We start from the raw sequence: 52,706 nt of genomic DNA, 5'->3' as shown, positions 1-52,706 counted from the left end.
GTTAGTCGGGACCTAAGCCGAGGCCGAAAGGCGTAGGCGATGGACAACGGGTTGATATTCCCGTACCACCTCCGCTCCGCTTGAGCGATGGGGGGACGCAGGAGGGTAGGGGAGCGCGCGACCGGAAGTGCGCGTCCAAGCGGTTAGGCCGGCAGATAGGCAAATCCGTCTGCCACCAAGGCTGAGCCGTGACGGCGAGGGGAAATCCAGTACCCGAAGTCCCTGATCCCACACTGCCAAGAAAAGCCTCTAGCGATGGAGCGAGGTGCCCGTACCGCAAACCGACACAGGTAGGCAGGGAGAGAATCCTCAGGCGCGCGGAAGAACCCTCGCTAAGGAACTCGGCAAAATGGCCCCGTAACTTCGGGAGAAGGGGCGCCTCGGTAGGGTGATGAGCCCGAGGAGGCCGCAGTGAAAAGGCCCAAGCGACTGTTTATCACAAACACAGGTCTCTGCGAAGCCGTAAGGCGATGTATAGGGGCTGACGCCTGCCCGGTGCTGGAAGGTTAAGGGGAAGGGTGAGCGCCTTTCGGCGCGAAGCCCTGAACCGAAGCCCCAGTAAACGGCGGCCGTAACTATAACGGTCCTAAGGTAGCGAAATTCCTTGTCGGGTAAGTTCCGACCCGCACGAAAGGCGTAACGACTTGGGCACTGTCTCGGCGAGGGATCCGGTGAAATCGTAGTACCTGTGAAGATGCAGGTTACCCGCGACTAGACGGCAAGACCCCGTGGAGCTTTACTGCAGCCTGATATTGAATTTTGGTGCGGCCTGTACAGGATAGGTGGGAGCCTGCGAACCCAGGCCGCCAGGCCTGGCGGAGGCGCCGGTGGGATACCACCCTGGCCGTACCGAAATTCTAACCCGCGACCGTCACCCGGTCGGGGAACAGTGTCAGGCGGGCAGTTTGACTGGGGCGGTCGCCTCCTAAACGGTAACGGAGGCGCCCAAAGGTTCCCTCAGCGCGGTCGGAAATCGCGCGTCGAGTGCAAAGGCAGAAGGGAGCCTGACTGCAAGACCGACAGGTCGAGCAGGGACGAAAGTCGGGCTTAGTGATCCGGTGGTCCCGCGTGGAAGGGCCATCGCTCAACGGATAAAAGCTACCCCGGGGATAACAGGCTGATCTCCCCCAAGAGTCCACATCGACGGGGAGGTTTGGCACCTCGATGTCGGCTCGTCGCATCCTGGGGCTGAAGTCGGTCCCAAGGGTTGGGCTGTTCGCCCATTAAAGCGGCACGTGAGCTGGGTTCAGAACGTCGTGAGACAGTTCGGTCCCTATCTGTCGCGGGCGCAGGAAATCTGAGAGGAGCTGCCCCTAGTACGAGAGGACCGGGGTGGACGCACCGCTGGTGTACCAGTTGTCCCGCCAGGGGCACCGCTGGGTAGCCATGTGCGGCCGGGATAAGCGCTGAAAGCATCTAAGCGCGAAGCCCCCCTCAAGATCAGATTTCCCACCGGGTTAACCGGGTAAGACCCCTCGGAGATGACGAGGTCGATCGGCCCGAGGTGTAAGCGCGGTAACGCGTTCAGCCGACGGGTCCGAATCGGTCGAGGGCTTAACCCACTCCCCACCACCCCCGCGGTCCGGTTTTCAGGGTGCAACCGCACCCCAAACCCCTTGCGTTTCCTACCAACCTTGTGCTACAATCCATCCCGTGTCTGGTGACGATAGCGGAGGGGACACACCCGTTCCCATCCCGAACACGGAAGTTAAGCCCTCCAGCGCCGATGGTACTTGGGGCGCGAGCCCCTGGGAGAGTAGGTCGTTGCCAGGCACAATGCGGGAGACGGTACACCCGTCTCCCGCTTTCGCGTTTTTCGGGAGCCGCAACGCCGCGGTTGTTTTTCTGCTTTGGGAACGTGTATGCGCTCGTCCATCCATTCCCTTACGAGGCACGCGGCACCGATGGCGACGGGTGCAGAGGGGTGTGGGGGGTAAACGGGGTCTCGTGGGCTTCAAGGTAGCGCACAATCGCTTCCTCCACCCGAATGCCCAGGCGATTGAGCGCTTCGTTGCCGAACAGAGCATTAAACTCCAGCAGGTAAGGGTGACCGTCGACGAGGGCAACGTCGAAACCGGCGTGGTCGATGCCCAGCGTACGGGCGACGTGCACCACAAGGTCGATCACCGAGCGCGGGACCGGCTCGAAGGAGATTGTGCCGCCTTGGGCCACGTTGTTCACGTGGATGCCCGGTCGTCCGATTCGCCAGTATGCCGCAAGGACGTCGTTCCCCACCACGACGACGCGGATGTCCCGGTCGATGGGCAGGAGTTCCTGAACGTACAGCACCTCGGATCGGGCTGCGTAGGCCTGGAACGCCGCTTCGTCGGTAATGACGTACACGCCGCACCCGCGGGCGCTGCGGACTTCCTTGGCGATAAAGGGAAACGTGAAGGTGTCCAGCACGGCCCGCACGTTCGTTTCCGTGTTGGCTAAGATCTCCGTGTAGGGAACGTGCTCCGGGCACACCGCCCAAAAGGCGCGCGTCATCTCCACTTTGCTGTGGCCCAGGTGCAGCGTAGACGCGCTGGGAAAAATGCGCTTTTTCCATGCGTACACGAGCACGTTGACCTGCCAGTGCTCGGGAAACAAGAGCCAGGAAGCCGCACTGATCGCCTCGCGATGTCGAAAGAAATGCTCCGGCTTGATGTACCGGATCCCCGGGATGCGCAACGTGCGGAGCGCGTTGAAGGTAATCCAGTTGCGAACCATCGTCCGTCCCTCCGATTTGCAGCGCTCTCCCGCGCTCTTCGGTTACGGTTTTGTGCGCGAGGATTCGTGTGGGAGCCCGCCCTTCCAATCCGCTTCCGAGAGACCGAGCGCCTTGAGGCGATTGTAAAGCGTGCCGCGGGAAATGCCGAGCAGGCGTGCCGCGGCGCTTTTGTTGCCGTAGGTGGTGCGCAGGGCGGCCACGATGCGCGCCGCCTCCTCGCTGGCCGGCGGTTGAGTGGCGCTGGCGTCGTGTGGTGGCGGGGCGGAAAGGGGGGCGATCGGGTTCCCCTCTTCGTTCCGAGCTGTCGCGTGATTGACCACATCGGGAAAGTGATGGACATCGAGCGTGTTTCCGTCCATCAAGATGATGGCCCGCTCCACCGCGTTGCGCAATTGCCGAACGTTGCCGGGCCACGGGTAGCGCACCAGCGCGGCCAGCGCTTCCGGGGTGAGGACCGGCACCGGTTTGTCGTAACGCGACGCGCACTCGAACAGAAAAGCTTGCACCAGTTCGGGAATGTCCTCCGGACGCTCCCGCAGCGGCGGGATTTCCAACGTGACGACATTGAGGCGGTAGTACAGGTCGGCCCGAAACCGGCCGGCGGCCACCTCTTCGTCGAGTCGACGGTTGGTGGCGGCGATGATGCGTGCCTCGAGGGGCAGGGGTTTGGTGCCGCCGATGCGGTAGAATTGCCGTTCCTGGAGCACGCGCAGGAGTTTGGCCTGCAACTCAAGAGGGAGATCCCCAATCTCATCGAGGAAGAGCGTCCCGCCGCGGGCCAGCTCCAGCTTGCCGGGTTTGCCGCTTCGTTCGGCGCCCGTGAACGCACCGGCCTGATACCCGAACAGTTCGCTTTCAAACAGCGTCACCGGGATGGCGGCGCAGTTAAGCGCCACAAAGGGCCCCTTTGCCCGCCGACTGGCGCGGTGCAGGGCCTGGGCGAAGAGCTCTTTGCCGACCCCGCTTTCCCCAGTGATGAGCACCGTGGCATCGGTAGCCGCCACTTTCCGCGCCATGACCACCACCTGTTTGAGGAGCGGCGAACGGCCGCGAATGGCCGAAAAAGGATCGTCGCTCCGCACAGGGGTGATGGCTTCCCGCAGCGAGCGCAGGTGGGACTGGGCCGCCGACAGTTCGTTGCGCAGCCGTACCAGGTCGGAAATGTCTTCCTCGAAGGCCACGGCCCCCAGAAGCTCGCTGTCGCGTTCGATGGGCGCCGCGTCGATCATGACATGCCGGTCGGGGCGTGGCACGTGGTACAGCCGCCGTACCGGAACGCGCTGCTCCAGCTGTTCGAGTACCTTGATTGCCCCGGCCGGAAAGAAGGACGCGATTGGCTGGCCGATGATGTCCCGCTTGGGGATGCGGTAGATGGTCTCGGCCGCGCGGTTCCACAGTACGACTCGACCCGCGGCGTCCACCACCGTGACGGCGTCAGACGTGGTTTCCGCCATCGCGTGGACCAGAGCGGAAAGCGCCAGTGCCCCGTCGCGCAAGGCGCGGAGCAACCGGTCAGGGGTGAGGATTCCGGTGGGGTTTCCCGTGTCATCAACGGTGACATAGGCGGCCGACGATCCGGAAGCGTGCTCGTGCACGACGGCCTCGAGCGACAGGGTTTCCGCAACGCGGCACGCGGGAAGGCTAACCGCGCGTACCGGTAAAGTGGGCGGGAGATACTGTAAGAGCAACGTCCACTCGGCCGGAAACACGGCGATAGGCGTGCCGTGGTCAACCAGAACGGCCGAAACCGGCTGGCGTTCCGCCCACTCGGAGCGCAATCGGCTCACCGGGGCATCCGCCGGGAGCATGAGGCGGATGGGTTCGGCCAGGTTGCCAACGGGTTGCGCGAAGAGCCGCAGCGCGCTCAACACCGTCCCCCTTCCCGTTGAACAATTGTGTCTCCATTATACAAGAGGGTGAAAACACGTTGAACAACACTGTTGAAAATCCGCCCCGAATCCGGTTTCATGGAGGGGGAAGGGGCGATGGCGCCGTTGCGCGCGGCACGGGCAGTTGCCGCCAACGGGATATTGGCATGCGATTTGCTCCTTGTACGTAAGGAGATGTCGAACGTTGGCGAAAGGAGCGTGGGACGATGGAAACCCTACTGCGCAACCTGTTTTTGTTCCTGTCCAAGAACCGGACGTTGAACCGAGCGGCGAAGCGGTGGGGGCTGCGCTTTGGCGCGCGCCGCTTTGTCGCCGGTGAAACGATAGAGGAGGCCATCGAGGCGGTGCGGGAACTCAACCAAAACGGCCTGGTGGCCACCCTGGACCACTTGGGAGAGTTTGTCCACGACGCCGCGGAGGCAAAAGAAGCAGCCCAGGTGTGCGTTGAGACGCTGGAGGCCATTCATCGCTCCGGTGTCGACGCCAATCTGTCCGTCAAGCTGACCCAACTCGGCCTCGACATTGACCGGCAGTTGTGCGAGGACAACATGCGGCGCATCCTCGACACCGCCAGACGGTACGGCAACTTCGTACGCATTGACATGGAAGACTTCGCGCATTGCCAGCCGGCCATCGACATCTACAAGGAACTGCGTCAGACCTACGACAACGTGGGAATCGTCATCCAGGCCTATCTGTACCGAAGCGAGCAAGACGTGCGGGACCTGGGCGAGCACTACGACGCCAATTTGCGCCTGGTCAAGGGAGCCTACAAGGAGCCGCCCGAGGTGGCGTATCCAGACAAGAAGGATGTTGACGAGAACTTCAAGAAGCTGATTAAGCTGCACCTGCTTGGTGGTCACTACACGGCGGTGGCTACCCACGACGAGGCCATCATCCAGTACACGAAAGCGTTGGAGCGGGAGCACGCCATTCCGCGCTCGCGCTTTGAGTTTCAGCTCTTGTATGGGATCCGCACGAATTTGCAGCGCCAGTTGGCCGCCGAGGGGTACAAGGTGCGCATTTATGTGCCCTTCGGGAAGGACTGGTACGGATACTTCATGCGCCGCCTCGCCGAACGGCCGGCCAACGTCGCCTTTGTGCTGAAGGGCATGTTCCGGTAACGAAGAGGTGGGGTCGGAAAAGGAGCGTGAAACGGGAATGCCCCGGGGACGGCAAGGTCAAGGCGAGACGAAGGAAAGAAACAGTCCGCCCACGCGCATCTGCCTGAAACGAGGACAAGTGGTGACGGTGCCGATTCGCCGTTTGGGCATCAACGGCGAAGGGGTCGGCCACGTGAAGCGCCAAGTGGTGTTTGTCGACGGAGCCTTGCCGGGCGAAACTGTACGGGCGCGGGTGACGGAGATCCACCCCTCTTTTGCTCGCGCCCAACTCATCAGCGTACATGCTCCCTCTCCCGATCGGGTGATGCCGTCCTGTGCCGTCTACGACCGGTGCGGCGGTTGTCAGGTTCAACACCTCTCGTACGCGGGCCAACTTGCCGCCAAAAAAGAGATCGTGCGCGAAGCCTTCGCCCGCTACACCGGGCTTACCGATCCGCCGATCCGTGACTGTATCGGTATGGACTACCCCTGGGCGTACCGGAACAAGGCGCAGCTCCAGGCCGTTTGGCGAAGCGGGCGGCTGGAAGTGGGGCTCTATGAGCCCGGTTCGCATCGACTGGTCCCGCTGGAGGACTGCCCGGTAACCCATCCTCGCGTCAACGAAATGATCCGCGTCGCGCGCCAAACCCTGGAGGAACTGGGCATTCCGCCGTACGACGAGCGAACCCGAACCGGTGTGGTGCGCACCCTTGTCGCCCGTGTGGGGATGGCGACGGGGGAAGGACAACTCACCTTCGTCACCCGCACCGATCGCCTGCCGCGTGCCGGCGCGCTCGTGGAACGGTTGCGCGGCCGCCTGCCCTATGTGACCAGCATCATGCAAAACATCAACCCCGGTAAAACACCGCTCATCTTCGGCGAGGTGACCCGGTGCCTCTGGGGAAAAACGCACATCGAGGAGCGGCTCGGTTCCGTACGGTTTTCACTTTCGCCGCGCGCCTTTTTTCAGCTCAATCCCGAGCAGACGGTCAAGCTCTACAATGTGGTGCGCGAGGCGGCGGCCCTGACGGGGACGGAGCGCGTGGTGGACGCCTATTGCGGCGTGGGGACGATTGCGCTGTGGTTGGCCCCCCATGCGCGGGAGGTGCGGGGCATGGACGTGATCCCCGAAGCGATCGATGACGCGCGCCGCAATGCGGAAGTCAATGGGCTGTCCAATGTTCGGTTTGCGGTCGGCAGGGCCGAAGACCTGTTGCCGCAATGGGTGCAGGAAGGTTTTGTGCCGGATGTTGTGGTGGTCGACCCTCCTCGAACGGGTCTGGACGTTGCGCTGTTGTCGACGCTTCTGACCCTTCGTCCGACCCGATTGGTGTACGTTTCGTGCAACCCGGCCACGCTGGCCAAGAACTGCAAAATCCTCCTCGATGGCGGGTTTCGCCTTCAATGGATTCAGCCGGTGGACATGTTTCCGCACACCAGCCATGTAGAGACGGTAACCTTGCTTGTTCCGGTGTCCCCACGGTGATGCGCGTGGGGACTTCTTGTCGGGGATGGACATGTAAAGATGAAATAAATTGCACCCTCCACAACTCCCGCGTGTGCGCTAAAATGGACGTAGGTGAGAACGTTGGCGGACGTACGGAATTTGTTGTTAAATATTTTGATTATCTTGTTTGCGCTTTTTGTTTATCAGACGGTTTGGGCCGAAAAATACGGGAAATTTAATGCCCCGAACCACTTACTCGTCACGGTGCTGGCGTTTGGAAGCCTCATCCTCTGCACAACTTTTCCGATTTTTCAGGCGCACGGTGTTCATCATGATTTCAGCGCGATTCCGGCGATCGCGTGCCTGTTGTACGGGGACCACTGGACCGCTTTGCTAATTGCGGTGGGGTACATTTTTACTCGCACCGTGGTGAGCGGTGAACCGTGGGCGGACTCGGCAGTTCCGTTCGGTGTGGTTTTCCTCGTTGCCCTGTTGTTGCGGAAACGGTGGGAAACCTATATGCACCGTCAGCGAATCGGGGCAGTGGTCGCGATCGACATGCTGTACGTTGTCCTTGCCGAAGGATGGCATGTTATGTGGTTGGGAGCCATGCCGGTGGATGCGGTCCCTCATGTGGCCGTATATGTTGTGGTTCACGTAACGATTACGGGACTCCTTGTTCATTTGATTGAAAACTTGCGGTTGTCCCTAAAAATGAAAATGGAAATCGAGCGCATCGAGAAGCTCAACGTGATGGCGGAGATGGCGGCGTCCATCGCCCACGAAATCCGCAATCCGCTCACCGTCGCGCGCGGTTTCTTGCAACTGTTGAAGCAACAAACGCGCGATGAGCGCAGCCAGACCTATCTGTCGTTCATTGTGGACGAGCTCGATCGGGCCGAATCCATCATTGGCAATTACCTCGCATTTTGCAAACCGAAACCTTCGCAGGAATCGGTTTTGGACGTTGGCGCCAATGTGCAGTATGTGGCCAATGTGATCACCCCCTATGCGTGCTTGCACAACGTGGAAATGTCCGTAAGAGCAGAGCCGGAGCTTTATGTCTACGGCGACGGCGAAAAGCTGAATCAGGTCTTGATGAACCTGATGAAAAATGCCGTGGAGGCCATGCCGCGGGGCGGTACGTTGAATGTTCACGCCCGGCGCGAGAAGCAATGGATTCTCATTGACATCCAGGATACCGGTCACGGGATGACCGAAGAGGAGCTGAAACGCATCGGCACCCCGTTTTTCTCAACCAAAAAGAACGGAACCGGTCTGGGACTGACCGTTTCCTACCGCATTGTCCAGTCGATGAACGGGCGTATTGATGTGCGAAGCGAAAAGGGAAAGGGAACATGCTTTTCGATTCGGTTTCCTGCGGTCGGTCAGTCGCCTGACTGATCGTCGCTTTTGCCCCGTGCGGCCCCCCGCGTTGCGGGCAACGTTATATGGTGCCGAGGGGCTTGTCTTATTTTGGATTGTGTCGTAAGATTTAGACGGGGCGTGGAGAATTTTTCCGCAGGGGGACGGTTTTCCAATGATGGTTGATGGCGTTTTGTTAGGGCTTGTCGTGGCGCTATTGCGCGGGGGGAAACTCTCACGTCTTGCCGACGTGCGCATCCGCTGGGCGTGGGTGTTTATTGTCCTGTGTGTGGGGCAGTTTGCGCTCTATCTCTTTCGGGATCACCTTCCGTCGGTCTTTCGCATGAGCCACGTGTGGTTTCTCCTTGCCTATGTGGTGATGTTTTCTGTTCTCTTCCAAAATCGGCACATCCATGGCGTGCACGTGATGCTGCTCGGCGGGTTGCTAAATTTTGTGGTAATGGTGGCCAATGGTGGTTACATGCCGGTATCTGCCGAAGCGGCTAGCCTGATCAGCCCGACATATATCGATCCGCTGCCCCAGGGACCCTACGGCAAGCACATCTTGATGACCGAGGAGACCCACCTGAATTTCTTGGGCGACATCATTCCCCTGCTGCCCCCGTACCCGCGGCAACAGGTTGTGAGCATTGGTGACGTGTTGATCAATATTGGCGCGTTTATGGCGATCCAGGCGCTTCTCGTAAAAAAGCGCCCTTCCGGCGAGAAAAACTTGGGGATGGCGATGTGATGCTACTTAAAGAAACATCATCAATTTTAGAGAGAGAAGAAGGGAATTGTATGGTACTGTCGAAGGAGGGATAATGAAAATGCGCAAAAAAACCTTGTACCTGATGTTCAACATTGTGGCGCTGGTGAGCGCGGTATTGGTACTGTCGTCGGGTTTTAAATTTTAACGTTGAGTAGTTCATATTTTTGTGTTGTATACGCCATCCCCAGTCTTTTTTTAGGTCGGTGGTTGAATGAAAAAGATTGTTTATGTTTATCTGGTTGCTATTATTGTTGTTTCATTACATTATTTTGTTATTCATATGCGCTGGACTGATGAGTGGAAAGTGTGGGTTTCAATTTATGTATTTAGTGCAGCGGCTGTTATTTTAGATTTTTAGGCTGTTCCTATTCCTTTAAAAAACAAAGAGAATAGAATATTGTTGTCCTTAGATTCATCTGTTTATTTGGCTTCTATATTTGTATCGGGTATTTTTCCTACATTATGTATTTTGACGATTGCAACTATAACAAACTTACTTATTAGGAGAAAAGAGATTTGGAAGGTAATCATAAACTTTAACGTTTATTCTTTGGTTTTAATAAGCAGCTATCATGTTTTTGTCCTGTCAGGCGGAGAAGTAGGTGAACCACGATTTAGCCGGTTCTTACCGTATATCCTTGCAGTATTTGTTTATTTGATAACCAATTTGCTATTGATAGGGATATATTCCAAATTGTTTATTGGTGAACGTTTTTTAACTACGATAATGAATATGGTCAAACATTATTACATGCGCTATGTTGTATCGGTTGTATCTTCCATTACGTTATCTTCTTTACTCTATTACCATGGGATAATTGGAGTTGTTCTATTTGTCATTTTCATAATGTTAATTGCCATTTCCTTTAATAATTACTATGAGTTATATCAAGAGCAAAAAAACAAAGCCATCACCGATCCCCTAACGGGATTGTACAATCACGGCTATTTCCACGAACGGCTGGAGGAGGAGGTGCAACGGGCAAAGGAGACGGGAAAGCCGCTCTGCCTGCTGCTTCTTGACCTTGATGACTTCAAAAAGTACAACGACCTCTTTGGCCACACCAAGGGCGACCAGTATCTGAAACGGTTTGCCGAATTGCTACGCACCCATGTGCGGCCCACGGACATGGTTTTTCGTTACGGTGGAGAGGAATTCGCGGTAATCTTGCCGCAGACGGATGTTGAAACCGCTTACCAAATGGCCCAGGCAATGCGCAAGGCGATCAACGACACGCCCTTTCCCGGTGTTGAGGCGCTTCCCCTTGGATGCATCTCGTTTTCCGGCGGGATTAGCACGGTCACGGTGGAAACCCTTGACCGCTATGACCTGATCAAAAAAGCGGACATTGCCCTCTACTATTCCAAAAAGCAGGGGAAAAACCAGGTCCATATTTACCAAGATTGCTTGGCCCGTGTTTTTATCACGCCCGATGACGCCGTAAAAGCCTTGATCGAAAACCTCATCTCGGTGTTTCAGGTCAAGGACCCGTACACCTACCAGCACAGTCGCCGAGTGTATCAGTATGCCCTGCAGTTTGGCACGTATCTGGGCCTGGATGAACGGGAGCAGCGGCTTTTGGCGTACGGCGCGTTGATTCATGATATCGGGAAGGTGGAAATTCCGCGCAGCATCCTGACCAAAAAGGGAAAGCCCACGGAGGATGAGTGGCGTCTCATTCAGATGCACGTCATTTGGGGGAAAGAAATTATCACTGCGTATCCGTCGCTACAGGAATTCGCGCCGCTGGTGGAGTTGCACCACGAGCGGCTCGACGGGCGCGGCTATCCGTATGGGCTGAAAGGGGAGCAGGTTCCCAAGCTGGTCCGCATCTTAACGATCATCGACTCCTTTGACGCCATGACGACGGAGCGCCCGTACCAGCAAACCAAAACCTTTGACGAAGCCTTTGCCGAGTTGAAGCGGTGTGCCGGTACGCAGTTTGACCCCTATTACGTGGAACGGTTCATCGCCATGATGCACGAGACGGCCATCTCCCGGTATGTTCCCTCCTAAAGTGGCCCCCACTGCGGTATGATGATCTGTAGGTGATGCACATGAGCCGTTTCGCCGAATCGGATGGCCGTTTTCATGCGTGGCCGCTTTACAGCCTGTGCTTTATTGTCGCCGCCGTTCAAGGCATGCTCCTTCCCGTGCTGGCCCTCCTGCTCGAACGGCAGGGCTTGTCGGCAGCAGCGAACGGGCTGCATGCGGCGTTTCTGTATGTGGGCATCATGGTGGCGGCGCCCCTATCGGAACGGCTGATCCGCCGATGGGGCTATCGTTCCGTGCTGGTGACCGGCGGCAGTTTGTTGGCCGGGACGCTCTTTTTTTATCCCCTGTGGACCTCGCCGGCGGTGTGGGTGGTTTTGCGCGTGTTGTCGGGCATGGGCGCGGAAATCTTGCATTACGCCGCCCACCTGTGGTTGACGGTCCGTTCCCCGGCGGACAGGCGGGGCCGAATCGTTTCGCTGTACGGCATGGCGTACGGGCTCGGATTTGGCGTCGGGCCGCTTGTGCTGCCCCTCCTCGCCTTCGGTCCGTGGGTGCCCTTTGCCGCAGCGGCGGTGTTTCTTGTTGTCGCGTTGAGCCTCGTGTGGATCAACCCGTCCGAGCGGCCGCCGCGCGTTTCCGATCGTCGACCTGCGCTGAGTCTTTCCCTTTATGCGCGGACATGGCGGCTGGCTTATCTGGCATTGCTTCCCCCGGCGCTGTTTGGTTGGATGGAGGCCACCTTAACCAGCCTCTTTCCCGTGTACGGGGCACGTACGGGCCTGGCGGAGGGATGGGTTTCCGTCAGCTTGTCGGCGTTTACCATCAGCAGTCTTGTCCTGCAGCTTCCCTTGGCGATGGCCGGGGACCGATGGGGGCGGGCTCGCCTTCTTCCCCTGCTGATCGCCGCCGGCGCCGTGCTGTTTTTCCTCATGCCCGCTGCTGGCCGCGGGATGCCGCTGCTCGTGATGATGGCGGTGGCGGGGGCGCTGGTCGGGTCGATCTACACCCTTGGCTTGGCGTATGCGGCCGACCTGGTGCCGAAAAGCCTCCTGCCGACGGCAAACGCGCTGAGCACCATTGGCTTTAGCGTGGCGAGCATCGCCGGGCCGAACCTCGGCGGGCTGGCCATGTCGCATCTGCATCCGTGGGCCCTGTTCTGGGTGATCGGGGGGCCCTTTGCCGGGTATGTTGCCCTGGCATGGGGTTCGCACTGGAAAAGGCGCGCACGACGGACTTCCGCGCGTACACCGACGCTTCGTGAAGAAAGGAGTGTGGAAGCATGATTCGCCACATTCCCGCTCGTGAGCGGTATCGCTATGAAAACAATTGGCTGCAAACGTACTGGCTATTTTCGTTTGACCACTATTATGATCCGAACAATGTCTCCTTTGGACCGCTGCGTGTGTTCAACGACGACGTCATCGCCCCGCGCAGCGGATTTCCGATGCACCCGCACCGGGAGATGGAGATCGTCACCTATGTGTTGCGGGGCGAGCTGACGCACGAAGACAGCCTCGGCAATCGCGGCGTGCTGTCCGCTGGGGATGTGCAGCGCATGTCGGCCGGAACGGGCATTGTCCATTCGGAATGGAACCATGGCGACGAACCGGTGCACCTGTTGCAGATCTGGGTGCTGCCGGAGAGGCGGGGGATTGCGCCGGGGTATGAGCAGCGGTCCTTTTCCCGCGAGGCGCGGACAAACCGGTTGCTTCCGGTGGTGTCCGGACTGGGGCACGACGGCACCCTGCGCATTCATCAGGCGGCGGCCTTTTACGTGTCCCGTCTCGAGGCCGGTCAAACGGTAACCCACACCTTGGCGGACGGCCGGCGCGCGTTTCTGTACGTCATCGACGGCGGGATCGACCTCAATGGCGTGGCGATGGGTACAGGGGATCAGGCGCGCATCGAGGCGGAGGAAGCCCTTTCGGTCGCCGCGCGCGAGGATACGGAACTCATCTTGATTGATCTGCCGTAACACGGGCATGAGGGGAGCCGATCGTGGGCAACCGTTACCCTCCACAGTATCTGGAGTTCCTCGACCGCTTCAACGAGGGGGACTACTACACCTGTCATGACCTCCTCGAGGAGCTGTGGATGGAAGAGCGGCACAACAAGTTCCTGCAAGGGCTCCTGCAGCTGGCGGTCGCCCTCTACCACGCCGAGCTGGGCAACCTCCGCGGGGCGCGGCTGATGCTTTCGTCAGCCAAGGGCTATTTGGAGCCTTACCGCCCGCGGTTCTGGAGTCTCGACATCGACGGCGTGGTGGCGTATATCGACCGGTGCCTGGCGGCGCTGCCGCCGCAGGACCGCATTCCGTGGGAAGAGGCGCGCCATTTGTCGTTGCCCCGACTGCGCTTGCAGCTGGAGGAAGATGAACGGTAAACGATATGACGACGTTATCGCGACGGGAAAGGGGAGAAGGTCATGCGTTTTCATGTTCACCGCGATCCGGTAACCGGTGTTTCGGCTGACGTATTGGTGCTGTTCGGTATGGAAGGTGTACCCCTTGAGGGGGGAGGATCCGCCTTGGATCGGGCGCTCGATGGGCAACTGGTCCGCCTTCTCCAGGAGGGCGATCTTCCTGCGCGTTCCGGTGCGGCGACGCCGGTGTACACCCTCGGCAAGCTGCCGGCCAAGCGGTTGCTGTTTGTTGGGTTGGGCAAGCCGGAAGGGCTCGATTTTGCCCGCCTGCGGGAAGCGGCGGGCCGGGCAGCAAAGGAAGCGCGGAAGCTGGGGGCACATACGGTGGCCATCGTTGCCCCCCACGCGAGCGCGAAGCAGCTGCCGCCGCAGCGGGCGGCCCACGCCGTGGCGGAGGGCTTTTGCCTTGGGGCCTACCGGTACCGCGGGCTGCGTAAGCACAGCGAGCCCGATGTGTCGTGGGAGGCGATTTCGGTGATCGTAGAAGCCGACGCTGAGGCGTGGGAGGAGGGGCTGCGCAAAGGAGCCGCCTACGCCGTGGGTACGGTGTTGGCCCGCGACTTGACGAATTTGCCGGGCAATGTGCTCACGCCGGCTGCCCTGGCGCAAAAGGCGGTGGAGGTGGCCGAGCGACACGGTCTGGCCTATGAGGTGCTCGACGCCGAGGCCATTGCCGCGCGGGGCATGGGTGGGATTGTGGCCGTGGGGAAGGGCAGCGCTGAGCCGCCAACCTTCACCGTGATTCGCTACCAAGGGCGGGCTGAGTGGACGGACGTGACGGCGTACATCGGCAAGGGCGTCACCTTCGACACGGGTGGCATCTGCCTCAAACCGCGGGAAAACATGCACGAGATGGTCGGGGACATGGGCGGCGCGGCGGCCGTCCTCGGTGCGGTGGACGCCGTGGCTGCGCTCAAGCTGCCGGTCAATTTGCTGGTGCTGATCCCGGCGGCGGAAAACAGCCCCTCGGGTACGGCGTTTAAGCCGGGGGACGTCATTACCATGCTGGACGGGCGCACGGTAGAGATCCGCAACACCGACGCGGAAGGGCGTCTTTTGCTCGCCGACGCCGTGACGTACGCGCGGCAACAGGGCGCCAAGCGCATTGTGGACGTGGCCACGCTGACCGGTGGCGTGATCGTCGCCTTGGGCAACGAGGTGACGGGCCTGATCGCCAACGACGATGCTTGGGCCGACGAGGTCTTGGCTGCGGGGCGGGATGCCGGCGAGCTGTTATGGCGGCTGCCCAACTTTCCCCACTACTACGAGAAACTGAAGAGCCCGGTGGCCGATCTCAACAATGCGCCGGGGCGCAAAGCCCATCCCATCATGGGCGGCCTGTTTGTCGGCGCGTTCGCCGAAGACACGCCGTGGGCCCACCTCGACATCGCCGGCACGTCATGGGCGGATCAGGCGGGGCCCCTGCACGAGAAAGGGGCCACCGGCGCCGGTGTGCGTACGCTGGTGGCGCTGGCCGAGCGGTTGGCGCGGTCGGGAAGCGGGACGGCGTGAAGGGACGACAGTCACGCGAACGGGGTTCCGTATGCGGAACCCCGTTTTCGTATCAGGGCAATGGGTTATGAAGCCGGGTTTGGTTTACCGGTTTGGCATGGGCGATTGGGGGCGATGAAAACCGTTCGGAGCGGTATGCTCAACTGCCGGTGCGGGCGCCTCGTTGACCACCAACCGGAAGACGTCGGGCCGGTTGTAGTGCCCGACCGGGTCGAAATCGTAGCGGGCTTCCGTGATGCGATTGAGGTCCAGGTCGGCCACGAGAATGCCTTCTTGATCGTAGAGGGGGCCGGCCACGTAGTTGCCCAGCGGGTCGATGATGGCGCTGCCCCCGCGGCAGAGGATGTCGGGGCCGAGGCCGATCTCCTCCCAGTCTGTCGGCATCATGTCGCGGGTGACGAACTGGTTGCAGGACAGGACGAAACAGCGCCCCTCGCAGGCGATGTGACGGATAGTGGCTTGCCAGGAGTCGCGGGCATCTGCCGTCGGGGCCAGGTAGAGGTCAACGCCCTTGTGGTACATGGCCATGCGGGCCAGGGGCATGTAGTTCTCCCAGCAGATCAGCCCGCCCACCGTCCCGAATTCGGTGCGGATTGCCGTCAGTGTGCTGCCGTCGCCCTCGCCCCAGATCAGGCGCTCGGCCCCGGTGGGCTTCAGCTTGCGGTGCTTGCCCAGCAGGCGGCCGTCCGGTCCGAAGTAGAGCAGCGTGCAATACAGCGTGCCGCCACGGTACGTGCGCACTCTCTCCACCACCCCGATGGCGACGTAAGCGGCGGCCTCTCGGGCGGCTGCACCAATGGCCTCGGTCACGGGACCTGGCACGTCGACGCACTGGTCCCAGTACCGCGCATAGGTGCGCCGCCCCTCGTCGCTGCGGTGTCCGACTACGGTGCCAAAGGTCATGCCCCGAGGGTATGCGGGGATCATGGCCTCGGGGAGCAGGATCAGGCGGGCACCTTGCGCGGCGGCTTCTGCGATGAGGCGGCAGACCTTTGCCGTTGTGGCCTCGCGGTCGAGGATAACCGGCGCGGCCTGGATCACGGCTACTCGCACGGCATGCTCGTTCGCGAGGCTCTCGCGCCTCGGGTGTACGCGACTCGACAGATCCGGTGACAGGACTTCCACGGCCATTGCTCCCCCTTCCTTTCCACCAAGACAGGCGAAGTTCTTCGCCTCAGCGTGTAGACAAAGTACCGGGAGGTACAAGGTCTACACGCTTTTTTGTCGAATAGAGTTCTTATCCCATCATGCAGAGGTGGCCACATGCTGAGAAAACAATCGGCCGAAGGCCGTTACCAGCTTACCGTTGTTTCGTTGGACGAATTGGTGCCTCAGGATCACCTGGTTCGCAAAATCGAAAACGCCATCGACTTCTCGTTTATCTACGAACTAGTGGAAGATCGTTACTGCCCAGACAACGGAAGACCCAGCATCGATCCCGTTGTCCTCATCAAAATGGTGCTCATCCAGTATCTGTTCGGCATCCGTTCCATGCGTCAAACCATCAAAGAAATCGAAACCAATCTCGCCTACCGGTGGTTTCTGGGATACGATCTCACCCAGCCCATCCCCCATTTCACGACGTTTGGCAAAAACTATGTCCGCCGATTCAAGGGTACCGACCTCTTTGAAAGGATCTTCACGCGCATTCTTGAAGAAGCCTGCCATCATGGGCTGGTCGACCCTTCCGTGTTGTATATCGATTCCACCCATGTCAAAGCCAACGCCAACAAGAGAAAATTCATCAAGCGGCTTGTCCAGGAAGAAGGCAAGAAATATCAAGAACTTCTCGAAGAGGAAATCAACCAGGACCGCGAAGCGCACGGGAAAAAGCCGTTGCCAAAAAAGTCTAAAGCCGTCTGGAAGGAGGTGAAAAAAAGCACCACCGATCCGGACAGCGGCTGGTTTGTCAAAAACGAAAAGGAACAGACGTTCGCTTACTCCTTCCATGCGGCCAGCGACCAAAACGGCTTTGTCGTCAGTGCCGTCGTCACGGCTGCCAACGTTCATGACAGTCAGGTCTTCACAGAAGTGTTCGAGCAAGCCGTCAAGCACGTCGGAAAACCCAGCGCTGTCGCGGTGGATGCAGGGTATAAAACACCCTATATCAGCAAGTACCTCTTGGACCAACAGGTCCGTCCGGTCATGCCGTATACCCGTCCCCACACAAAAGACGGAAGGTATCGAAAGCAGGATTACGTGTACGATGAGTACTACGATTGCTATCTTTGTCCTGCCGGACAAGTGCTTACCTACGAAACCACGACCCGTGAGGGTTACCGAATCTACCGTTCCGATGCCACGACCTGTCGATCTTGTTCATTCCGCTCCCAGTGCACAGAAAGCCACGACGCGGTTAAGCGTGTGAGCCGCCATATCTGGGCCCATTACATGGAAGAAGTGGAGCACTTGCGCCATACAGAAGTGAATAAACGCCTATATGCACGCCGAAAGGAAACGATTGAGCGTGTATTTGCGGATCTCAAGGAGAAGCATGGCTTGCGTTGGACCACTTTACGTGGGTTGGAAAAAGTGACAATGCAGGCGATGCTTGTTTTTGCTTGTATGAATTTAAAAAAGCTGGCGAATTGGTTATGGAGGTTAGGAAAAACAGGGCGCCATGCCCTTCATTTCGGTGTCCTTTTCGTACTCAGACGACATGAAAACTCCCTCGGCTGCGTTGGCACCGAGGGAGTTTGTCTGCAGTCTGAGGCGAAGTTCTTCGCCTTTCGTTCCTCCGTGTGCCAATTGCGGAATATTGCTTTAATTATCGCGTTTCTCTGCGGAAGATGTCAACGCGTGCCGTCGTCTCCCCTCATAGTTGGCTCAGGACGTTGGTGTCAATGTGGATGTTTGCGCGTTCGTATAATTCCGCTTCGAGATTCTCGAGCGTCTGGTTTTCATTGAGTTTCCCCGTTTGGTGCAGGTATTCGAGCAACTTCTCGAGGAGAAGAGTTCGTTTGTACATCTGCAAAGTGCTGGGATCGTTCCAGTAGGCATCGTTGGAGGTGAAACCCTTGGCGCGGATCAGCGCGTCTAAGTAGCGCCGTGCCTCGGGTGATTGATCCCAAGCGGTGCGCTGTTCTTGGAGGAATTGGCGTGCTTCCTCGTCGGTTACCCGAATTCCTTTTTCTTCAGCGTAACGGATCAGCAGTTCGCGCTGGATCATTTCTTTGATCAGGTCGTTGTTGCTTGTGTCAAAAGGTCTCCCTGCTGTCTCAAGCATGGTTTTCACATGGGTCTTGTATTCAACAAAATCTTTCGCCTGTATAACAAAACCTTTTCCTCTCGCGACAACCTGGTTTTCGGAGACGCGTTGCTGGTGATCGGTGGAGAAGTTTGCTGTGGTGAAAAGAATGCCGAAACTTAAGGAGGTGAGCAACAAGAGCATAAAGGTCAACCTTTTCATTTCGGAACAACGCCCCTTAATCAAGATTGTTAACGCGCGAAGGTGAGTTCGAATGCCATTCCCACGTCCTCGGTTTCCTTGTTCCCGCCTTATCATCATAACATTATTTATGTTTCGTCATCTTATGCGAAAGGGTGTGGAAAACTGCCACCGACTTTCGTGGGTAGCCGAACCGTTAGAGCCACGCCGCCCCATCGGAAATCTTTTCCGTGAAGTTTCTGGGGCGGCGTGGCTCCGAACGGGGAGGGGATTCCCCCTTAATCGTGCTCTTTTTTTACGGGTGGTGCAGTTGACGTCTTTGTCTCCCTCGAGGGTTGCCACTTGAATACCTTGTTTAGGGTGGTGAAGATGGTTTTTGACTCCTTGGCGAGGAGCGGTCCGAAGACGGCGAGGATGAGGACATAGAGGGCAGCAAAGGGTTGGAGGATGGACAAGAGACCGGCCGACTTCCCGAGGTTTGCCAGGATGATGGAGAATTCGCCGCGGGCGACGATCGTAAGCCCGATGTTGGCAGCGGCCTTCGGTGACAGACCGGCACTACGACCGGCCAGCATTCCCGCAGTGAAGTTGCCGACCAACGTGAGCAACACGGCGCCGAGCGCGGGCAAGACTGCCCCGCCTAGCGTCCTCGGGTCAATGGATAACCCAAAGCTAAAGAAGAACATTGCACCAAATACTTCTCTTAGCGGCAAGATAAGGTGCTCGATGCGTTTACGATGTTCGGTTTCCCCGAGCACCAAGCCCACGAGCAGAGCCCCAATGGCCTCAGCGACATGGAGGGTTTCACCAAATCCGCTGATCAGAAAGAGGGCCGCAAATACAACCAACAAAAAGACTTCCGTTGAACCGATGTTCAGAGCCCGATTCAGCCAGGGGACGGCCACCCGTCCAAGAGCCAGGATGGCTAGCATGAAGCCCAGTGCGATGCCTCCCGAAAGGATAACACCGCCCACCGAGGTGGCGCCGCTAAAGAGGAGACCCGACAGGATCGAGAGGTAGATGGCCAGGAAGACGTCGTCGAACATGATAATACCGAGAATCATCTCGGTTTCGGGGTTTGCCGTGCGTTTGAGGTCGACCAGTACCTTGGCCACAATGGCGCTGGATGAAACCGTTACAATACCGGCCACCATCAAGATCTCCTTGAGCGGCCATCCTATCATCCAGCCGAACAATAACCCGAGAACGAAGTTCAGCCCGACATGGATGGTACCGCCAATGGCGATGGACCGTCCTGCCCTGATCAGTCGGCTCACGGAAAATTCCAAGCCCACGTAGAAGAGCAGGAAGAGGACCCCCAGCCGCCCCATGAACTCGATCAGGGGAGCGCTTTGAATGAAGCGCAAATCCACCATGCCGAACTGGGGAGCATGGGGGCCGACGGCCATACCGATCAGAATCAGGAACGGGATAATCGAGAAGCGAAGGCGGATGGAGATATACCCCGCAACCGCCATGAGGGTAAGGGCGAGGCCAACCTCGAAAACGATGTGTTCCATGTCTTATTCGCTCCCATTGGATACGAGTTGTTTAAATGCTTTGATTTGTTGGCGCTCGCCCATCACAACCAAAATGGTTTCGGCCTTCAGCACGTAGTCCGGCCCCGGGTTCACCGTTTGCTTCTGATCTTTATCGATTACCGCGATGATTGTGGATCCCGTTCGTTTCCGGATCTGGAGTTCGCCGATCGTTCGACCCACACACGTGGAGTTGGGTTCCACCTTGTACCACTCAATGACCAGGTCGTTGAGGGCCACCTCGACGGATTCCAAGGCTTTGGGCCTGTAGGTCAGGCCGCCGATGATGCCGGCCACTTGTCGCGCCTCGTCGTCATCCAGGGTGACCATGGAAATGCTGCTGTCCGGATCTTCGGGGTCGAAGTGGTAAAGTTCGCGCCTGCCGTCATCATGAATGATGATGACCAGCTTATCCCCGCTACGGGTGTCGATCTGGAATTTCCGCCCAATCCCCGGGAGATCCGACTCGCGAATGTTGGTCATAGTGGCGTCCTCCTTACCATTCGCTTGTTCTTGCCCTGTGCTTGGTTTCTGTTCAGTTATAACTTATGTTAGCTGAAAGGAGAGGAAAAGTACATCGTTCGATGCAAATTGGGAAATGACTCTTCAGGTTCAGGACGTTGTGGTCCCATTGGATGCCCGCCTTTGCCCGTTCGCACAATTCCTGCAGCTAGCGACCAAAACGGAGACGGAAGGTATCGAAAGCAGCGGGTCAGCTAGGGTCCATTCCCTTACTACCGTATGGAATTTTTGGGATAAGCCTGTTCGAGCCGAGGGGCAATTTTACACAGAAATTTGGACTTGATCGAGATCAATTTTCGTTGTTCCAAACATTGTGTATGGGCGAATTGAGATATAACCACCGCATGTCACAAATGATTGTTTTATTGCCATTGTGCTTGCGTCTATTTCAAATTTATCCCTAACACCATCAAGACTATATCGATAAGTGGTTGCTGTCGAATAACCCAGTGACCAGCGGGTTGCTCGTAAAAAGCTTCCCCAAACAGAAAAGAAGGTTCCTCGCCGGAGCGGAGGAACCGCTTTTCCATTCTTGATCGATTCGGGTGTAGCTTCCGTGCCGGTTGTTATCCCGGCTCCTTCACCCACACCCGTACCGCCTCTTCCCGGCGCGTGTAGCCAAGCCGGTCGGCCAGCTCGAGGAGCGGGATGAGCGTTTTGCGCGACAGGCCGAGGATATCGCGTGCCTCCTGAATGGTGAACCGACCTTGTTGGCCGGTGGTGTTCCACAGCGCGCGCAGGGCGTCGCGCACGGCCGCCGACGGGACGATGCGGTCGTTGTCTAATGGCTGGGCTTGTCCGGATGCCAGGAGGTACGTACGCAGGTCTTCGGCGTCGCGCTCGGCCAGGTGATGGACCCGGCACAGCGCGCGCCAGTCCGGCGCATGGAGGCCGGCCTGTTCCCATTCCGCCAGCAGGCCGTCGACAAGCGGCTTGAGCCGCTCGGGAACGTGCGGCGCAAAGGAGGCCAGGGCGACGAGCTCGCCGTCCTTGCGAAGCCAGCCCTCTTCTTCCCATGCCGCGCACAGGGCGTCCCACGCTTTTGCATCCACGTTCGGCAGCACGCGCGAATGCAGGGCCGCCTTGGCCATGCCGGCAAGGAGGGGGCGCTCGCGGTGGTACCGTGCCAGCTCGTCCTGAGCCCGCTCTCTCCACTGGGCCCACGCCGCTGCGGAGACGAGCAGCGGGTCGCTCTCCTGGCCGGATGCGGCCAGGAGGCGCACCTGTCCGTCCGCGGCGAGGCGTGCGGCATGGTCTTGTACCGCGTCGAGGGGGAGGTTGATGCGGTTTGCCACCTCCTGTGCCGGCAGGGCTCCCGCTTCCTCGAGGAGCCACAACAGCTGCTGGGCCGGATCACCTTGCCGCTTTTTCTCCAGCAGGGCGATGGTGGCCGGGCCGAAGCGGTGTTTAGGCGCGTGTGGGTCGAGAACCTCTCCGCCGCCGAGGGTGAGCGGCGGGGAGGGACGGCGCAGGATGAAGCGATCCCCACGGGCGGCCACCACCGGCTCATCCAGCACGAGCTGGCAGAGTGCCTCGTCACCGGGTTGGGCGGTGTTGCGGTCGAAGAAGACAATTCGTCCCAGGACATCGGCGGTGCCCACAAAGAGGCGGATGGGGGCGCGCTGCTTGAGCGGCGCGGCGTCGGGGAGGAGGCGCAAGGCCACATCGAGGCGGTCTGTGGGTGTGAATGCTCCCGGCGTGGCGACCACGTCGCCGCGGCGCACCTCGGCGGCCTCGATGCCAACCAGGTTGAGGGCCGTGCGCTGGCCGGCAACGGCGGCTTCTTGCGGCTCGCCGTGGACGTGGATGCCCCGCACGCGCACGCGGCGGCCTTTCGGCAGGACGACCAGCTCGTTGCCGGGGCGGACGGTGCCCTGGAAGAGCGTTCCCGTAACGACGGTACCGAACCCCTTGCGCGCAAAGGCGCGGTCAACGGGGAGGCGCGCCGGCCCGTGCAGCGGCCGGTCCGGGGGTTCATCCAGCACGCCGTCGAGGGCGGCAACCAGGGCGTCGAGTCCCGCTCCGGTGACGGCGCTGACCGGCACGATCGGCGCGCCGGCGAGGAAGGTTCCGGCCACGGTGGCGGCTACGTCTTCACGGGCGAGGGCGAGCATGTCGGCGTCCACGATGTCCGTTTTCGTCAGTGCGACGAGTCCCCGCTTGATGCCGAGCAGTTCAAGGATGGCCAGGTGTTCGCGCGTCTGCGGCATTACCCCTTCGTCGGCGGCGACGACCAGAAGCGCGACGTCAATGCCGACCACGCCGGCGACCATCTGGCGGATGAACCGCTCGTGTCCCGGGACGTCGACGAAGCCCACCCGCTTGCCGCTGGGCAGGGTGAGATGAGCGTAACCCGGCTCGATGGAGATCTGGCGCTCCTTTTCCTCCTTGAGCCGGTCGGTGTCGATGCCGGTAAGCGCTTTGGTCAGCGTCGTCTTGCCGTGGTCGATGTGGCCGGCGACGCCGACCAACCAGTAGGGTGCGTTCATCAGCAGCCCTCCTTCCGCGGTGCGACGGTGGTCGAAGGAACAAAGCGCCGGCGAAAGGCCCACAGGAGCAGGGCGTTGCCGAATAGCAGGACGGCGGTGACGGCGAACAGGCCGCGGAAGCCGATCCATCCGGTGAGCAGCCCGCCGCTCAAGGGACCGAGCAGGTTGCCCAGGTTGAGGGCGCTCGTCTGGTAGCCGAAGGCGGTGCTCTCCATTCCCGCCGGGGCGTGTTTTCGCACCAGCGCGTGCAGTGCGGGCAAGAGGCCCCCGGCGGCGAGACCGAGCAGAAAGCGAAAGGCGAGGAGCTGCCACACGTTGACCGAAAGGGCGAGCGGCAGGGTCAGCAGGGCGGCGGCCAACGAGGCGCCGACAAGCACGCGGTGGGCGCCGTAGCGGTCGGACCACCGGCCGAGTACAGGGGAGGCGAGCAGGTTGGCCACCCCGGCCGCGGCGATGACCAGACCGGCAAAGAAGCTGACGTATCCGCCCGGCGCGCCGAGCTCCTTGACGAATAGCGGCATCTGCGGAGAGGGGCCCATCATGGCAAACTGCACCACCAGGGCCGTTGCGAACAGGAGCAGCAGGGTCGGGGAGTGGAAGATGATCGCGGCGCTGACGCGAAGGCTTGTCCCGTTTTTCTTGGGATCAGGCTTGGCAATCTCCTTGACGAAAAGAAGCACCACCGTTGTTGCAAGGGCGAGCAGGAGACCGGTGAGCCAGAACACATGGCGGATGCCGATCCATTCGGCTAACACGCCGCCGAAAAACGGTCCCAATATGGCTCCGGCGATACCGCCGGCCTGCAGCATGCCGAGGGCGTACCCGACGTGCTCCCGGGGGGTGTTGGTGGCGGTCAGCGCCACCGAGGCCGGGATGAAGCCGGAGATCGTTCCGTTGAGGAAGCGGAGCAGCAACAGGTGCACGGGGCTGGTGGCAAAGGCGATCAGCGTGGTGATCACCGCCATGCCGTAGCCCGAGCGGAGGATCATGATCTTGCGGCCGTAGCGATCGGCCAAGCTGCCCCAGATGGGGGCCATGATGAAGGCCGACAGAAAGTTGATGCCAAAAATGAGGCCGGCCCACCGCTGCACCTGCGCCGGATTGGACATTCCCAGATCATACAGGTACAGGGGCAAGAAGGGCACGACCATCGACATCGCGGCTTGTACCAGTCCTTGGGCGGCCATGAGGATGTACAGGTTCCGTTGCCAGGTTTCCATCGTCAAGTCCCTTCTGCAACGCATGGTTTCTTCTTGTTTATTCGGGAATCGAAAGAAAAAATCCTGCCTCCGTTGAGCGTGCCGGATGGAGGCAAGGCCGATTGAGCGGGCGGGAGTGTTGGGGTATACTGGTGGGGTGAGGACAAGGGCGTAGACGGCGCCCCGGGATCCTCACCCGGTGCCGATGGAGATGGGAGCGGTTGGGTGGCTGGTGCCCCCTCCGGCCTTCAAAGCCGAGCAGGACCCGCGTGCCGGGTCCGGTGGGTTCGATTCCCACACGCTCCCGCCACCATTTGCCTTCCATGATACCACAACATGGTGGCCGTCCACTTCCCGGATGACGCCCATCCGGAAACGGACGGCCTGTTGTGTTTCGTGGTGCGTGTAACGTGCCGGGACGCGACCGGCTTCCGTGATCACCGCTTTCGGACCTGAAAATTGTCCAACAGCAGCAACCAATTTTGCGGAAAGGCATTTCCCAGCACCCAATAGCTGATGCCGCGCAACCGGTATGCCTTGACCAGATCGAATTTGGCTTGTGCGCTGCGCGCGTCTTCAAACCAGACTTCGTGTTGGCGGCCTTGCGCGTCGATGTAGCGGAAAAAGGGTGCCTGGGCTTGGGAATCATACTGAATGGTCGCGCCATAGCGCGCGGCGCGTTGAATCGCTTCCTGCGGGCTAATGCTCGGCGCAAAGGGGCCTCCCCGCACGTAGGGCAGGGTCCAGTCGTAGCCGTAAAGCGGCATGCCCATGAGGATCTTGCCGCGAGGGATTGCCGTAACCGCGTAGTCCAGCACGCGCCGCACTCGGTTAACCGGCGCCACTGCCATGGGCGGTCCCCCCGACCAGCCCCATTCGTAGGTCATCAGGACCACGAAATCCAATATGGCCCCGTGCGCGGGGTAGTCGTGGGCTTCATACAGCAAGCCGGGTTGGTCGGCGCGCTCTTTAGGGGCCAATGCGCTGGAGACGAGGTATCCTTCGGGGCGCAGCCGCTCTGTTATCCGGCGGAGGAATTGGTTGTACCGCTGGCGGTCTTCGGGATACACGTATTCGAAGTCGATGTTCAGCCCGCGGTACCCTTTCGCGCGCATGGTGTTCAGAATCCCGGTGAGCAGGCGTTCCTGCACGGCGGGGTCGGTGAATACGGTGCGGGCAATGTCGGAACGAAACCGTCCGTCTGCAAAGTTGGTGATCACCATCAGCGGGGCGGTACGCTGCTGTCGCGCGGTGGCGAGAACGGCCTCATCGGACAGGGGATTCAGGCTCCCGTCGGCCCGCACCTGGTAGCTGAACGGGCTGAGATAGGTGAGTCCGGCGCCCACTTCCCCCACGAGCTGCTGCCCCCGGGCCCCCATGATTTCCAGGAAGGCGTTCACTTCAATGGTCGGCTTTTGTCGTTCCGGGATGACGAGGACCTGCCCGGGGAAGATGCGCGCCGGATCGGCGATGCGGTTGGCCCTGGCGAGGGCGTCAACGGTGGTGCCATATTGCCGGGCGATGCTCCAGAGGCTTTCCCCCGGCCGCACCACGTGGCGATCGGGGACCGGAATGACCAGTGCTTGGCCAATGACAAGCCGGTCAGGATTGGGGAGCTGGTTGGCCCGGACGATGGTGTCGGGACTCACCCGGTAGCGCTGGGCGATCTGCCAGATGGTCTCCCCTTGTTGCACGACGTGAATGAACACCCGAATGCCTCCTTTGTGCCTTGCTGCTCCTACCCTATTACCCTATTCGGAAGGGGTGGGCAGCGTGCCGTACGCGGGAGGTGTTCGCCCAAAACGGGGCGAGCCGGCACATGGGCCGACTCGGACAGGATCACGGGTGTGACGGGGTGTTGTTGCTGTCGCGTGTCAGAAGCTCGCGGGTGCGCGCCACCAGCGCGGGGAGGTCTTCATCGCGGATGGTCCGGAAATCAAGGAGGAAGCGGTCGTCCTTAACGCGCCCCACAACGGGCGGATCGCCGAGGCGGAAGCGGCGTTCCAGCCGGTGCGCCGGCCAATCGGGATGTGGCCCGAAGGCGACCACCACCGTCGGTAACGTGACGCCGGGGAGGGAGCCGCCGCCCGCTTCGGAATGGTCGTCGAACAGTTCGACATTTCCCGGGTAATACCGCGCGATTTCCGCCACATATCGTCGAGCGCGCGCGGCGATTTCCGACGGGGTGGCCAAAAGCATGCGCAGTGTGGGGATGCGCGCTTTGGCCCGTTCGGGGTCAAGGTACAGGCGCAGCGTGGCTTCAAGGGCAGCCAGCGTAAATTTGTCGCAGCGCAGCGCCCGGGCCAAGGGGTGGCGCTTGAGCCGTTGAATGAGATCGCGCCGTCCGGCCAGAATGCCTGCCTGGGGGCCTCCGAGGAGCTTGTCCCCGCTGAAGGACACGAGGGCCACGCCCGCTTGCAGGCTGTCTTGGACCGTCGGCTCGTTCCCGATGCCGAAGGGACGCAGGTCGAATAGGACGCCGCTGCCCAGGTCTTCATATACAGGGATGCCCCGCCGCTGCCCCAGCACGGCCAATTCGGCGGCGGAAACCGATTCGGTGAATCCGACAATGCGGAAGTTGCTGCGGTGGACCTTGAGGAGGAGCGCCGTTTCGTCGGTGATGGCCTGTTCGTAATCGGCCAGGCGCGTGCGGTTGGTGGTGCCCACTTCGACCAGGCGGGCACCACTTTCGGCCATGATGTCCGGCACGCGGAACGACCCGCCGATCTCCACCAGCTCGCCGCGCGAGACGATCACGTCCTTTCCCGCAGCCAGCGCGCGGAGGGCAAGGAGCACGGCGGCGGCGTTGTTGTTTACCACCATTGCCGCCTCGGCGCCGGTGAGGTGGCAAATGAGCCCTTCCACCAGCGCGTGGCGCGAACCACGCGTGCCGGAGGCCAGCTCAAATTCCAGGTTGGTGTAATGGCGCGCCGCTTGCGTCATTGCTTCCGCTGCTTCGGCCGCCAAAACGGCCCGACCGAGATTGGTGTGCAGGACGATCCCCGTGCCGTTGATCACCGGGCGAAGGCGGGGAGCGGCCAAGTCACGCAGCGCGGCGACGCAGGCGTCGGCCACTTCCTCCCGCGTGATGGCTGTGCGCTCCCCACTCCGCAACGCCTCGCGCAAGGCAGCGATCGTTTTCTGGATGACGCGCGTGGCATGGGCGCGGTCGATTCCCCAAACCTCGCACGCCCGGATGACCGCCGGATCCGTCAATACCTGGTGAACGGCCGGCAGCGCCCGCAAGCGTTCGTGTAGGGACGACACGGTTGGTTCCCCCCTTCCCCGGGGTTATCAAGGTTGGACATTGTGCTTCCATTGTAGAGAAACGGGAATGGGAGCGCAAACGGGGCGCCCTGCTGGGGGATGGGACGTTGCTTTTGTTGGGGGATCATTTTTGGTATGATGGCATCGAACTGGAATGCGGCAAACCTGGGAATCGAGGAGGGGTGCGCGATGGCCAAGCACGAGGTGGACCACAAGAAGTACGAGAACATCCGCTTTGACATACAAGGAGAAGATGTCATCCTGACGAACATCCTGGAGACGATTCCATACGAATACGTGGGCAAGGAGATCCTGGTCGAGATCCCGACGTCCGAGTTTACGTCGGTGTGCCCCTGGTCGGGGCTGCCCGACTTCGCGGAAATCACCATCCGCTACATTCCCAACGAGAAGCTGGTCGAGATGAAGTCGCTCAAGTTTTACCTCACGTCGTTCCGCAACGTGGGCATTTACCAAGAGCACGCCACGCAGCGAATCTTGCACGACCTGGTCGCGCTCCTGGACCCGCTGTGGATGGAAGTGGAGGCGGTGTGGAACCCGCGCGGCGGCCTGAGCACGCGGTGCCTGGTACGCCATCGGAAGGACGGGTATCGATCGGCACTCCTTGGGGAAGTGTGAGAGAGCGGGGGATGGCCGATGTGGCCCCAACACGCCATCCGGAACCTCGCCGACGTGCGCGCGTTTTTGCGGCAATTTGGGGTTTACGTATACACGGGGGACGCGGAAGGCGACCTGGACCTCATGCGCGATGAGGTGTGGGAGCTGTATGAGGCGAAGTTGATCGATCGGGACACCTTTGCGGCGCTGACGCGCGTTTTGGCCGAGGCGTCCCGCGAGCGGTCGCAGGCAACGCGGGTGCAACCTTCAGAGGAAGAGTAGGCCGAAGAAATGGCGGAAAAGGTACGGCGGGAGGAGGGATGCGTATGAAGCAGCGGCAAGAGGAGCGAGCCGGTCGCGTTCCACCCCACCAAAATGTGGTGACGGGGTGGCCGGTGCTGCACTACGGCGATGTGCCGGTGTACCGGGACGTGCGCAAGGAATGGAATTTCCGCATCTTCGGGCTGATCGAGGAAGGGGAAAAGGTGCTGTCGTACGACGAGTTTATGGCTCTGCCTCGCGTCGTGCGCACGAACGACATCCATTGCGTCACCGGGTGGTCGAAGCTCGACAACACGTGGGAAGGCGTGCCGGTGACGGAAGTGGTGAAGCTCGTCACGGTAAAACCGGAAGCCAAAGCGGTGATGATCCACGCCGAGCACGGCTGGACGACCAACCTGCTTCTCGACGATTTTCTGCGCGAGGACAACCTGTTTGCCATCAAGCACAACGGCCAGGACTTGACCCCCGAGCACGGCTGGCCGGTTCGGTTGGTGGTCCCTCATCTGTACTTTTGGAAGAGCGCCAAATGGGTGCGGGGGATCGAGTTTCTTCCCGAGGACAAGCCCGGCTTCTGGGAGCGGAACGGCTACCACATGCGAGGGGATCCGTGGCGTGAACAAAGGTACGCTTGGGACTGAGGGGATTGACGTTCCCATCGGGGAAACAAAATGGGCGGCCATCGTTGCCGCCCCTTGTCATTTGTTTTAAACAAGAACGATGCTGATTTCGGGACCTGTCCAGGTCCGACTTTCGATTTCCCGACGACGTTGACACGATCTCGTCGAAAATGTCCTATTTTCTTGTGTTTTTCGTCAATGAAGTTCCAATGATCCTTTAGGTGTTTGTCCCAGTTTACGGTATCATCCGGAGTTACATCGACTTTTTGGTCAGGATTAGAGGGCCTCACCACCAGTTCCGAAACGTCGCGGAGAACACGTTCACAATCCCGAAGCGAAACCCTGTTCGAATGGTGTATGTCAAGCAAATGCTCCGCCTGATAGGGAGGGCGTAAGTTCTCCCTCTCCCCTTACACCAAGTTTACCCCAGCCTCCTATGTATGGCAAACGTGGATAAGAAGGACCTTCAATACTATCTTGATTTACCCTACATCATCATGTTGCAGAAGATTCGCGATGAAAGTGGGAAGTATTAATTCGCCCGTGTTATGGAGCTCGACGGATGATGCCAGAGCGATGGAGATACGCCCGAGGAAGCACTGAAGAATATCCGCGAGGCCATGGAAGGGTATCTGGAAGTTAAGCAGGGGTACGGTGAGCTGATCCCCGAACCGGTTCCGGAGAGCCAAGCCTACAGTGGGCAATTCCGCGTCCAAATTCTCAAGAGCCTGCGCCAGCGCCTGGTTATCGAGACGCAGCGGGAAGGTTTGTCCCTCAATCAATACGTGCTGTACAGCTGAGCAAGTTGAAAGGCAAGACGAGCAGGGGGAAGAAAAGGACCTGCCCGTCTGATGGAAGTGGCCCCCCTCCGGAATTGTGCAGGGGACTTTTTTGTTGTTCAATGGTATTTCTTCTGAATTCCTTTGAGGAGATCGTCCTCTTATGGACTGATCTGAAGTTTGTAGATATCAATTCACTTTGAATGCGAGGTTCTCAATTAGTAAGTGTAAAGAAAACTTATCTTAAATTGGTCATTATTCCTTTATTAGAGATCTAATCTTAATCTAATCTTACGCATTACTACCGCGATTAACCCGCCTATTAATCCCCAAAATATAATGGGAATAAATAAATCTAATAAGTTTCCTGGATTCTCTACGTTATCAAGAAGTCCTATTAGTTCCCACATAGGTCTAAAAGGTTTATTAATAGCCCTGTAAATGGGTCCAAATATGTCTCCGATGATGTTAATTTCTGCATATGAACTTATAAAGCCAATAAAAGTTAACGATAATATGATTGAAAAAGAAATCACAAATCCTATTATGAAGTCCCGAAGAGTTTTCATTAAAGTATCCCCCCTGTTTGATTTGCTCAGTAAGACAAAGAAGGTTAGCCGCACGGGAAACCCGTGCGGCTGATGGGTTAATTAGCAACAAGATTGTATTTTTCCAGCTCCCAGTAAACGCCCGGCATTGAATCATGTTTGGGGTTAGATACAAAATGCTCATCAGCAGACGGGTCAGCTAGGTATACAAGCTTTTCGTTCTTCAGTTCTTGTAGATCTTTGTTTTTTATTACGACGACAGCTTCAATAAATCCTTTGAACACTGCTTCGTTTTGAGACAGAATGTTTTCTAAAGCGATTTTGTCGATGAGTTGTCCTTCAACAGGTTTTAGGCCAAAGGTGGCTTTTAAGCCTGTTCCTTTTTCAATCGCACGTCCCTTAATTTGGTCGACCTTTATGTTGTACTTACTAACCAAGTTAGCCAATTCGCCTTCGTTAAGGGGTTTGGTGAAGGTAAGGGTTACAAAAACTTCTTTTTCGGAAGAAGCTTCATTATTAAGTTCTTTTAGTTTTTCTTCCACTTTGTTTTTGTATTCAATCAGGTTTGATTTGCTTTTAGCGATTTCGTGGTAGGAAGAAATAGGATTGAATTTTTGTTTTTTTAGAGTTTCTGCATCAGTGACCGCATAGCCCACGCCGACAAGAAGTACAAGGAATGCAGCGAAGGCCACAATTTTTTTGTTCATTTTAATCCCTCCATTACCAGGGGTATTTACGAGTTAGGTGAACATCGAAATACTTTGTATCGTATTCACCAAACCCAAGATAATAGCTCATTTGTGAACCGTATTCGAAATAGGTAGTAGCTTTACTGTAAACCCTAAAATGCGATTCGAAGCGGTAGTCTGTGTTTGCTACGATGGATAGCGGAGCTAGACAAACTACCTCGGTTTCATCATAGTAGCCATTGCCGCCGTAAAGTTCAGGGTCATCATCAATATCGTAGTGAGGATTCGGTAACGTACTGTAAAAAATATTTACTGCACTTACAGTCGTGTTATATTCATCTGTATTCGAGATGTCAAATGTATAGTAGTAGGAGTTATTGCGGTAATAGTTGTGGATAGAATTTACCGCGTCTTGAGTGAACCGAAAGCGGGCTTGCGGGGAAACCATCAATTGCCCGGAGCTGTTCGTATACTCATAAAGCGCTGTATTCCCCCAATCTGGAGAATACGATCCTTCTTGAGGCCCCCATTGCACGCTCGGACTCCAAGTTCCTGCAGTAGCAGAACCCACGAGTAGCGTCGACAATAAAGCAATGGTAGTGACGGGTATAGATACGATTTTTTTAATCTTACTTAGAACCATTATTCCCTTTCCTCCTTTTCATTTATGTTTTTTCAACAAATATGTTAATAATACATTAAAATTTCCATTCAGATAAAATTTATCACCTCCCTTCCTTCCGATTTCAATTTTAGGAACTTTACACGTAAGATTCAACACTTAGATCAAAAATAAATATCTATCGATTTAGACATCATTCGACAATTAAGTCGGCCGTGCCGGCCAGATCAGCCAGTGTCGCGTCCGGCTTTTGCGCGTCGACACCGACCACGTACGGGCCTACTACTACGAGCGCCGAGCGGTGCGCACCTTCGCGCTCATCAACATCCTCGTGACCATGCCGGACAAGTAGCGGAGGGTGAAACAATACGCGGAAGGACGACCGCGCGCTACAGCAGTACGATCCCTGGCGCTTCGCGTACTGGGGCGTGCCCGACGTATGCCGCTGGAAAGCTGCAAGGAAGTGATGTTGGATCGACGGTGTGCTTCGCTGTGTCCGGTGTGGCAAACCAAAGTATCCGGACCCGGAGACAGGAAGGCCATGGTGGGCCGTCGAAGAATGACGGTGATTGTTCGGGCAAAGGGGGCTAATGGTTACGTAGAGAGAGCCACGGAGATCCGTGGAAAGAACAGAGGTTCGCATGGGATTGAGAACATCGTGACGGTGCATCCCGTCTCACGGAGTGGTGAGGCGGGATGTCCTTTTGTTGATTTCCAAATTGAAATTGGGTGATTCGAACTATTTTAACCTAGGAAGTTTGTCCTATTGAATGCAGTTTTGTTTTCTTTCCTATAATGAAAGCAGTGAGTCTTTGGTACTGTTTCTTAAAAAGAAATATTTTTCAAAGAAGGAGGGGTGATCCAATTTTATGAAACGTTGGTTGCGTGCTTTGCCGCTCAAATGGAAGCTCTCTTCGTACATTGCCCTCGTTGTTTTGTGCACCATCCTGCTCTACACCGCGTGCTTCTGGCTCTTGATCCCCATCCACCTGCGTTACTTGATCACCTTACTGGGCATCGGCTTCTTGATCCTTGCGGGATGTGTGGCCGGAACGTATTTTTTTGCCCGTGCGATTGAGCAACGGCTGAATCAATTTCGTCTGGCGATGGTCCGCTTGGCCGATGGCGACCTTTCCCTGCGCATCGACGTCCGGGATGGGGATGAAATTGACAAACTGGCTGTCCATTTTAATGAAACGATTGATCGCCTCCGCACGTTGATTGCCTCCAACCGCGAACGCTTCCAGAGCATCGAAGAAGCCGCAACCGGTCTCGCGGCGGTGGCGGAAGAGACGACGGCTCAGGCGGGAGAGATCCGGCGAACCATTGGCGAGATTGCCGACGCGATGGTCAATCAAGCCAAAGAAACGGAACACGGTTCTCGAATTGTTACGGAGTTTGCGCGCTCCCTGGAACGCGTTGCCGCGAATGCCGTAAACGTAAAACAGGCCGTCGCCGAAACAACCCGGGCCGGGAAAGAAGGTTATGCCGCCATGGCGGATTTGGAAAGCGCTTCCGAAGAAAATGTTTCCGTAGCCGAGCGCGTGACGGCCGAGATTCAAGCCCTCATCGACCAGATGAACCGGATCACGTCCTTTACCACGACGATAAAAGAGATCGCGAACCAAACCAACTTGCTCGCGCTCAATGCCGCCATCGAGGCTGCACGAGCCGGTGAGCACGGTTCCGGATTCGCTGTCGTGGCCGCTGAAGTGCGCAAACTCGCCGACCAATCTTCCAAGGCGGCCCGGGAGATCGATGGCGTGGTGCAGGCCATCCATCAGCAGGTGGAATCGTCCGTCCGGTCGATTGGCCAAACGGTGGATATGGCCCGCCAGCAGCATGACATTGTGCAACAAACCAAAAAGACGTTCCAAAGCATCCTGCAGTCCGTTGAGCACATTCATACGGAGATGGAAAGCGTGGCATCCGCAATGGACGAGATGAACCGCAACAAAGATACCTTCGTCCAGACCATCGAGAACATCTCCGCGATGAGCCAACAGACGGCGGCCGGTGCACAAACCGTGAACTCGATCGCGCAAGAGCAGACGCGGGCCATCGAGGAAGTTGCCCAAGCGGCGCAACAGCTCACGGAAATGGTTGAACTGCTCAACCGCGAAATTGCCCGGTTCAAAACGGCGTAAAGGCGTACGGGACAAAACAAAAAGTCCGGCAAAAAAGCCGGAATTACAGAAAACCACAAGTGCAGTGCATACAAGAAAGTGCCTGAAACTTGCTCCGAAGAAGGTGTCCGTTGCGCCAGACACTTCCGCTTGTGGCTGAGGATTGATAATCGTCCTCAGCCGCTTTCTATTTTACCATCCTCATAACATGTAACCAACCCTATCCTTATAAATTTCGTCAACTTTATTCTCATGAGGAATTTCTCTGCTTCCCAAAGCGGCCGCCCGAAATCGGTCTGCTCCGGAGTGAAGGGATGGGAAATCCCTGGACAATGAGAGGAAAGTATTATACAATACCTCTGTGTGCTTGAAAATATGTAAAAGAAGGGCGTTTCGCCATTTTTCGCGATCGATGTTCCCTCCATCCCCGTTCTGCGATCGCGCGCGGGTTGTCGTGATGGAAGTTCCGAAAAGAGAATCCCGGATGGATGATGTGTGCAAATCCGACGTTCGCGCAGATGTCCTCCCGTATCGTGGCAGGTTAGTGGCGGTTCCACGACTGAAGAACATCTGCGTTTTTTGCTGTCGAACGTGGTCGGTGGTGTGATAGCGGAAGAGGGTAAGAGGATGATGCACGGAAGAAAACACCTCGTTCTCGTCGCGATTTTGTTGATCGCGTTTTTACTCCGAATGTATGTGTTGATCACCAACGGTGTTTCGTTTTCCATCCACAGCGACGATATCGGCTATCTTCGCAGCGCCCAGACGCTGCTCCTAACCGGAACGCTCACCTATCACCGGTCTGACGAGCCGACCGTGCACATTATGCCGGGCATGCCGATTTTTCTCGCCGCGGTCTTCGCGGTGTTCGGTCATGGCTTTCTGGGTTTGCTGGCGGCAAAAGTGGCGATTATTGCGATCGGTGTTCTGGGGGTCTACGGGGTATATCGGATCGGTCGAACGGTTTGGGGGCATGGGGTTGGCCTGCTCGCGGCGCTCCTGATGGCGGTCTACCCGCCGCTGCTTGTTGTCGATAACCTTCTCCTGACCGAAACCCCGTTCATGACCGCGTTGATCTTCTTTGTGTACTATTCCATTCGGCTGTCCCGGACGCGAACGTGGCGTGACCTTCTTGCGGTGGTGGTGGCCTATCTGATCGCCCTGTATTTTCGGCCGACCATTGCCCTTGCGCCGATTTGCCTGCTGCCGCTGCTGCTCTTCAAACGGTATCCGCTTCGGCTCCTGACGAAGCAGGCCATCGGCGCCGCTCTGATCGTGGTGTTGGTGCTGGCTCCCTGGTGGATTCGCAATTACCTTCAGTTTGGCGCGTTTATCCCGTTGACGGGTAGCGCCGGCAATCCCCTTCTCCTCGGTACCTATCAAGGAGAAGGCTATCCCGACACGATCACCCTTGACGAATGGGTTAACGTGCTCATGCGGGTTTATCCCAGCCAGGACGCGTACACGAAGATGAAGGTGCAGGAGACGATAGCCAAATACCGTCTGCGTCAATGGTGGAAACACGACAAAACGTCCCTGCTGTATAGCTATGCCGTCCTCAAGCCGAAGATCTTGTGGCGGAAGCCCTTTTATCCAAAAGAAGTGCTGGGAATCTCGTATGTGCAAGTGCACGCGGTTCACCGGTACATTGTGGGGGCCGCCGTGGCGGGATATGCATTGGTCCTGTGGCGGCGGCAAGGGCGTCACGAAGGGGCATTTGTCAGTTTGGTGCTCCTCTACTTTACGGCGATTTACAGCCTTTACTTCGCGTATGAGCGCTATGCCTTGCCACTGATGCCACTTTGTTTCCTGGGAATGGCGGCGGGTTTGTTGCCGTTTCTTGTCCGCCGCAAATCTGACACGCGGTGTACGTTATGAGATAATAGAGAGCGTAGGGGTGGCGTTGCAGGAGCGCGATGAGGAGGGCTTGTTATGGCACGCGTGTTGGTCATCATCCCCGCTTATAACGAGGAAGAGACGATTGCCCAAACTGTCACCGCTTTGATGCGTGCGACGCCCTACGATTATATAGTGGTCAACGACGGGTCGACCGACCGGACGCGGGAGATCCTCGTTCAAAACGGATTCAACTTTCTCGATTTGCCCGTCAATTTGGGCATCGGGGGAGCAATGCAGACGGGGTACAAATATGCGCTCATGCACGGCTATGACTATGCCATCCAGTTGGATGCTGATGGACAGCACGATCCCGCCGACTTGGACAAACTGGTTCGGGAGATTCAGACGGGCAAGTGGGACCTGGTCATCGGTTCGCGCTTTGTGCAACCGACTGGCTACCGCGGTAGCCGCCTGCGGCGGATCGGCATTTCCTATTTCTCGTTTATCCTGCGTCTGTTGACGGGAGAGAGAATTGCCGATCCGACATCGGGATATCGCATTGTCAACCGGCGAGTGATTGAGGAGTTCGCACGACATTATCCGACGGATTATCCCGAGGTGGAAGTGATTGTCTCGCTTGCCCGCAAAGGGTACCGCATCAAGGAGATCCCGGTGAACATGAAGGCGCGCCAAGGCGGCGCATCGTCGATTACGCCGATCAAGTCGGTCTACTACATGATCAAGGTTACCCTGTTTTGTATGATTCGCCGACTGTTTCGGGAGGAAGCCGCAACATGATCAGCGTGCAGGGCATTGCGCTGCTGGCAACGGCAGCGTTTTTCTTGCAGGTGCTGTGGTTGACCAGCCGTCACAAGCTGCGTGACCGGTTGGCCTTTTTTTGGTTGCTCATTGCCGGACTGGGTGTGATCATTGCGCTGGCCATCCCGGTGCTTAACCGTGTAGCCCATTGGCTGGGGATTTCCTACATGCCCACCTTTGTGATGATGCTTGCCATACTGGGCTTGCTGACCATCCTGATGTACCAGACGATTGTGCTTTCCCAGCAGGCTGAGACCCTTAAGAACCTGGTGCAAGAGATTGCGTTTTTGAAAAAGGAAGTGGACCACTTGAAATGGGGGAAAGACGTCCCTGCGGACAGGGACAACGGGGCCTGCTCGGGAGGCGATGGGGCGCAATGACGCTCGGTAATTTTTTGCTCATCCTGGCCAACGCCTGCTTGTTGGTGGCGGGACAAATGCTGTGGAAGTGGGGGGTACAAGGGCAGCCGACCGATTTTCGCCATGTGCGGTCTGTGCTGGCGTTGCTCGTGTCGCCCCCGGTTGTCGGGGGAATGGTGTTGTACGCTGTTGCCACGATCCTGTGGCTGTTCGTGTTGTCCCGCGTGCCGCTCAGCATCGCGTATCCCACGCAGAGCATCGCTTACCTCCTCGGCGTCATCGGGGCGTTTGTGTGGTTTGGGGAACCGATCACGGTGTGGAAGGTACTCGGTTGCCTGCTGATCATGGCCGGTGTTTCGTTGATCGGGTTCGGACCACGCGCCTCGTGAAATGCGGAGAGAGGAGGTGCGTCATGTGCACCTGCTGGGAATCGACGGGCGAAGGGTTTCCGGACCGCCGTGTGCGCTTCTGCTCATCGTCGTTCTCGCATTTTCCTTGCGCTGGGGTTTTTGGATGAAGAACCTGCATGATTTTGCGTTGCAGGGCGACGCGCTCAATTACCATATCATGGCGCACCAGATTGTGGAGGATGGGGTGTACGGGTATGCCCTCGGTCGCAAGTCGGGCGAGCCGAACGCCTATGTGACACCGGGCTACCCCTTGTTTCTCAGTGCCGTGTATGCCGTGGTCGAGGATCCCTATCGGCAGATTTCGGTGGTACGCGGGATCCAGGTTCTTGTCGGCTCGTTCACCTGTGTGCTGGCCTATCTGGTGGTTTCTCGGCTGTTGCGCCGAACGGCGGTGGCCTTGCTGACCGCCTTTTTCGTGGCCATCTACCCGCCCTACGTCCAATCACCGGTTCAACTGCTTACCGAGGTGTTGGCCCTGGCCACGTTGTTGCTGTACGGTTGGCTGGCGGTTGTGGCGTTCGAGACGCGAAAAGCGAGGCACCACGTAGCCGCCGGCGCTGCGCTCGCTCTTCACGTGTTGGTTCGTCCGGTTTTGCTTCCGCTGGCCATCCTTCCCTTTTTGTTCGCGCTCCGGTCTGAAACCTGGCGGGGGAGGTGGCGGGAGTGGGCCGTCGCCGGTGCGTGGACCGCGTGCGGCTTTGTGCTGCTGATGCTCCCGTGGTGGGTGCGCAATGCCGTCGTTCTCGATCAGGTGATTCTTACGGCCACCGGCTCGGCGAACCCCTTCTTGGCCGGCACATACCCCTACCTGCAGAACATGCTGGCGGACTTTCGCGCTGCGGGGTTGACCAGTGCCGATCAAGTATGGTTTGCCCGCCAGCGCCTCATCCACGGGTTTACGACGGAGCCGCTGCTTTACCTCAAATGGTACACAATCGGCAAAATCCAGTTCCTGTTTGACAATCCAGGGCTTTATCAGCAGATTGATTACTGGTTCCCCACCCTTTCCCCTTGGAATCACCGCCTCCATGCGGTGTTTTGCTGGTTCGGTGCGGCGGGGCTCGTGTACGGGGCCAGCGTGTCCCGTCGCCTGCGCGCCGTGACGGTCTTTGGCGCGCTGTTCCTGGGTTTGTACCTGCTGTTCGTGCCGACGACGCGCTATGCCTACCTGTTTATGGCGTTCCTCATGCTGGGCACCGCTTTTCTCCTGTGCGAGGGACTGCGGATGCTGCGGTCGGCCTTTCGCCCGCGCCGCAGCGATGCCCCGGCTGCTTCCGCGGGAGGGCGTGGGGATCTTCTTGGGGCCCAGGGATAAAAGTGTCGGGGGGATGATGCGGCATTCGAAGGGACCGTTCCGCATGCAATGTTTTCCGCCATTTTCACTTGCGATCGGGGGGACCATTTCGTATCCTTACAATAGCATTGCGAATCCGCATCGGAAGGGGGGCGGGGCGGGATTGCATCCCTTCGTCCATGCGCGGCAGGGTTGGCTATGGTGGTGGTGCGACGAGGGAGACGAGACGTGCGGATTTGACGTCACCGCTCTGGTGGGGGCGGAGACGGCGACAAACGAGGCGCCAGCGGGGAGCCCCGACGAGGGTGAGGGCGAGTTATGCCCGCTGGGGCGAAAGATCGCGTGAGGATGCGCCACCAGACAGATAGGAGATATCGGACGCCGGCTACGACGAACGTGCCGGCGGTCTAGGGGGACGGTTGGCTACTGCGACAGCGGGGACGGTTTGTCACCGCATTTTCTTTTGACTTCTGCTGGGCCGTTGTTTAGCATGGTGTATGGTAAGAAGAAGGTGGAAATGGGGCAGCATGCCGGAGGAGAAGGCCAATGCCGCGCGCTGGGCGCGCATTGGCATTGATTTTGTAATGGGAAGGAGAGAAGACCAGTGAACGTTGCGGTTGTGGGACTTGGCTTTATTGGGCTTCCCTTGGCGCTTTCGTACGCGATGAAAGGGGCCAACGTCATCGGAATTGATGTGGTTCCCGAATTGGTGGAGGACATCAACCGGGGGATCTCCCATCACCAAGAATATTACGAGGGCAAGTCGCTGGCGGAGATTTTGCGCGAACAGCTTAATGCCGGTCGGTTCCGGGCGACGACCTCGTATGAGGAGGCCGCCCGCCTTGTCGACACCTACTTGATCACCGTCGGGGTGCCGGTGCGAAACGGCGACCCTGATCTCGCGCCGCTGCGCAGCGCGTGTTCGTCGCTGGCCAGGGTGCTGAAGAAGGGGGACACCGTTATCGTGCGCAGCACGGTGATCCCCGGGACGACAGAAGAAGTGATCCGGCCCCTCTTGGAGCAATCCGGTCTTGTCGCGGGAACCGATTTTTATCTGGCCTACTCGTCGGAACGGATTGCGGAGGGGCGCGCCTTTGAAGAGTTCCGCACCATGCCCCTTGCTGTCGGTGGGGTCAACGAGGCCAGCGTCGAGCGGGCCAAGGCGGTGCTGGCCTACGTGACCGAGGCGGAGATCACCGTCTCGTCCATCAAGGTGGTCGAGACGGCCAAGGTGATCGAAAACATCCAGCGCGACGTCAACATCGCCATGGTGCAGCAGTTCGCCCGCTTCGCCGAAAAGATGGGGCTGGATACCTTTGAACTGATCCGCGTTGCCAACACGCACAAGCGTGTCAACCTTTTGCTGCCGGGTCCGGGGGTGGGCGGATACTGCCTGCCCAACGCGCTGTACTACCTGCTTCCCAAAGCGCGTGAGCTCGGCGTAGGCGTCGAACTGTTGGAACTGGCCCGCCGCATCAACGACGGCGTGCCCAACGTACTGGTGAACATGCTCGACGAAGCGCTGCGGGACGAGGGGAAGACCCTGGCGGGGAGCCGCGTGGCGGTGTTCGGACTGGCGATGAAGGACTACTCCAATGACGACCGCATCAGCCCGGCCCATACCGTTGTGCGCCTGCTGCAGGAGGCTGGGGCCGAGGTGCGCGCCTACGACCCCGTTGTGCCGGCTTCGTATCCGTTTAAGGTGGACAGCGCGGAGCAGGCGGTGGAGGGGGCCGATGCGCTGGCCTTGCTCACCGTGCAAAAACCCTTTGCCCATCTCGATTGGACGAGCCTGGTGGCGAGGATGAACGGCCATCCGGTGTTGCTCGACGCCAAGAACCACCTGCCAAAAGCGCTCGCCGCGCGGGCCCGCCTGATCCGGATCTGACCGGGAGAGATGGGTGTGCGCAATCTTCTGCTGGTGGCATACTACTTCCCCCCCATCGGCGGGGGCGGCGTGCAGCGGGCTTTGAAGATGGCCAAGTACTTGCCGGAGTTTGGGTGGCGTCCCCACGTGTTGGCCGTTGACCCGGTCGCCCACGTCTCCCTTGACCCGTCGCTGCTCGACCAGCTTCCCCCGGAGGTGGTCGTTCACCGCGTTCGGGAGTGGTACCCGCCGGGACTGGCCAAGCTGCTTGGCGGGGGAGGGACCCGCGCCGCAAGCGGCGTGAAGGAAGGCACGGAAGGCGGCGACGGGACAGGCGGTATGAAGGACGGGGGGAGGGCTGCTGCCAACGAAGATGCGGGCGTCCCTGGCGTCTCTGCCACCTTGCGTACGCGGACGGTGCGGCTGCTCAAAGCGGCGCGCAAGTACGTGCTCATCCCCGACGACCAGATTCTGTGGTACGTCCCGGCCGTGCGCGAAGGGAAGAGGATGCTTGCACGCTATCCCATTGACGCCATCTTTTCCACGGCCGGTCCCAATACCAACCACCTGGTGGCCCTCGCGTTGCGGCGGGGGCGGCGTCTACCGTGGGTGGCCGACTTTCGCGACCCGTGGACACAGAACATGCACCGCAGCGGGATTCGCTGGCGGGAAGCCCTGGAGGAGCGAATGGAACGCCGCGTGATGGCGGCCGCCGACATCGTGCTGACGGTGACGCGTTCCTTTGCTGAGGGGTTTCGGGAGAAGCACGGGGACGTGATCAAACGGCTGGAAGTGATCCACAATGGGTTTGACGCCGCCGATTATGCCGGCATTGAGCCTGACCGTGTCCCCGGCAAATGCGTTTTTGCCTATGCGGGCATCTTTTACAAGGAGCGCAACCCCAGGCTTTTTTTGCGTGCGGTGCGCGAACTGATCGATGCCGGGGAGATCGACCGTCGGGACATTTTGCTGCGCTTTGCCGGCGTATTCGACTACCCCGGCTATACGGACAATGCCGACGCCGTGGCGCAGCTCGGCCTGTCCGACGTCGTCGAGGTGCTCGGCCATCTCCCGCATCGCCGGGCCTTGGCGCTGTTAAAGGGGGCCGATGTGCTGCTCCTGGTGGGGGATACGGCGCCGGGGTCGGGCGCGTACATTCCGGGGAAGCTGTTCGAGTACATGGCTGTGCAGCGGCCCATCCTGGCCTTGTCCCTTCCCGGTGAGGCCGCGTCTATCGTGGAGCGTTTCCGACTGGGGGAAGTGGTGCGGCCGGATGATCTCCCCGCGATGAAACGGGCCGTGGCGTCGTTCTACCGGCGCTGGAAAGCAGGCCGCTTGCACACGAGCGGCACGCTCCCGCACGAGGCCTACGCCTTATACGAGCGGCGTGAGCAGGCGCGGGCGCTGGCAGCGCTGCTCGACGAGCTGGTGGCACCCTGAACCCCTCACCAAAACAAACGGAGCACCCGCGAGGGTGCTCCGTTTGTTTATGGGATCGGCTTGTGTGTTTCGGCACGCCGAGTCGGCCTTTTCCGGATCACGTGTCACGCGGCGTGGGTTCGCCGATGGCCGGCGGTTCCTCCTCGCTTTCCTGAACAAGCTTCTCCATCTCTTCCGGCGTTTTCAGCTTGATGCCGGGATCGTTGTACTTGAAGAAGCGGAAGAAGATCTCCTGGTCCATCACGCCGGCATCGGGCAGCGGCAGCTTGATCCACACTTGATATTGGTAGAGGCGGTTGTCTTCCACCCCGACCCAGAAGGTCATTTTCACGGTCGCCTTTTCCACGGCGTCGGCGACGCGCGCGGACTGCGCGACCAAGGCGCGGACTTCGGTGCGGTAGGGTTCCGGCAGGCGCTCGAGCCACTCACGGCCGGTCAGCCGCACTTGAATGGGGTCGCAGGGTACGCCGAGCACTTCTTCCCGCGGCAGGAGGACAGCCCGTTCAAAGAAAGCCGGCCAGTGGACAAAGGAGCCGAACGGGTTGACCGGATGGGAGACGGACGGATCGGCTTTCATCCAGCGCTCGCTATGGAAGACATATCGCTTGTCGTCCCATCGGTAATAGCGGAAGGGTTGGCCGGCCCAGCGCCCGTCGACGAAGTAGCCGTGGGGCAGAACGACAGCGCCTTTGTACATCGAGGTGCTCCGGCGCTTGGGAAGATTGGCGGCGATGTAGCCGTCGTACCAGAACTGTTGGATGTCCGGGGCGGTGACGGTCGTCAGTGCCGCCTCCAGCCGCTGGCCGGCGTTGGCGATGGGTGTCCCGGGGACGTCGCCGTCTTCCGGCGTCTCGGGTTTGGCCGCCGGCGCGTCGCCTGTTGGCGTCCCGAGCATGCGAGGAGCGCCGGAGTAGGTGCACCCGCTGAGCAGCGTGCCGGCGCCCAGAAGCAGGACAAGGGCCGCCAATGCGTATGGCCGTGTCCGCCGCGCCTCGCGCAGGCGCCGGCTCCACAGGTATGCAAGAAGCACGATGTTCCCGCCGAGAAGCAGGGGGATGACCGGCACGGAATGGGGTTTGAGCACGTAGAGCTGGTGTTTGTTGTACCACAGTCCCACCAGCTCCCGCTTTCCGTCCCCGTCGAGGTCGGCCAGACGCAGGTTGACGAGGGGGAGGAAGATCTTCCATTCTCGTTTCAGCCCCTCCGGCGTGTAGCGGAACCCGGCCGGATAGCGCAACGGGTAGTCGCGCAGGTAGCTTTTATCCAGAGCGATGAGCTGCGGCGTGTCGCCGGGGGCAAAGGAGCCGAAGTCTTCGAAGCGGAAGTGCTCGTCATTGGCCGCCCACCACACGTCCCACGTGCCGTCGGCGCGTGGCTTGACAATCTTGGCGTGGGCGAGCGAGAGCACGAGCTCGTCGCTGCCGTCCCCGTCGACGTCCCACAGGTAGTATTCGCCGTTTGCCAGCCCTTTTACGTCGTCCCGCGTCAGCAGGTGGGTGCGCACGAAGCCCCCGGTGCTGTCGGGCTGCCAGACTTCAATCTCCTCGCCGAGCAGCACGAGGGCCTGCTGCCCGTTTTCCAGGGTGGCCACGCCGATCAGCTTGGTGGCGTCACTGGAAAAGCGGAACGGTCGACCGCGGTAGGTTCCCGTAACCTCGCGGCCGGTGAGGCGAACATCGGCGTAGTCACCCGCCCTGGCAAGATGCTGGCGAGAAAGGCTGCCTGCTTGCGTTGCCTCGAGGTGGGCGAGGTGGGAGAGATCCGCGGCGAAGACCCGGAAGGGGGCGCTACCGAAATCCATCACTTCTTCCGTCCACGTCGTCGGCTGCACGGCTGGCTCCAGGGTAAGCTCCCGCGTGAGCCGGAAGTAGGGGTACCCGATGGTGTCGAGGGGAAGGCGCTGGGCCGCGGCAGCCAGCTGATCCGGAGTCACCGGCTCGCGCACCAGATGTCCGTCGCGCCACTTGAGCACGTAGGGATAAAGCGGTTCGGGCTCCAGTTCCGGCTTGATGTGTTCCTGTTCGTCGCGCGGGTTGTTTTCGTTTTCGCCTTCCGGAAGCGTTTCGTCGCGGTTGCCGACGGTGAGGATTTCATCCGTGCCGTCGCCGTCAAGGTCGGCCACGGTGAAGGGGAAGTAGTCCCAGTTGCCCACGTACAGGGGCTTGGTGACATCCTCCTTGACGAAGTAGTTGAGGAGGGTCAGCTCACCGCGCGGCATCCACGTGAGCGTCAGCACGCCGGCGAGGGCGATGGCGACAAGTGGGCGCGCGTTCAATTTGCCGTACCATCGGGCTGCGGCAAGCAGCCAGAGGATGCAGAGGCCGTAAAGGAAAACGCGCGTCCACGATGAGGAGGTGGCGGCGATGCTGGCCAAGCCTTTGTCGAGCAGGAGGAAAGCCAGCACGGCGACGGCCCACGCCTTGCGCGTCTGTGGCGGCACGGCGAAGAAAAACAGAAAGGCGGCCGCGACGACGAGGATCATCCCCACGGCGGACAGGTCAAGCAGGGCCGGACGAACCAGCAGGTGGTACGTGACGTAGCTCCACAGGAGGATGAGCAGCGTTCGCCAAAAGGGCAGGCGGATTCGGATGGAGCGCGATGCCATGTCAAGCCTCCTTCCGTGCCAGATGCGGCAATGCCAGCGTCAGGCCGGACAGAAACCAAAAGTAGGCGTTGAGGAACGGCACCTCGAAGATGTTTTCCACGCCGTTGTGCAAGGCCATCCCAAGCAGCCCGGCAAACAGGCTGATGGACAGCCAGCGCGCTTCTCCCTTCGCCAGTGCACGCCAGGTTTGATGGAGCGCGAAGAACAGGGCGCCGAGTAGCCACAGCCACAGCCCCAGTCCCACCAGGCCCATCTCGGCCAAGGTTTTGAAATAGTAGCTGTCCACGTAAATGGTGCCGAAATGGCGATTGCCTACGGCACCGCCGTAGTGGCCGGGCCCCAGTCCAAACAGCGGTTCCAAGCGCATCATGTCAAAGGCCCCGAGCCAACGGGCGATGCGGCCGTCGTTCGCGCTTTTTTCCAGGTACTCGGGCGTGAAGATGTGCAGAAAGCGCTCGGTCACGCTCGGCACCAGTACGGCCACCAGCACGGCGATGGCCAGGCCGGCGAGGAGCAGACGCCGGTCGCGTAGCACGCCGACGAGGATCAACGAAAGGAAAAACGCCAGCTGCGCTCCGCGGGAGAACGTAAGAACGAGGGCGGCGAAAAGTGCCGTCGCGCACAGGGCGAAGGCGATGCGGCGCGCCCGTGATGGGGCAAAAACGGTCAGGCAAATCGTGAGGGGGAGGGCCAGCACCATATAGCTGCCAAGGACGTTCGGGCTCTGCACGATGGAGAAAATTCGTATCCGTTGCCCTTCACTGGCATCCACCCAGCTCATGGGGGTCTCGATGCCGAGGAAGGGCTGCAGAAGTCCATAGACGGCGACGATTCCGGCCGTGGCGACAAACAGCGTCAGGGCGTCGTTTGCCTCCGCTTGTGTACGGAACAGGTGGAGGCCGGTGTACAAGGCGATCATGTATTGAAAGATGGCACGGAACCCTTCCGTCGCGACTCCAAAATTGGTGAGGTCGGCGCCGATCATGGCCACACCGAGGGCGATGAAGGCGTAGAGGGGAGTGGTCAGGAACCCCGGAAGGCGACGATCGTCCCTTCGCGCCCGGTGGGCGGCGACAAAAAACAGGGCCACCAGGACGGCCTCGTCCCAAAGTGACGGCAGTACCGGGAGCGGCAGCAGCCGTAATACGTAGTCGACAATCGGGTATAAAAGAAAAGCGATGAGCAGGGCATCGCGTTTCCAATTGAGTACCTTTACCATGACCGGTCTCTCCTGGTGGTTCGTGTTGTCCCTTGAACATTACCGCATAACAGCGGGGAAAAATCAAGGGGCGACAATTGCAGACGGAATTGCCGGTAAGATAAAATGTGGACAGCAACAGAACCGGTTGGTTTGGAAACTTTTTGCTTTAGGATGTGGTTGGGATGGCGCGGCGGGTCCGAGTGTTGCACGTGATCGGTGGTGGGGAATACGGCGGGGCGGAAGAGTACCTCGTGCAATTGTTTACCCACCTTCGGGATGCAGCGTTCCCGGTCGAATTGCATTTGGCCTGTTTTTATGAGGCGCGGCTGGCGCAGGAATTGCGGCAGCGCGGCTTCGCGCTGTCGGTGATGCCCTATGGCCGTCTGGATATCCGATTGGTGCGGGGCCTGGCCGCGCTCTTTCGCCGGTTTCAACCGGATGTGGTGCATACCCACGGGGTCAAGGCGAATTTTTTTGCCCGCGTGGCCGCGCGCCGCACTGCGATACCGCTGGTCACCACCGTGCACAGCGTGCTGCGCTATGATTACCCCAACCCGCTGGCCTATTTCGTGGCTGCGCAGATGGAACGCTGGACACGCCGCTGGAACCATCACTATATCGCCATCTCTCAAGCCCTCAAGGCGCAGCTGGTGGCGGAGGGCATTTTGCCCGAGCGCATTAGCGTGATTCACCACGGCATCGATGTGGAGCGTTTTTCACCCGACCGCCGGCACGCCGCGTTACGGCAAGAATGGGGATTTCCGGCCGACGCGTTTGTGTGGGGAACGGTGGCCCGCTTTGTGGAAGTGAAGGGCTTGTCGGTGCTCTTGCACGCCTTTTCCCGCGTGCGGCAGATCGAACCGCGTGCCCGGCTGGTCCTCATCGGAGATGGCCCGCTGCGCGCGCAACTCGATGCGCAGGCCCGTGCCCTGGGCATTACCGATGCCGTCTGTTTCACGGGATTTCGCCGCGATGTTCCCGACTGCCTTGCCAATCTCGATGCGTACGTGAGCGCTTCGTTTTCCGAAGGCCTTGGCTTGTCCGTTTTGGAGGCGATGGCCATGCGCTTGCCGGTCGTCTCCACGGCGGTCGGGGGCATTCTCGATTTCCTTCGCCACGGGGAGAACGGGTTGTTGGTCCCTCCCCGTTCGGCGGAAGAGCTGGCGGGGGGGATGCTGCAGGTGATGCGGGATGCGTCGTTGGCCGCGCGCCTGGCCGAACAAGCGTGGCGTGACGTGCGGACATCGTTTTCGGCGGAACGGATGGCGAGCGAGACGTGGAACGTGTACGAGCGGCTGCTCAAGCAGCGGCCAAGGGAGTGAGCGCGCGTGGCCCGTAGCGTCTTCGTTTCGGCGATGGGGCTTGTGGCCGTCACCTTAGTGGGGCGGCTTTTTGGTTTTCTGCGCAACGTTTACCTGGCCAAGGTGTTTGGGACGGGCTCCGAGGCCGATGCCTATTTTGTGGCCCTCACTCTGCCCTTGACGCTGTCCCTGGTGGTTCCCGGGATGCTCAACGCCCTGTGGGTGCCGACGGCCAAGGGACTGATGGAACGGGGTGCGACCGATCGTTTGCATCGAGTGGCGGCGCAAAGCTGCGGGGTGGTGGCCGTTGCCTTTGGCGTTCTTTCCCTTGCCGTTTGGTTGGGGGCCGAGGTGTACGTGGCCCTCGTCGCGCCGGGCTTTACCGGCGAGACACGGGAGCTGACCGTTTCCCTCGTGCGCTGGATGGCGCCGTCGCTGTTGTTGATCGGGCTTTCGGCGTGGTACAGCAGCCTGCTGAACAGCCACAACCGCTTTTTCTTGCCTGCCCTCGGCGGTGTGGTCAACAGCCTGATGGTTCTGCTTGCCCTGTGGATCTGGGCCCCCCGCTATGGCATTGTGGGCGTAACGTGGGGGACGTTGTTGGGCTTTGGGCTTTCCGCCGCCCTCTTGCTTCCCGCGGTGTGGCGGCGCGGCTATCGCGCCGTGCGCGTGCCGTCGCGGCCGTTGCCAAGCGAGCTGGTGCGCATGGGGGAGCGGTTCATTCCCCTGGCCTTCGGGGCTCTCCTTACCCAACTGACGCAGTTTCTCGAACGCGCCTTTTCCTCCCAGCTGGGGACGGCCAAGGTTGCGGCCCTCTCCTACGCCCAGTCGATTGCCCAGTTACCCATGGGCCTTTTTGTCGGAACCTTTACACTGCCACTTTTCCCTCTTCTTTCCGAATATGTGAAAAAGGGCGCCCATGCGTCCGTGGCGGAGGTGTATTCCCGCGGCCTGCAATACCTGTTCGTGCTCCTCGTGCCGACCACGGCGTTTCTCTGGGTGCTCGGACCCGAGACGGTGCGCCTGTTCTACGGCCGCGGGGCCTTTGACGCACAGGCGACGGCGTTGACCGCGGTCGCCCTTGCGGGGTACAGTGTCGGGCTGCTCTTTTTGGCCGTGCGCGACCTCGTCACGCGTGCTTTCTATGCCTACGAAGATGCCAAAACCCCCGTGTACATTGGAGCGGCCAGTGTGGCCGCATATGCCGCGCTCGCGTGGGGCCTGTCCCGCCTGTGGGGGCATGCCGGGGTGGCGCTTGCCTCCTCCCTTTCTGCGGCGGTGGGCGCGCTGGCGTTGGCTGTCCTCCTGGCGGTGCGCAGGGGGATTCGACCGTCGAAAGCCCTTTGGCAAACGGCAATGCGAACAGCTGTGGCGAGCGCGGCGATGGCTGCAGCCGTGATCGGGTTCAAGCATTTGCCTCTTCCTCAGCCGTGGCCGCTGTGCTATGTGCTCTGGACGTTGGTCGCGGTGGGCACGTATTTGGCGGTCCTGGGCGCACTGCGCGAGCCGCTTCTGCGCGACCTTGCCGCGCGCCTCCCCTTTGGCCGTCGCACCGCTTCTCATCAGTAGAAAAGAACGCGCGGGCTTGTGGACGGTAGCCATCCATGGTAGGCTGGTGCCGTATGGCATGATCATGTTGATTCGGATACGAGGTGGAAACGATGGACGGGTTGCAAGCGGCGATTCTCGGCATGATTCAGGGGCTAACGGAGTTTCTGCCGATCAGCAGCACCGGTCACTTGTACTTGGGGCGTCACCTGTTCGGTCTCGATGAGGCCGGGCTGTTTCTGGACACCATGCTCCATTTGGGCACGCTGATGGCTGTGATTGCGGTCTACTGGGATACGTTGGTGGGGCTGGCCAGAAAACCGTTTAGCCGGTTAACCGGCTTGCTGGTTGTGGGAACGATCCCGACGGTGGCCATTGGCCTGTTGTTTGAAGATTTTTTTGAGGAAATCGCCAAGACGGGGGTCACGATCGGTTGGGAGTTTCTGGCCACGGGCGTGATCCTTTGGCTGGCGGATCGGATCAAGGAGCGTGGCCGGAAAACGCTGCAGGAGATCAGTTACGCCGATGCGTTCATCATCGGCTTGTTTCAGGGCGCGGCCATCCTGCCGGCCATCTCGCGTTCCGGGCTGACCATCGCCGCGGCGCTCTTCCGCCGCATCGACAAGGCGACGGCCGCCTACTTTTCCTTCCTCCTCTCCATCCCCGCCATCGCGGGCGCCGTTTTGTACCAGGGCGTGAAACTCGTCGGGGGGCAGGTAGAGCACATCCCGCTCAGCTCCCTTCTTGTCGGTACGGCGATGTCCGCCGTTTTCGGGTATTTGGCCGTGAAGTGGATGATTGCCGTCCTCCAGCGCGGGTCGCTGAAAGGGTTTGCCCTATACGTGTGGGCGTTGGGCCTCATCGTTCTGATCGCCCAGTTTACGGGGCACTTTTGATGACCAAAGCGGCGCGTTTAGCCCTGTGGACCCCGCTCCACAGGGCTTATTTCTTGACGGCGGAACAGGGCCGTGCTACGAATGGAGAGACTGGAGAATAGCCGGTGAAGATGAAGGGGGCTTTTTGCCGATGCCCGAGATGAAGAGCGTCTTCCATGTCCAGCCGGCCAAGCTGCTGGCGTTGGGCTTTATCGCCCTGATTCTGCTTGGCGCGTTTCTCTTGTGGCTTCCCGTTTCGACGCATGAGGGCCTCTCCTTCATCGACGCGCTGTTTACGGCGACGTCCGCCGTGTGTGTAACCGGGCTGAGCGTTGTCGACACGCCCACCACCTTTACCGCTTTTGGCAAACTGGTGATCATGCTGCTGGTCCAGGTGGGCGGGATCGGCTTTGTGACCATTGCCATTTTGATCGCGGTGCTGCTCGGGCGGCGGATCGGCCTGCGCGAGCGACTGGTGCTGCAGGAAGCCTATGGACAGGTCAGCTTGAGCGGGTTGATTCGCCTCACCCAGCAGATCGCGCTAATCACCGTTGTGGTGGAAGGATGCGGTGCCTTCCTCTTGGCCGCGCGGTTTATTCCGGAATACGGTGTGGGAAGCGGGCTGTTCTATGGTCTGTTTCATGCCGTGTCCGCGTTCAACAACGCCGGGTTTGCGCTCTGGTCCGACAACCTGATGGGGTTTGCCCATGACGCGTCCGTGCTCTTGGTGATCGGCACGCTGGTGATCGTGGGCGGCGTGGGGTATACGGTCATTCTGGACGTGGTGCGCAAGAAGCACATGCGCCGCCTCTCGTTGCACAGCAAGATGATGCTGATCGGCACGGCGGCCTTGCTGATCGTATCGACCCTGGGGTATTTGGCCCTGGAGTGGGCCAACCCCAAGACCCTGGGGCCGATGGGATGGGGTGACAAGTGGCTGAACGCGTTTTTCATGGCCGTCGTGCCGCGCACGGCGGGATTCAACAGCGTGGACATGACCGGCCTGACGGACTCGTCCGTCTACTGGACGATGCTGCTCATGTTTATCGGCGGCGGCCCCGGTTCGACGGCTGGCGGGATTAAGGTCACCACCTTGATCGTCCTGATCCTGGCCGTTTGGAGCGTGCTGGCGCGGCGGGAGGACGTCCAGGCCATGGGGCGGCGCATCAGCCGGGATGTGGTCTTTCGCGCGCTGGCGATCGTCTTTTTTGGCGGCACCATTGTGTTTACGGGGAGTTTTTTGCTCACGCTCACCGAGCCCGAAGGTGTCGGGTTCCACAAGCTGCTCTTTGAAACGGTGTCGGCCTTTGGCACGGTGGGGCTGTCCCTCAACTTCACCCCCCACCTGAGTCCGCTGGGGAAGTTGGTCATCATCGTCATCATGTTCCTGGGCCGGGTGGGCCCGCTGACGGTGGCCTATGCGCTGGCGATTCCGCCGCGCGCCAAGCCTGTTCGCTACCCGAAGGAGGACGTGCTGGTCGGGTAATTCCGCCGATCACGGGCAATCGGGGAACGCTGCAGCAAGGCAGGGCCTTTTGCGCAAAAATCGTCGGCCACAGCGGCAGGAAAACGCAGCAGGGACGGCGAAATAGAAAAGAACGCGCTTCCATGTGGGATCGTGGCGCTCGCCGGGGGACGGGATGCGGTCGCTCGGCGAGCGGTCCCGGATATTCGCGGCGATCGCGGCGAGGCGATCGCCGCGGAGCGGCAACCCGGTTGTACTTTAAGTTCTGAAAATTCTAATCATATGGGGGTTTTTGTCGTCGCCGGTTGGAAACCTGAAGGCTGGCTGTGCATACACATACATTACCCTTTTTTATCCGTCGCACGATGAATGGCCGCACAAACGGCGGCCGTCAAACCGCGTGAGTCAGAACGAGTGGGTGGAGGAGCGGGCAAGGCCAAGATGAGAGGAGGCTCCCCCATGGATATCCTGAAGCGCATTACGGAATACCGTGCTCAGGAAGAACGGTTGCGGTGGGAAGGGACCTTTGCCGAATACCTGGATATCGTGCGGAAAAACCCGCACGTTGCCCAGACGGCTCATGCACGGGTTTATAACATGATCAAAAGCGCCGGCGTGGAGGAAACCGAGGACGGGCGAAAGATCTACAAGTTCTTCAGCCGGGAGATCTTCGGGCTGGACCGCACCATCGAGCGGCTGGTGGAAGAGTACTTTCACGCGGCGGCCATGCGCCTTGATGTGCGCAAGCGGATTCTGCTCTTGATGGGGCCGGTGAGCGGGGGGAAATCGACCATCGTTACGCTGCTCAAGCGCGGCCTTGAACAATATTCGCGCACCGACGAGGGTGCGCTGTACGCGATCAAGGGGTGTCCGATGCACGAGGAGCCCCTTCACCTCATCCCGCACGCGTTGCGGCCCGAAGTGGAACGGGAACTGGGGGTGAAAATCGAGGGTGACCTCTGCCCGCACTGCCAGATGCGCCTGGAGACGGAGTACGGCGGGCGCGTTGAGGACGTGCGGGTGGAGCGCATCTTCCTGTCGGAGACCAAGCGCGTCGGCATTGGCACTTTCAGCCCCTCTGACCCGAAGTCGCAGGACATCGCCGACTTGACCGGCTCGATCGATTTTTCGACGATCATGGAGTACGGGTCGGAGTCGGACCCGCGGGCCTACCGCTTTGACGGCGAGCTGAACAAGGCCAACCGCGGGATGATGGAATTCCAGGAGATGCTCAAGTGCGACGAGAAATTCCTGTGGAACCTCTTGTCGCTGACGCAGGAAGGGAACTTCAAGGCCGGACGCTTTGCCCTCATTTCGGCCGACGAGCTCATCGTGGCCCACACCAACGAGGCGGAGTACAAGGCCTTCATCGCCAACAAGAAGAACGAGGCCCTGCAGTCGCGGATCGTCGTGATGCCCATCCCCTACAACCTGCGCGTGTCCGACGAGGAGAAGATTTACGAGAAGTTGATCCGCCAGAGCGATCTGGGTCACGTGCACATTGCCCCGCACGCCCTACGCGCGGCGGCCATCTTTTCCGTCCTGACGCGGCTGAAGGAGTCGAAGAAGCAGGGCATGGATCTCCTGAAGAAGATGCGCCTGTACGACGGCGAGGCGGTGGAAGGGTACCGCGACGCCGACGTCGAGGAACTGCGCAACGAGTTTCCCGACGAGGGAATGACCGGCATCGACCCGCGCTACGTGATCAACCGCATCTCCAGTGCGTTGATTCGCCGCGACACCGAGTGCATCAACGCCCTCGACATCCTGCGCTCCCTGAAAGA

42 protein-coding genes, 1 tRNA gene, 2 rRNA genes and 1 pseudogene (2 of these 46 only partly in view) are annotated in these 52,706 nt (G+C 59.4%); 31 read left to right on the top strand and 15 right to left on the bottom strand.

All coding sequences use genetic code 11. The features are described from left to right. Positions 1–1,562: ribosomal RNA gene (locus tag ACYQ0Z_RS02730) — 23S ribosomal RNA — on the top strand (it extends 1,403 nt beyond the left edge of the window). Between the two features lie 94 nt (positions 1,563–1,656). Continuing rightward, positions 1,657–1,773: ribosomal RNA gene (gene rrf, locus ACYQ0Z_RS02725) — 5S ribosomal RNA — on the top strand. A 111-nt stretch (positions 1,774–1,884) separates the two neighbouring features. On the opposite strand, the gene ACYQ0Z_RS02720 is transcribed toward rrf, so the two are convergent. Then, positions 1,885–2,712 (bottom strand): ATP-grasp domain-containing protein, encoded by an 828-nt coding sequence (locus ACYQ0Z_RS02720; protein ID WP_459864199.1) that lies wholly within the window; start codon positions 2,710–2,712, stop codon positions 1,885–1,887. Positions 2,713–2,754: 42 nt separating this feature from the next. Next, positions 2,755–4,581, bottom strand: a complete 1,827-nt coding sequence (locus ACYQ0Z_RS02715) for a sigma-54 interaction domain-containing protein (protein WP_459864197.1) — start codon at positions 4,579–4,581, stop codon at positions 2,755–2,757. 227 nt (positions 4,582–4,808) lie between these two features. Here ACYQ0Z_RS02715 and ACYQ0Z_RS02710 point away from each other — a divergent pair, with 227 nt between their 5' ends. From ACYQ0Z_RS02710 to ACYQ0Z_RS02670, 9 genes are all read left to right on the top strand, one after another. After that, positions 4,809–5,726, top strand: a complete 918-nt coding sequence (locus tag ACYQ0Z_RS02710; RefSeq protein WP_459864195.1) for a proline dehydrogenase family protein — start codon at positions 4,809–4,811, stop codon at positions 5,724–5,726. A gap of 37 nt (positions 5,727–5,763) precedes the next feature. Further along, complete coding sequence (gene rlmD, locus ACYQ0Z_RS02705; protein ID WP_459864193.1) at positions 5,764–7,191, top strand: 23S rRNA (uracil(1939)-C(5))-methyltransferase RlmD; 1,428 nt, start codon at positions 5,764–5,766, stop codon at positions 7,189–7,191. Between the two features lie 102 nt (positions 7,192–7,293). After that, the gene (locus ACYQ0Z_RS02700) at positions 7,294–8,556 is read left to right on the top strand and encodes an ATP-binding protein (protein WP_459864191.1); all 1,263 of its coding nucleotides are present in this window, start codon (positions 7,294–7,296) and stop codon (positions 8,554–8,556) included. Between the two features lie 136 nt (positions 8,557–8,692). Further along, positions 8,693–9,268, top strand: a complete 576-nt coding sequence (locus tag ACYQ0Z_RS02695; protein WP_459864189.1) for a DUF5317 domain-containing protein — start codon at positions 8,693–8,695, stop codon at positions 9,266–9,268. A gap of 748 nt (positions 9,269–10,016) precedes the next feature. After that, positions 10,017–11,306, top strand: coding sequence for a bifunctional diguanylate cyclase/phosphohydrolase (locus ACYQ0Z_RS02690; protein WP_459865079.1), 1,290 nt, complete (start codon positions 10,017–10,019; stop codon positions 11,304–11,306). Positions 11,307–11,347: 41 nt separating this feature from the next. Further along, entirely contained in the window at positions 11,348–12,568 is a 1,221-nt protein-coding gene (locus tag ACYQ0Z_RS02685) for an MFS transporter (protein WP_459864187.1), read from the top strand. Beyond that, positions 12,565–13,260: a pirin family protein gene (locus tag ACYQ0Z_RS02680; protein ID WP_459864185.1), complete on the top strand. Its 696-nt coding sequence runs from the start codon at positions 12,565–12,567 to the stop codon at positions 13,258–13,260. Before ACYQ0Z_RS02685 ends, ACYQ0Z_RS02680 begins: the two co-directional genes overlap by 4 nt. A 23-nt stretch (positions 13,261–13,283) precedes the next feature. Beyond that, positions 13,284–13,667, top strand: a complete 384-nt coding sequence (locus ACYQ0Z_RS02675; RefSeq protein WP_459864183.1) for a DUF309 domain-containing protein — start codon at positions 13,284–13,286, stop codon at positions 13,665–13,667. Positions 13,668–13,709: 42 nt separating this feature from the next. Further along, a complete protein-coding gene (locus ACYQ0Z_RS02670; RefSeq protein WP_459864181.1) occupies positions 13,710–15,218 on the top strand; it encodes a leucyl aminopeptidase in 1,509 nt (502 codons plus the stop codon). Between the two features lie 84 nt (positions 15,219–15,302). Here ACYQ0Z_RS02670 and ACYQ0Z_RS02665 read toward each other — a convergent pair whose 3' ends face one another. Then, positions 15,303–16,349 (bottom strand): carbon-nitrogen hydrolase family protein, encoded by a 1,047-nt coding sequence (locus ACYQ0Z_RS02665; protein ID WP_459864179.1) that lies wholly within the window; start codon positions 16,347–16,349, stop codon positions 15,303–15,305. A 132-nt stretch (positions 16,350–16,481) separates the two neighbouring features. Here ACYQ0Z_RS02665 and ACYQ0Z_RS02660 point away from each other — a divergent pair. Next, positions 16,482–17,822 (top strand): annotated as a pseudogene (locus tag ACYQ0Z_RS02660) (IS1182 family transposase); the annotation flags it as partial. A gap of 211 nt (positions 17,823–18,033) precedes the next feature. Here ACYQ0Z_RS02660 and ACYQ0Z_RS02655 read toward each other — a convergent pair. The 6 genes from ACYQ0Z_RS02655 to ACYQ0Z_RS02630 form a co-directional block, all read right to left on the bottom strand. Further along, positions 18,034–18,609: a hypothetical protein gene (locus ACYQ0Z_RS02655; protein WP_459864177.1), complete on the bottom strand. Its 576-nt coding sequence runs from the start codon at positions 18,607–18,609 to the stop codon at positions 18,034–18,036. A gap of 275 nt (positions 18,610–18,884) precedes the next feature. After that, positions 18,885–20,126 (bottom strand): cation:proton antiporter, encoded by a 1,242-nt coding sequence (locus ACYQ0Z_RS02650; RefSeq protein ID WP_459864175.1) that lies wholly within the window; start codon positions 20,124–20,126, stop codon positions 18,885–18,887. 3 nt (positions 20,127–20,129) lie between these two features. Further along, positions 20,130–20,627, bottom strand: coding sequence for a cation:proton antiporter regulatory subunit (locus ACYQ0Z_RS02645; RefSeq protein ID WP_459864172.1), 498 nt, complete (start codon positions 20,625–20,627; stop codon positions 20,130–20,132). Positions 20,628–20,927: 300 nt separating this feature from the next. Next, entirely contained in the window at positions 20,928–21,254 is a 327-nt protein-coding gene (locus ACYQ0Z_RS02640) for a hypothetical protein (RefSeq protein ID WP_459864170.1), read from the bottom strand. Then, positions 21,233–23,155, bottom strand: a complete 1,923-nt coding sequence (gene selB, locus ACYQ0Z_RS02635) for a selenocysteine-specific translation elongation factor (RefSeq protein ID WP_459864169.1) — start codon at positions 23,153–23,155, stop codon at positions 21,233–21,235. The genes ACYQ0Z_RS02640 and selB overlap by 22 nt, the downstream gene beginning before the upstream one ends. Beyond that, on the bottom strand, positions 23,155–24,375 hold the full coding sequence (locus tag ACYQ0Z_RS02630; protein ID WP_459864167.1) for an MFS transporter: 1,221 nt from the start codon (positions 24,373–24,375) through the stop codon (positions 23,155–23,157). The genes selB and ACYQ0Z_RS02630 overlap by 1 nt, the downstream gene beginning before the upstream one ends. Positions 24,376–24,567: 192 nt before the next feature. Here ACYQ0Z_RS02630 and ACYQ0Z_RS02625 point away from each other — a divergent pair. After that, a tRNA-Sec gene (locus tag ACYQ0Z_RS02625) sits at positions 24,568–24,664 on the top strand. Between the two features lie 127 nt (positions 24,665–24,791). On the opposite strand, the gene ACYQ0Z_RS02620 is transcribed toward ACYQ0Z_RS02625, so the two are convergent. Both ACYQ0Z_RS02620 and selA read right to left on the bottom strand, forming a co-directional pair. Further along, positions 24,792–26,063: a glycoside hydrolase family 18 protein gene (locus ACYQ0Z_RS02620; protein WP_459864165.1), complete on the bottom strand. Its 1,272-nt coding sequence runs from the start codon at positions 26,061–26,063 to the stop codon at positions 24,792–24,794. Between the two features lie 130 nt (positions 26,064–26,193). Next, the gene (gene selA, locus ACYQ0Z_RS02615) at positions 26,194–27,621 is read right to left on the bottom strand and encodes an L-seryl-tRNA(Sec) selenium transferase (RefSeq protein WP_459864163.1); all 1,428 of its coding nucleotides are present in this window, start codon (positions 27,619–27,621) and stop codon (positions 26,194–26,196) included. A 189-nt stretch (positions 27,622–27,810) separates the two neighbouring features. On the opposite strand from selA, the gene queF reads away from it, so the two are divergent. The 4 genes from queF to ACYQ0Z_RS02595 all read left to right on the top strand — a co-directional run bounded on the left by queF (position 27,811) and on the right by ACYQ0Z_RS02595 (position 29,935). Continuing rightward, positions 27,811–28,257 carry a preQ(1) synthase gene (queF, locus tag ACYQ0Z_RS02610; RefSeq protein ID WP_459864161.1) on the top strand — a complete coding sequence of 149 codons (447 nt, stop codon included), beginning with the start codon at positions 27,811–27,813 and terminating at the stop codon, positions 28,255–28,257. Between the two features lie 18 nt (positions 28,258–28,275). After that, positions 28,276–28,518, top strand: a complete 243-nt coding sequence (locus ACYQ0Z_RS02605) for a YqgQ family protein (RefSeq protein ID WP_459864159.1) — start codon at positions 28,276–28,278, stop codon at positions 28,516–28,518. Positions 28,519–28,556: 38 nt separating this feature from the next. Continuing rightward, complete coding sequence (locus ACYQ0Z_RS02600) at positions 28,557–29,156, top strand: sulfite oxidase-like oxidoreductase (protein ID WP_459864157.1); 600 nt, start codon at positions 28,557–28,559, stop codon at positions 29,154–29,156. Positions 29,157–29,755: 599 nt separating this feature from the next. Next, positions 29,756–29,935 carry a toxin-antitoxin system HicB family antitoxin gene (locus ACYQ0Z_RS02595; protein WP_459864155.1) on the top strand — a complete coding sequence of 60 codons (180 nt, stop codon included), beginning with the start codon at positions 29,756–29,758 and terminating at the stop codon, positions 29,933–29,935. Between the two features lie 625 nt (positions 29,936–30,560). On the opposite strand, the gene ACYQ0Z_RS02590 is transcribed toward ACYQ0Z_RS02595, so the two are convergent. Both ACYQ0Z_RS02590 and ACYQ0Z_RS02585 read right to left on the bottom strand, forming a co-directional pair. Then, positions 30,561–31,169 carry a hypothetical protein gene (locus tag ACYQ0Z_RS02590; RefSeq protein ID WP_459864153.1) on the bottom strand — a complete coding sequence of 203 codons (609 nt, stop codon included), beginning with the start codon at positions 31,167–31,169 and terminating at the stop codon, positions 30,561–30,563. A gap of 13 nt (positions 31,170–31,182) precedes the next feature. Then, positions 31,183–31,794 (bottom strand): hypothetical protein, encoded by a 612-nt coding sequence (locus tag ACYQ0Z_RS02585; RefSeq protein WP_459864151.1) that lies wholly within the window; start codon positions 31,792–31,794, stop codon positions 31,183–31,185. An 848-nt stretch (positions 31,795–32,642) separates the two neighbouring features. On the opposite strand from ACYQ0Z_RS02585, the gene ACYQ0Z_RS02580 reads away from it, so the two are divergent. The 9 genes from ACYQ0Z_RS02580 (at position 32,643) to ACYQ0Z_RS02540 (ending at position 41,927) form a co-directional block, all read left to right on the top strand. After that, positions 32,643–33,920: a methyl-accepting chemotaxis protein gene (locus ACYQ0Z_RS02580; protein ID WP_459864149.1), complete on the top strand. Its 1,278-nt coding sequence runs from the start codon at positions 32,643–32,645 to the stop codon at positions 33,918–33,920. A gap of 606 nt (positions 33,921–34,526) precedes the next feature. Beyond that, the gene (locus tag ACYQ0Z_RS02575; protein ID WP_459864147.1) at positions 34,527–35,777 is read left to right on the top strand and encodes an ArnT family glycosyltransferase; all 1,251 of its coding nucleotides are present in this window, start codon (positions 34,527–34,529) and stop codon (positions 35,775–35,777) included. A 54-nt stretch (positions 35,778–35,831) separates the two neighbouring features. Next, positions 35,832–36,536: a glycosyltransferase family 2 protein gene (locus ACYQ0Z_RS02570; protein WP_459864145.1), complete on the top strand. Its 705-nt coding sequence runs from the start codon at positions 35,832–35,834 to the stop codon at positions 36,534–36,536. Beyond that, positions 36,533–36,937: a DUF2304 domain-containing protein gene (locus ACYQ0Z_RS02565; protein ID WP_459864142.1), complete on the top strand. Its 405-nt coding sequence runs from the start codon at positions 36,533–36,535 to the stop codon at positions 36,935–36,937. Before ACYQ0Z_RS02570 ends, ACYQ0Z_RS02565 begins: the two co-directional genes overlap by 4 nt. After that, positions 36,934–37,305 (top strand): DMT family transporter, encoded by a 372-nt coding sequence (locus tag ACYQ0Z_RS02560; RefSeq protein ID WP_459864140.1) that lies wholly within the window; start codon positions 36,934–36,936, stop codon positions 37,303–37,305. The genes ACYQ0Z_RS02565 and ACYQ0Z_RS02560 overlap by 4 nt, the downstream gene beginning before the upstream one ends. A 25-nt stretch (positions 37,306–37,330) precedes the next feature. Beyond that, positions 37,331–38,641, top strand: coding sequence for a glycosyltransferase family 39 protein (locus ACYQ0Z_RS02555; protein ID WP_459864138.1), 1,311 nt, complete (start codon positions 37,331–37,333; stop codon positions 38,639–38,641). 142 nt (positions 38,642–38,783) lie between these two features. After that, a complete protein-coding gene (locus tag ACYQ0Z_RS02550; protein WP_459864136.1) occupies positions 38,784–38,966 on the top strand; it encodes a hypothetical protein in 183 nt (60 codons plus the stop codon). A gap of 258 nt (positions 38,967–39,224) precedes the next feature. Further along, on the top strand, positions 39,225–40,508 hold the full coding sequence (locus ACYQ0Z_RS02545) for a nucleotide sugar dehydrogenase (RefSeq protein WP_459864134.1): 1,284 nt from the start codon (positions 39,225–39,227) through the stop codon (positions 40,506–40,508). A 9-nt stretch (positions 40,509–40,517) separates the two neighbouring features. Further along, positions 40,518–41,927, top strand: a complete 1,410-nt coding sequence (locus ACYQ0Z_RS02540; protein ID WP_459864132.1) for a glycosyltransferase — start codon at positions 40,518–40,520, stop codon at positions 41,925–41,927. A 97-nt stretch (positions 41,928–42,024) separates the two neighbouring features. Here ACYQ0Z_RS02540 and ACYQ0Z_RS02535 read toward each other — a convergent pair whose 3' ends face one another. Together ACYQ0Z_RS02535 and ACYQ0Z_RS02530 are read right to left on the bottom strand one after the other, a co-directional pair. Then, entirely contained in the window at positions 42,025–44,532 is a 2,508-nt protein-coding gene (locus tag ACYQ0Z_RS02535) for a hypothetical protein (RefSeq protein WP_459864130.1), read from the bottom strand. Position 44,533: 1 nt separating this feature from the next. Further along, positions 44,534–45,751 (bottom strand): O-antigen ligase family protein, encoded by a 1,218-nt coding sequence (locus ACYQ0Z_RS02530; RefSeq protein ID WP_459864128.1) that lies wholly within the window; start codon positions 45,749–45,751, stop codon positions 44,534–44,536. Between the two features lie 164 nt (positions 45,752–45,915). Between ACYQ0Z_RS02530 and ACYQ0Z_RS02525 the strand changes: the two genes are divergently transcribed. The 5 genes from ACYQ0Z_RS02525 to ACYQ0Z_RS02505 form a co-directional block, all read left to right on the top strand. Further along, on the top strand, positions 45,916–47,055 hold the full coding sequence (locus ACYQ0Z_RS02525; protein ID WP_459864126.1) for a glycosyltransferase: 1,140 nt from the start codon (positions 45,916–45,918) through the stop codon (positions 47,053–47,055). Positions 47,056–47,061: 6 nt separating this feature from the next. After that, positions 47,062–48,603, top strand: a complete 1,542-nt coding sequence (gene murJ / locus ACYQ0Z_RS02520) for a murein biosynthesis integral membrane protein MurJ (RefSeq protein ID WP_459864124.1) — start codon at positions 47,062–47,064, stop codon at positions 48,601–48,603. Between the two features lie 92 nt (positions 48,604–48,695). Next, positions 48,696–49,478 (top strand): undecaprenyl-diphosphate phosphatase, encoded by a 783-nt coding sequence (locus tag ACYQ0Z_RS02515; RefSeq protein ID WP_459864122.1) that lies wholly within the window; start codon positions 48,696–48,698, stop codon positions 49,476–49,478. Positions 49,479–49,608: 130 nt separating this feature from the next. Beyond that, a complete protein-coding gene (locus tag ACYQ0Z_RS02510) occupies positions 49,609–50,943 on the top strand; it encodes a TrkH family potassium uptake protein (RefSeq protein ID WP_459864120.1) in 1,335 nt (444 codons plus the stop codon). A 438-nt stretch (positions 50,944–51,381) separates the two neighbouring features. Then, positions 51,382–52,706: the 5' portion of a PrkA family serine protein kinase gene (locus ACYQ0Z_RS02505; protein ID WP_459864118.1), read on the top strand. Its footprint extends 574 nt past the window's final position; the window shows 1,325 of its 1,899 coding nt (coding positions 1–1,325); it begins with the start codon at positions 51,382–51,384; its stop codon lies off the right edge, out of view.

This window comes from Calditerricola yamamurae, from assembly GCF_054654135.1.
The sequence above is the reverse complement of the archived record's forward strand: the minus strand, read 5'-3'. Positions and strand labels throughout refer to the sequence as shown.

Excerpts from the sequence above, each read along its gene's own strand:
- ACYQ0Z_RS02720 (WP_459864199.1), bottom strand. The coding sequence starts at position 2,712 with ATGGTTCGCAACTGGATTACCTTCAACGCGCTCCGCACGTTGCGCATC.
- ACYQ0Z_RS02710 (WP_459864195.1), top strand. The coding sequence starts at position 4,809 with ATGGAAACCCTACTGCGCAACCTGTTTTTGTTCCTGTCCAAGAACCGG.
- rlmD (WP_459864193.1), top strand. The coding sequence starts at position 5,764 with ATGCCCCGGGGACGGCAAGGTCAAGGCGAGACGAAGGAAAGAAACAGT.
- ACYQ0Z_RS02695 (WP_459864189.1), top strand. The coding sequence starts at position 8,693 with ATGATGGTTGATGGCGTTTTGTTAGGGCTTGTCGTGGCGCTATTGCGC.
- ACYQ0Z_RS02690 (WP_459865079.1), top strand. The coding sequence starts at position 10,017 with ATGAATATGGTCAAACATTATTACATGCGCTATGTTGTATCGGTTGTA.
- ACYQ0Z_RS02685 (WP_459864187.1), top strand. The coding sequence starts at position 11,348 with ATGAGCCGTTTCGCCGAATCGGATGGCCGTTTTCATGCGTGGCCGCTT.
- ACYQ0Z_RS02680 (WP_459864185.1), top strand. The coding sequence starts at position 12,565 with ATGATTCGCCACATTCCCGCTCGTGAGCGGTATCGCTATGAAAACAAT.
- ACYQ0Z_RS02670 (WP_459864181.1), top strand. The coding sequence starts at position 13,710 with ATGCGTTTTCATGTTCACCGCGATCCGGTAACCGGTGTTTCGGCTGAC.
- ACYQ0Z_RS02665 (WP_459864179.1), bottom strand. The coding sequence starts at position 16,349 with ATGGCCGTGGAAGTCCTGTCACCGGATCTGTCGAGTCGCGTACACCCG.
- ACYQ0Z_RS02655 (WP_459864177.1), bottom strand. The coding sequence starts at position 18,609 with ATGCTCTTGTTGCTCACCTCCTTAAGTTTCGGCATTCTTTTCACCACA.
- ACYQ0Z_RS02650 (WP_459864175.1), bottom strand. The coding sequence starts at position 20,126 with ATGGAACACATCGTTTTCGAGGTTGGCCTCGCCCTTACCCTCATGGCG.
- ACYQ0Z_RS02645 (WP_459864172.1), bottom strand. The coding sequence starts at position 20,627 with ATGACCAACATTCGCGAGTCGGATCTCCCGGGGATTGGGCGGAAATTC.
- selB (WP_459864169.1), bottom strand. The coding sequence starts at position 23,155 with ATGAACGCACCCTACTGGTTGGTCGGCGTCGCCGGCCACATCGACCAC.
- ACYQ0Z_RS02630 (WP_459864167.1), bottom strand. The coding sequence starts at position 24,375 with ATGGAAACCTGGCAACGGAACCTGTACATCCTCATGGCCGCCCAAGGA.
- queF (WP_459864161.1), top strand. The coding sequence starts at position 27,811 with ATGGCCAAGCACGAGGTGGACCACAAGAAGTACGAGAACATCCGCTTT.
- ACYQ0Z_RS02605 (WP_459864159.1), top strand. The coding sequence starts at position 28,276 with ATGTGGCCCCAACACGCCATCCGGAACCTCGCCGACGTGCGCGCGTTT.
- ACYQ0Z_RS02600 (WP_459864157.1), top strand. The coding sequence starts at position 28,557 with ATGCGTATGAAGCAGCGGCAAGAGGAGCGAGCCGGTCGCGTTCCACCC.
- ACYQ0Z_RS02595 (WP_459864155.1), top strand. The coding sequence starts at position 29,756 with ATGGAAGGGTATCTGGAAGTTAAGCAGGGGTACGGTGAGCTGATCCCC.
- ACYQ0Z_RS02590 (WP_459864153.1), bottom strand. The coding sequence starts at position 31,169 with ATGAACAAAAAAATTGTGGCCTTCGCTGCATTCCTTGTACTTCTTGTC.
- ACYQ0Z_RS02585 (WP_459864151.1), bottom strand. The coding sequence starts at position 31,794 with ATGGTTCTAAGTAAGATTAAAAAAATCGTATCTATACCCGTCACTACC.
- ACYQ0Z_RS02580 (WP_459864149.1), top strand. The coding sequence starts at position 32,643 with ATGAAACGTTGGTTGCGTGCTTTGCCGCTCAAATGGAAGCTCTCTTCG.
- ACYQ0Z_RS02575 (WP_459864147.1), top strand. The coding sequence starts at position 34,527 with ATGATGCACGGAAGAAAACACCTCGTTCTCGTCGCGATTTTGTTGATC.
- ACYQ0Z_RS02570 (WP_459864145.1), top strand. The coding sequence starts at position 35,832 with ATGGCACGCGTGTTGGTCATCATCCCCGCTTATAACGAGGAAGAGACG.
- ACYQ0Z_RS02565 (WP_459864142.1), top strand. The coding sequence starts at position 36,533 with ATGATCAGCGTGCAGGGCATTGCGCTGCTGGCAACGGCAGCGTTTTTC.
- ACYQ0Z_RS02560 (WP_459864140.1), top strand. The coding sequence starts at position 36,934 with ATGACGCTCGGTAATTTTTTGCTCATCCTGGCCAACGCCTGCTTGTTG.
- ACYQ0Z_RS02540 (WP_459864132.1), top strand. The coding sequence starts at position 40,518 with ATGGGTGTGCGCAATCTTCTGCTGGTGGCATACTACTTCCCCCCCATC.
- ACYQ0Z_RS02535 (WP_459864130.1), bottom strand. The coding sequence starts at position 44,532 with ATGGCATCGCGCTCCATCCGAATCCGCCTGCCCTTTTGGCGAACGCTG.
- ACYQ0Z_RS02530 (WP_459864128.1), bottom strand. The coding sequence starts at position 45,751 with ATGGTAAAGGTACTCAATTGGAAACGCGATGCCCTGCTCATCGCTTTT.
- ACYQ0Z_RS02525 (WP_459864126.1), top strand. The coding sequence starts at position 45,916 with ATGGCGCGGCGGGTCCGAGTGTTGCACGTGATCGGTGGTGGGGAATAC.
- ACYQ0Z_RS02515 (WP_459864122.1), top strand. The coding sequence starts at position 48,696 with ATGGACGGGTTGCAAGCGGCGATTCTCGGCATGATTCAGGGGCTAACG.
- ACYQ0Z_RS02510 (WP_459864120.1), top strand. The coding sequence starts at position 49,609 with ATGCCCGAGATGAAGAGCGTCTTCCATGTCCAGCCGGCCAAGCTGCTG.